The organism is Candidatus Halocynthiibacter alkanivorans, assembly GCF_003333265.1.
Lineage (GTDB): Bacteria > Pseudomonadota > Alphaproteobacteria > Rhodobacterales > Rhodobacteraceae > Halocyntiibacter_A > Halocyntiibacter_A alkanivorans.
In genome coordinates, this window is sequence record NZ_QOLB01000127.1 from 1 (window position 1) to 57,671 (window position 57,671).

At 59.1% G+C, this 57,671-nt stretch carries 51 protein-coding genes and 5 tRNA genes (1 of these 56 running past the window's edge); 21 read left to right on the top strand and 35 right to left on the bottom strand.

From position 1 onward, the window contains the following. A partial coding sequence (gene serS, locus DWA01_RS15545) for a serine--tRNA ligase (RefSeq protein WP_114286730.1) occupies positions 1-1,034 on the top strand: 1,034 nt, incomplete at its 5' end. Positions 1,035-1,134: 100 nt separating this feature from the next. Here serS and uvrA read toward each other — a convergent pair. The 7 genes from uvrA to DWA01_RS15580 all read right to left on the bottom strand — a co-directional run bounded on the left by uvrA (position 1,135) and on the right by DWA01_RS15580 (position 13,002). Next, the gene (gene uvrA / locus DWA01_RS15550; protein ID WP_114286731.1) at positions 1,135-3,990 is read right to left on the bottom strand and encodes an excinuclease ABC subunit UvrA; all 2,856 of its coding nucleotides are present in this window, start codon (positions 3,988-3,990) and stop codon (positions 1,135-1,137) included. 272 nt (positions 3,991-4,262) lie between these two features. Beyond that, positions 4,263-4,823 carry a cytochrome b gene (locus DWA01_RS15555; protein WP_200832594.1) on the bottom strand — a complete coding sequence of 187 codons (561 nt, stop codon included), beginning with the start codon at positions 4,821-4,823 and terminating at the stop codon, positions 4,263-4,265. Positions 4,824-4,980: 157 nt separating this feature from the next. Then, positions 4,981-6,375, bottom strand: a complete 1,395-nt coding sequence (gene lpdA / locus DWA01_RS15560; RefSeq protein WP_114286732.1) for a dihydrolipoyl dehydrogenase — start codon at positions 6,373-6,375, stop codon at positions 4,981-4,983. Positions 6,376-6,554: 179 nt separating this feature from the next. Further along, positions 6,555-7,130: a DUF924 family protein gene (locus DWA01_RS15565; RefSeq protein WP_114286733.1), complete on the bottom strand. Its 576-nt coding sequence runs from the start codon at positions 7,128-7,130 to the stop codon at positions 6,555-6,557. Positions 7,131-7,262: 132 nt separating this feature from the next. Further along, entirely contained in the window at positions 7,263-8,528 is a 1,266-nt protein-coding gene (locus DWA01_RS15570) for an MFS transporter (protein WP_114286734.1), read from the bottom strand. 118 nt (positions 8,529-8,646) lie between these two features. After that, positions 8,647-9,711: a tRNA preQ1(34) S-adenosylmethionine ribosyltransferase-isomerase QueA gene (gene queA, locus DWA01_RS15575; protein ID WP_114286735.1), complete on the bottom strand. Its 1,065-nt coding sequence runs from the start codon at positions 9,709-9,711 to the stop codon at positions 8,647-8,649. 3 nt (positions 9,712-9,714) lie between these two features. After that, a complete protein-coding gene (locus DWA01_RS15580) occupies positions 9,715-13,002 on the bottom strand; it encodes a DUF3971 domain-containing protein (RefSeq protein WP_160116061.1) in 3,288 nt (1,095 codons plus the stop codon). A 103-nt stretch (positions 13,003-13,105) separates the two neighbouring features. Here DWA01_RS15580 and bcp point away from each other — a divergent pair, with 103 nt between their 5' ends. From bcp to DWA01_RS15600, 4 genes are all read left to right on the top strand, one after another. Next, positions 13,106-13,564, top strand: coding sequence for a thioredoxin-dependent thiol peroxidase (bcp, locus tag DWA01_RS15585; RefSeq protein WP_114286737.1), 459 nt, complete (start codon positions 13,106-13,108; stop codon positions 13,562-13,564). Further along, positions 13,561-14,376: a ferritin-like domain-containing protein gene (locus DWA01_RS15590; protein WP_114286738.1), complete on the top strand. Its 816-nt coding sequence runs from the start codon at positions 13,561-13,563 to the stop codon at positions 14,374-14,376. Before bcp ends, DWA01_RS15590 begins: the two co-directional genes overlap by 4 nt. Positions 14,377-14,593: 217 nt before the next feature. Continuing rightward, complete coding sequence (locus DWA01_RS15595; protein WP_114286739.1) at positions 14,594-15,910, top strand: M23 family metallopeptidase; 1,317 nt, start codon at positions 14,594-14,596, stop codon at positions 15,908-15,910. Further along, complete coding sequence (locus tag DWA01_RS15600; protein WP_114286740.1) at positions 15,900-16,391, top strand: bactofilin family protein; 492 nt, start codon at positions 15,900-15,902, stop codon at positions 16,389-16,391. The genes DWA01_RS15595 and DWA01_RS15600 overlap by 11 nt, the downstream gene beginning before the upstream one ends. 80 nt (positions 16,392-16,471) lie before the next feature. Here DWA01_RS15600 and DWA01_RS15605 read toward each other — a convergent pair whose 3' ends face one another. The 3 genes from DWA01_RS15605 to DWA01_RS15615 form a co-directional block, all read right to left on the bottom strand. Next, on the bottom strand, positions 16,472-17,251 hold the full coding sequence (locus DWA01_RS15605; RefSeq protein ID WP_114286741.1) for a DUF2189 domain-containing protein: 780 nt from the start codon (positions 17,249-17,251) through the stop codon (positions 16,472-16,474). A 247-nt stretch (positions 17,252-17,498) separates the two neighbouring features. Next, positions 17,499-18,623: a peptide chain release factor 2 gene (prfB, locus tag DWA01_RS15610; RefSeq protein ID WP_114286742.1), complete on the bottom strand. Its 1,125-nt coding sequence runs from the start codon at positions 18,621-18,623 to the stop codon at positions 17,499-17,501. Between the two features lie 187 nt (positions 18,624-18,810). Continuing rightward, positions 18,811-21,345 (bottom strand): penicillin-binding protein 1A, encoded by a 2,535-nt coding sequence (locus tag DWA01_RS15615; protein WP_114286743.1) that lies wholly within the window; start codon positions 21,343-21,345, stop codon positions 18,811-18,813. Between the two features lie 154 nt (positions 21,346-21,499). On the opposite strand from DWA01_RS15615, the gene DWA01_RS15620 reads away from it, so the two are divergent. Continuing rightward, a complete protein-coding gene (locus tag DWA01_RS15620) occupies positions 21,500-22,144 on the top strand; it encodes a class I SAM-dependent methyltransferase (RefSeq protein WP_114286776.1) in 645 nt (214 codons plus the stop codon). 26 nt (positions 22,145-22,170) lie between these two features. Here DWA01_RS15620 and DWA01_RS15625 read toward each other — a convergent pair whose 3' ends face one another. Next, positions 22,171-23,436: an N-acetylmuramoyl-L-alanine amidase gene (locus DWA01_RS15625; RefSeq protein ID WP_114286744.1), complete on the bottom strand. Its 1,266-nt coding sequence runs from the start codon at positions 23,434-23,436 to the stop codon at positions 22,171-22,173. Positions 23,437-23,541: 105 nt separating this feature from the next. Next, positions 23,542-24,684 carry a pyridoxal phosphate-dependent aminotransferase gene (locus DWA01_RS15630; RefSeq protein ID WP_114286745.1) on the bottom strand — a complete coding sequence of 381 codons (1,143 nt, stop codon included), beginning with the start codon at positions 24,682-24,684 and terminating at the stop codon, positions 23,542-23,544. 465 nt (positions 24,685-25,149) lie between these two features. Between DWA01_RS15630 and DWA01_RS15635 the strand changes: the two genes are divergently transcribed. Then, positions 25,150-25,911 (top strand): DsbA family protein, encoded by a 762-nt coding sequence (locus DWA01_RS15635; RefSeq protein ID WP_114286746.1) that lies wholly within the window; start codon positions 25,150-25,152, stop codon positions 25,909-25,911. Positions 25,912-26,144: 233 nt separating this feature from the next. Here DWA01_RS15635 and ispG read toward each other — a convergent pair whose 3' ends face one another. The 3 genes from ispG to hemA all read right to left on the bottom strand — a co-directional run bounded on the left by ispG (position 26,145) and on the right by hemA (position 29,945). Beyond that, positions 26,145-27,302 carry a flavodoxin-dependent (E)-4-hydroxy-3-methylbut-2-enyl-diphosphate synthase gene (gene ispG, locus DWA01_RS15640; protein WP_114286747.1) on the bottom strand — a complete coding sequence of 386 codons (1,158 nt, stop codon included), beginning with the start codon at positions 27,300-27,302 and terminating at the stop codon, positions 26,145-26,147. A gap of 88 nt (positions 27,303-27,390) precedes the next feature. Continuing rightward, positions 27,391-28,608 (bottom strand): helix-turn-helix domain-containing protein, encoded by a 1,218-nt coding sequence (locus DWA01_RS15645; RefSeq protein ID WP_114286748.1) that lies wholly within the window; start codon positions 28,606-28,608, stop codon positions 27,391-27,393. A 113-nt stretch (positions 28,609-28,721) separates the two neighbouring features. Continuing rightward, positions 28,722-29,945 carry a 5-aminolevulinate synthase gene (gene hemA, locus DWA01_RS15650; protein WP_114286749.1) on the bottom strand — a complete coding sequence of 408 codons (1,224 nt, stop codon included), beginning with the start codon at positions 29,943-29,945 and terminating at the stop codon, positions 28,722-28,724. Positions 29,946-30,159: 214 nt separating this feature from the next. Here hemA and DWA01_RS15655 point away from each other — a divergent pair, with 214 nt between their 5' ends. Next, complete coding sequence (locus DWA01_RS15655) at positions 30,160-31,533, top strand: M20/M25/M40 family metallo-hydrolase (protein WP_114286750.1); 1,374 nt, start codon at positions 30,160-30,162, stop codon at positions 31,531-31,533. A 236-nt stretch (positions 31,534-31,769) separates the two neighbouring features. On the opposite strand, the gene DWA01_RS15660 is transcribed toward DWA01_RS15655, so the two are convergent. The 9 genes from DWA01_RS15660 to DWA01_RS23670 all read right to left on the bottom strand — a co-directional run bounded on the left by DWA01_RS15660 (position 31,770) and on the right by DWA01_RS23670 (position 35,616). Then, positions 31,770-32,600: a hypothetical protein gene (locus DWA01_RS15660; protein WP_114286751.1), complete on the bottom strand. Its 831-nt coding sequence runs from the start codon at positions 32,598-32,600 to the stop codon at positions 31,770-31,772. 159 nt (positions 32,601-32,759) lie between these two features. Further along, positions 32,760-32,836, bottom strand: a tRNA-Asp gene (locus DWA01_RS15665). Between the two features lie 24 nt (positions 32,837-32,860). After that, positions 32,861-32,937 (bottom strand) — tRNA-Asp (locus DWA01_RS15670). A 30-nt stretch (positions 32,938-32,967) separates the two neighbouring features. Continuing rightward, a tRNA-Asp gene (locus DWA01_RS15675) sits at positions 32,968-33,044 on the bottom strand. 113 nt (positions 33,045-33,157) lie between these two features. Next, on the bottom strand, positions 33,158-33,748 hold the full coding sequence (locus tag DWA01_RS15680) for a histidine phosphatase family protein (RefSeq protein WP_114286752.1): 591 nt from the start codon (positions 33,746-33,748) through the stop codon (positions 33,158-33,160). A gap of 82 nt (positions 33,749-33,830) precedes the next feature. Further along, a tRNA-Val gene (locus tag DWA01_RS15685) sits at positions 33,831-33,906 on the bottom strand. A 43-nt stretch (positions 33,907-33,949) separates the two neighbouring features. After that, positions 33,950-34,582, bottom strand: a complete 633-nt coding sequence (locus DWA01_RS15690; RefSeq protein ID WP_114286753.1) for a histidine phosphatase family protein — start codon at positions 34,580-34,582, stop codon at positions 33,950-33,952. Between the two features lie 421 nt (positions 34,583-35,003). Then, a tRNA-Val gene (locus tag DWA01_RS15695) sits at positions 35,004-35,079 on the bottom strand. Positions 35,080-35,100: 21 nt separating this feature from the next. After that, positions 35,101-35,616 carry an HU family DNA-binding protein gene (locus tag DWA01_RS23670; protein WP_235008575.1) on the bottom strand — a complete coding sequence of 172 codons (516 nt, stop codon included), beginning with the start codon at positions 35,614-35,616 and terminating at the stop codon, positions 35,101-35,103. Between the two features lie 46 nt (positions 35,617-35,662). On the opposite strand from DWA01_RS23670, the gene DWA01_RS23165 reads away from it, so the two are divergent. After that, positions 35,663-35,809, top strand: a complete 147-nt coding sequence (locus DWA01_RS23165) for a hypothetical protein (RefSeq protein ID WP_160116062.1) — start codon at positions 35,663-35,665, stop codon at positions 35,807-35,809. 121 nt (positions 35,810-35,930) lie between these two features. On the opposite strand, the gene lon is transcribed toward DWA01_RS23165, so the two are convergent. Both lon and tgt read right to left on the bottom strand, forming a co-directional pair. Further along, entirely contained in the window at positions 35,931-38,339 is a 2,409-nt protein-coding gene (lon, locus tag DWA01_RS15705) for an endopeptidase La (protein ID WP_114286754.1), read from the bottom strand. 344 nt (positions 38,340-38,683) lie between these two features. Continuing rightward, complete coding sequence (gene tgt, locus DWA01_RS15710) at positions 38,684-39,814, bottom strand: tRNA guanosine(34) transglycosylase Tgt (RefSeq protein ID WP_114286755.1); 1,131 nt, start codon at positions 39,812-39,814, stop codon at positions 38,684-38,686. A 200-nt stretch (positions 39,815-40,014) separates the two neighbouring features. Between tgt and DWA01_RS15715 the strand changes: the two genes are divergently transcribed. Both DWA01_RS15715 and DWA01_RS15720 read left to right on the top strand, forming a co-directional pair. Further along, positions 40,015-40,377, top strand: coding sequence for an SUF system Fe-S cluster assembly protein (locus tag DWA01_RS15715; protein ID WP_114286756.1), 363 nt, complete (start codon positions 40,015-40,017; stop codon positions 40,375-40,377). A gap of 79 nt (positions 40,378-40,456) precedes the next feature. Further along, positions 40,457-40,807 carry a HesB/IscA family protein gene (locus DWA01_RS15720; protein ID WP_114286757.1) on the top strand — a complete coding sequence of 117 codons (351 nt, stop codon included), beginning with the start codon at positions 40,457-40,459 and terminating at the stop codon, positions 40,805-40,807. 106 nt (positions 40,808-40,913) lie between these two features. Here DWA01_RS15720 and DWA01_RS15725 read toward each other — a convergent pair whose 3' ends face one another. Then, a complete protein-coding gene (locus DWA01_RS15725; protein ID WP_114286758.1) occupies positions 40,914-41,576 on the bottom strand; it encodes an HD domain-containing protein in 663 nt (220 codons plus the stop codon). A 142-nt stretch (positions 41,577-41,718) separates the two neighbouring features. On the opposite strand from DWA01_RS15725, the gene tpiA reads away from it, so the two are divergent. Continuing rightward, entirely contained in the window at positions 41,719-42,474 is a 756-nt protein-coding gene (gene tpiA / locus DWA01_RS15730) for a triose-phosphate isomerase (RefSeq protein ID WP_114286759.1), read from the top strand. A 79-nt stretch (positions 42,475-42,553) separates the two neighbouring features. Here the strand turns inward: tpiA and DWA01_RS15735 are convergent, their stop codons facing one another. Continuing rightward, positions 42,554-43,723: an FAD-dependent monooxygenase gene (locus DWA01_RS15735; protein ID WP_235008576.1), complete on the bottom strand. Its 1,170-nt coding sequence runs from the start codon at positions 43,721-43,723 to the stop codon at positions 42,554-42,556. Between the two features lie 108 nt (positions 43,724-43,831). After that, positions 43,832-44,254, bottom strand: a complete 423-nt coding sequence (dksA, locus tag DWA01_RS15740) for an RNA polymerase-binding protein DksA (RefSeq protein WP_114286760.1) — start codon at positions 44,252-44,254, stop codon at positions 43,832-43,834. Positions 44,255-44,449: 195 nt separating this feature from the next. Between dksA and DWA01_RS15745 the strand changes: the two genes are divergently transcribed. The 7 genes from DWA01_RS15745 to DWA01_RS15775 are packed head-to-tail and all read left to right on the top strand — an operon-like array spanning position 44,450 to position 49,787. Then, positions 44,450-45,289, top strand: a complete 840-nt coding sequence (locus DWA01_RS15745) for an AAA family ATPase (RefSeq protein ID WP_114286761.1) — start codon at positions 44,450-44,452, stop codon at positions 45,287-45,289. Between the two features lie 47 nt (positions 45,290-45,336). Then, positions 45,337-46,719 carry a DUF2927 domain-containing protein gene (locus DWA01_RS15750; protein ID WP_114286762.1) on the top strand — a complete coding sequence of 461 codons (1,383 nt, stop codon included), beginning with the start codon at positions 45,337-45,339 and terminating at the stop codon, positions 46,717-46,719. Between the two features lie 2 nt (positions 46,720-46,721). After that, the gene (locus tag DWA01_RS15755) at positions 46,722-46,886 is read left to right on the top strand and encodes an apolipoprotein acyltransferase (protein WP_114286763.1); all 165 of its coding nucleotides are present in this window, start codon (positions 46,722-46,724) and stop codon (positions 46,884-46,886) included. 4 nt (positions 46,887-46,890) lie between these two features. Continuing rightward, a complete protein-coding gene (locus DWA01_RS15760) occupies positions 46,891-48,075 on the top strand; it encodes a vWA domain-containing protein (protein WP_114286764.1) in 1,185 nt (394 codons plus the stop codon). Continuing rightward, a complete protein-coding gene (locus tag DWA01_RS15765; RefSeq protein ID WP_114286765.1) occupies positions 48,072-48,482 on the top strand; it encodes a hypothetical protein in 411 nt (136 codons plus the stop codon). Before DWA01_RS15760 ends, DWA01_RS15765 begins: the two co-directional genes overlap by 4 nt. Continuing rightward, positions 48,479-49,066 carry a DedA family protein gene (locus DWA01_RS15770; RefSeq protein WP_114286766.1) on the top strand — a complete coding sequence of 196 codons (588 nt, stop codon included), beginning with the start codon at positions 48,479-48,481 and terminating at the stop codon, positions 49,064-49,066. The genes DWA01_RS15765 and DWA01_RS15770 overlap by 4 nt, the downstream gene beginning before the upstream one ends. Before the next feature lie 37 nt (positions 49,067-49,103). Continuing rightward, on the top strand, positions 49,104-49,787 hold the full coding sequence (locus DWA01_RS15775; protein WP_114286767.1) for a M48 family metallopeptidase: 684 nt from the start codon (positions 49,104-49,106) through the stop codon (positions 49,785-49,787). A gap of 83 nt (positions 49,788-49,870) precedes the next feature. On the opposite strand, the gene DWA01_RS15780 is transcribed toward DWA01_RS15775, so the two are convergent. The 4 genes from DWA01_RS15780 to DWA01_RS23170 all read right to left on the bottom strand — a co-directional run bounded on the left by DWA01_RS15780 (position 49,871) and on the right by DWA01_RS23170 (position 52,584). Continuing rightward, complete coding sequence (locus DWA01_RS15780; protein ID WP_114286768.1) at positions 49,871-50,431, bottom strand: RSP_2648 family PIN domain-containing protein; 561 nt, start codon at positions 50,429-50,431, stop codon at positions 49,871-49,873. Next, positions 50,428-51,627 carry an RSP_2647 family RNA methyltransferase gene (locus DWA01_RS15785; RefSeq protein WP_114286769.1) on the bottom strand — a complete coding sequence of 400 codons (1,200 nt, stop codon included), beginning with the start codon at positions 51,625-51,627 and terminating at the stop codon, positions 50,428-50,430. Before DWA01_RS15785 ends, DWA01_RS15780 begins: the two co-directional genes overlap by 4 nt. A gap of 41 nt (positions 51,628-51,668) precedes the next feature. Continuing rightward, the gene (locus DWA01_RS15790; protein ID WP_235008577.1) at positions 51,669-52,265 is read right to left on the bottom strand and encodes a DUF6778 family protein; all 597 of its coding nucleotides are present in this window, start codon (positions 52,263-52,265) and stop codon (positions 51,669-51,671) included. Between the two features lie 157 nt (positions 52,266-52,422). Further along, on the bottom strand, positions 52,423-52,584 hold the full coding sequence (locus tag DWA01_RS23170; RefSeq protein ID WP_160116063.1) for an RSP_7527 family protein: 162 nt from the start codon (positions 52,582-52,584) through the stop codon (positions 52,423-52,425). A 219-nt stretch (positions 52,585-52,803) separates the two neighbouring features. On the opposite strand from DWA01_RS23170, the gene edd reads away from it, so the two are divergent. Next, on the top strand, positions 52,804-54,630 hold the full coding sequence (gene edd / locus DWA01_RS15795; protein WP_114286770.1) for a phosphogluconate dehydratase: 1,827 nt from the start codon (positions 52,804-52,806) through the stop codon (positions 54,628-54,630). A gap of 10 nt (positions 54,631-54,640) precedes the next feature. Beyond that, entirely contained in the window at positions 54,641-55,282 is a 642-nt protein-coding gene (gene eda, locus DWA01_RS15800) for a bifunctional 4-hydroxy-2-oxoglutarate aldolase/2-dehydro-3-deoxy-phosphogluconate aldolase (RefSeq protein ID WP_200832595.1), read from the top strand. Positions 55,283-55,423: 141 nt separating this feature from the next. On the opposite strand, the gene DWA01_RS15805 is transcribed toward eda, so the two are convergent. Both DWA01_RS15805 and DWA01_RS15810 read right to left on the bottom strand, forming a co-directional pair. Further along, a complete protein-coding gene (locus DWA01_RS15805; protein ID WP_114286771.1) occupies positions 55,424-55,678 on the bottom strand; it encodes a hypothetical protein in 255 nt (84 codons plus the stop codon). A 28-nt stretch (positions 55,679-55,706) separates the two neighbouring features. Next, on the bottom strand, positions 55,707-57,671 hold the 3' portion of the coding sequence (locus DWA01_RS15810) for a [protein-PII] uridylyltransferase family protein (protein ID WP_114286781.1). Its footprint extends 822 nt past the window's final position; the window shows 1,965 of its 2,787 coding nt (coding positions 823-2,787); its start codon lies beyond the right edge, outside the window; its stop codon occupies positions 55,707-55,709.

Consider the following 57,671-nt stretch of genomic DNA (forward strand, 5'->3'; position numbering starts at 1 on the left):
TGAAAGATGAGGCAAATCAACAGGATGTGACGCTGCGCGACATGCTGATGCGTCTGCCCAATGTGATGTATGACGATGTGCCCGACGGGGCCGACGAATCCGACAATGTTGAAGTCCGCAAATGGGGCACCCCGGTTGCGCTGGATTTTGAAGCCAAAGAACATTTCGAAATTACCGGCGCCGCCTCAGGCATGGATTTCGAAACCGCCGCCAAATTGTCCGGCTCGCGGTTTGTCATTCTCAAAGGCGCTGTCGCCCGTATTCACCGCGCTCTGGCCCAGTTCATGCTCAACACCCATGTGGACGAGCACGATCTGACCGAATGCAACACTCCGATCATGGTGTTGGAAGAGATGATGTATGGCACCGGTCAGCTGCCAAAGTTCGGTGAGGACAGCTATAAAACCACCGAAGGCATGTGGCTGATCCCCACATCTGAAGTCACCCTGACCAATATGGTGAACGGGGAAACCGTGGAAGAACAATCCCTTCCAATGCGTTTCACCGCCCACACCCTGTGTTTCCGTTCAGAAGCCGGGTCCGCCGGTCGCGACACTTCCGGCATGCTGCGGCAGCACCAGTTTGAAAAAGTCGAAATGGTCTCGGTGGTTCATCCCGACGAATCCGAGGCCGAACATGCCCGCATGACCGGTTGTGCCGAAGCGATTCTCGAAAAGCTCAACCTGCCCTATCGCACCGTTAAGCTTTGCGCCGGCGACCAGGGCTTTGGCATGAAGCGCACCCATGACATGGAAGTCTGGCTGCCCGGTCAGAACCAGTATCGCGAAATCTCCTCGGTTTCCACTGCCGGGGATTACCAGGCGCGACGGATGAACGCCAGGTTCAAACCCACTGCGGGTGGCAAACCTGAGTTTGTTCATACACTTAACGGCTCCGGCCTGGCCATCGGTCGCTGCCTGATCGCGGTGCTGGAAAACGGCCAGAACGCCGATGGGTCGGTCACCTTGCCCAAAGTTCTGGCCCCTTATCTGGGTGGAAAACTGACTTTGAGCACTAACGGCAAGCTCGCCTGAAATTAACTATTTCTGGCGGGGTTAACCATATCCCGCCAGTTTTAACGACAAAGGGCACCCCAACCGGAGCGCCCTTTTTTAGCGCGATATCAAAACCTTATCACTCAGCAGCCAGTTTAATCTCCAGCATCGGCGCCAGATAATGCCCGGTATAGCTGCGTGGCTCCGCCGCCACCTGCTCCGGTGTCCCTTTTGCAACAATTTCACCACCGCCATCACCGCCCTCAGGCCCGATATCAATGATGTAATCAGCGGTTTTTATCACGTCGAGATTGTGTTCAATCACGATGACTGAATTGCCCTGGTCGACCAGTTCATGCAGCACTTCCAACAGCTTACGCACATCTTCAAAATGCAACCCGGTGGTGGGCTCGTCCAGAATATACAGCGTGCGCCCGGTAGAACGCTTCGCCAGCTCCTTGGACAATTTAACCCTTTGTGCCTCGCCGCCCGACAGCGTCGTCGCCTGCTGTCCGACCTTGATATAACCAAGCCCGACCCGCACCAGCGCGTCCATCTTATCGCGGATTGAGGGCACCGCCTGAAAGAAGGTCTGCGCATCTTCTACAGTCATATCAAGCACATCGGCGATGCTTTTGCCCTTGAAATGGATCTCCAGCGTCTCGCGGTTATAGCGTTTGCCCGTGCAGGTCTCGCAGGTGACATAGACATCGGGCAGGAAATGCATCTCAATCTTAATCAACCCGTCGCCACGACAAGCCTCACATCTGCCACCCTTAACATTGAAGGAAAACCGCCCCGCCTTATACCCCCGCGCCTTAGACTCCGGCAGCCCCGCAAACCAGTCGCGGATCGGCGTGAACGCACCGGTATAAGTCGCGGGATTGGAGCGCGGTGTGCGGCCGATGGCACGCTGGTCAATGTCGATGACTTTATCCAGATACTCCAACCCCTTAATGCTTTCACACGGGGCCGGTGTCTGCCGCGCCCCGTTCAGCCGCATTGAGGCCGTTTTGAACAGCGTCTCGATGGTCAGCGTCGATTTTCCACCGCCGGACACACCCGAGACACAGACAAATTTTCCCAGCGGGAATTCGACCGTCATCTCTTTCAGATTGTTGCCGGTGGCCTTGACCACCTTGATCTTTTTCTTGTTGCCCTTACGACGTATCGCCGGAACTGGAATTTCCCGTGCGCCAATCAGATATTGCCCGGTGATTGACCCCTCATTGGCCATGATCTCAGCTGGCGTGCCCTTTGCCACCACCTGACCGCCATGGATCCCGGCGCCCGGGCCGATGTCGAAGACATAGTCCGCCTCGCGGATCGCCTCTTCGTCATGTTCCACGACAATGACGGTATTGCCTTGATCCCGCAGGTTTTTCAGCGTGGTCAACAGACGGTCGTTGTCGCGCTGATGCAGCCCGATAGAGGGCTCATCCAGCACATAAAGCACCCCGGTCAGTCCTGAACCGATCTGGCTGGCCAAACGGATCCGCTGGCTTTCCCCGCCCGACAGCGTGCCGGAATTGCGGCTCAGTGTCAGATAATCAAGCCCGACATTGTTCAGGAAACCCAGTCGCTCGCGGACTTCTTTCAGGATCGCCCGGGCAATTTCATTTTTCTGCGCCGTCAGGTGTTCGGGCACCGAGGCGCACCAGTCATAGGCCTCTTTGATCGACATTTTGACGACCTGGCCCACGTGCAGCCCGGCAATTTTAACCGCCAGCGCCTCTTCGCGCAGACGGAAGCCATCACAATCGCCGCAATGGCGGTTATTTTGATAGTTTTCAAACTCTTCGCGCACCCAGTTGCTGTCGGTCTCGCGATAGCGTCGCTCCATATTGGGGATCACCCCCTCAAAAGTCCGGCTGACCCGGTACACCCGTCCCGCTTCATCATAGCGGAATTCGATTTCCTCATCGCCCGATCCGCGCAGGAACACCTGCTGAATTTTCGGATCTAGATCCTTCCACGGAGTCGAGGCTTTAAACCCGTAATGTTTTGCAATTGATTGGATCGTTTGCAGAAAATAGGGCGACTTCCCTTTTCGCCAAGGGGCGAGCGCGCCATCGGAAATCTTCAGCGACTGATCGGGCACCACCAGGCGTTCATCAAAAAACAGCTCAACCCCAAGACCGTCACAGGACGGGCAGGCCCCGAAAGGCGCGTTGAACGAAAACAGCCGCGGTTCGATTTCGGCGATGGTGAAACCAGACACCGGGCAGGCAAAATTTTCGCTGAATGTATGCCGTTCACTGTCGCCCTCTTTTGGCGCCGTCTCGAGCACCGCGATTCCTTCTGCCAGATCAAGTGCCGTGCGGAACGAATCTGCCAGCCGGGTTTCCATGCCTTCCCGCACCACAATCCGGTCCACAACAACGTCGATATCGTGGCGGAATTTTTTGTCCAGAACCGGCGGCGTGTCCAACTCGTAGAATTCTCCATCGACTTTAACCCGCTGAAAACCTTGTTTTCTCAGCTCCAGAAACTCTTTTTTATACTCACCCTTGCGGTCCCGCACGATCGGCGCCAGCAGATAAGCGCGCAGCCCCTCTTCCATCGTCATCACCCGGTCGACCATATCCTGGACCTGCTGCGCTTCAATCGGCAGCCCTGTGGTCGGGCTGTAAGGCGTGCCGGCACGGGCAAACAGAAGCCGCAGATAGTCGTAAATCTCGGTCACGGTGCCGACGGTTGAACGTGGATTTTTCGATGTTGTTTTCTGCTCAATCGAGATCGCCGGAGACAGGCCGGATATGTGATCCACATCCGGTTTCTCCATCATATCAAGGAATTGCCGGGCATAGGCCGACAGGCTTTCGACATAACGCCGCTGCCCTTCCGCATATATCGTATCAAACGCCAGCGAAGACTTGCCCGAGCCGGACAGGCCGGTGATCACCACCAGTTGATCCCGTGGAATATCCACGTCGATATTTTTCAGATTGTGCTCGCGCGCACCGCGCACTTCGATTTTCTTCAGATCAGCCATTCCACCGCCTCATATCCACGCCCTACAAATAGGGGCAGATGACACAGACTCCAACCGAAAAATGTGAACATAGCAAGAACGTTACGTTCGCAGCTGCCTGGGCAATGCGTGACCACGGTGAACTTGTGCCCTGAACCCTTTGGAACAAAACGAAACTCGCGATACAGACTTCGAAAAAGAAAGGCGCCCCGGGTGGGACGCCTTTACGAAAAGCAATTTCCTGGACGGATCAGATGTGATTGCCAAAGCCATCCCAAAGCCAGTAACTCCTGTTATGATTTCCCAAGCATACGTTTCAATGTGGCATCGCGATCTATGAAATGGTGCTTTAATGCCCCGGCCACATGCAGGATCAGTACAAACGAGATCGAATAGGCCGCAATCACATGCGCCCCATAGGCAATTTCCGCCAGACTCTCAGTTTTTTCGCCAACCGGCAGGCTGAAGAGACCAAAGACGCTGGTAACACGACCACTGAAATACGCACCGGTGATTCCAGAAAGCGGCATAATTATCACCCCGGCCAACAACAAAACATGCGCCGCTCGCGCAACCCTGTGCTGCCAAAGCGGCGATGTTCCGGTATCCCGTTTAAACCCCTGGGCCAGCCGCCAGCCAACCCGCCAGATTCCCAGAACAAGTATGACAAACCCGATTGATTTATGTAGTCCAATCAGCGCCCCTTTTCCCGGGCCTCTTGGTACGAATTCAAAAACATAGAACCCAAACACCAGCATGCCAACGATCAGCAGAGCAAGAGCCCAGTGATTGACTCGAGATACGAGGTCATAAAGGTTCTTTTTTTCGTCTGAAGATTTCATAATCTGTCCCATTTTCTGATTTGCCCCGGAGCTGTTTGATATTAAACGCAGCGGTTTGTGTTATCCGTCGATTTATTTTGGCGCGGAACAAAAAAGACCCGGAGCACTGAACGCTCCGGGTCTGAGATATGCCGACGAACAGATCGCCGCTGCCCTGAATGACGCAAGGTTAAATGTGAAGCGCGCGCCCATAGGCTGCCAACACGCTTTCGTGCATCATTTCCGACAGGGTCGGGTGCGGGAACACCGTGTTCATCAACTCTTCTTCGGTGGTTTCAAGCGTACGCCCGATCACATAGCCCTGGATCAGTTCGGTCACTTCCGTCCCCACCATATGGGCGCCAAGCAACTCTCCGGTTTTTGCGTCGAACACGGTTTTCACCAGGCCTTCAGGTTCGCCGAGCGCAATCGCTTTGCCGTTGCCCACAAAGGGGAATTTGCCAACTTTGACCTTGTAACCAAGCTCTTTTGCTTTGGCCTCAGTGTAACCGACCGACGCCACCTGGGGATTGCAGTAGGTACAGCCGGCAATCGCTTCAGGACGTACCGGATGCGGATGGCCGCCGGCAATCAACTCGGCAACCATAACACCTTCGTGGCTGGCCTTATGCGCCAACCAGGGCGCGCCGGCGATATCCCCGACCGCAAACACACCTTCCACACCTGTGCGACAATATTCATCCACTACCACATGGGTGCGGTCGATTTTGACACCCAGTTCTTCCAGCCCGAGGTTTTCAACATTGCCGACAATGCCAACCGCTGAAATTACCGTATCAAATTCATGGGTCTCCACTTTGCCACCGGTCTCGATATGCGCCGTGACTTTGCCTTTGCTGCGGTCCAGCTTTTTGACCATGGCATTTTCCATGATCTTCATGCCCTGTTTTACAAACTGCTTTTTGGCAAAAGCGGAAATGTCTTTGTCTTCCACCGGCAACACCCGGTCCAGCACTTCGACCACCGTGGTGTCTGAACCCAGGGTGTTGTAAAAACTGGCAAATTCGATGCCAATTGCGCCCGATCCGATCACCAGCAGTTTTTTCGGCATGCGCGCGGGATTCAGCGCGTGTTTATAGGTCCAGACCAGATCGCCGTCGGCTTCAAGTCCGGGCAGTTCACGGGCACGGGCACCAGTGGCCAGGATGATGTTTTTGGCGGCAAGCTCTTCGCTGCCCTTTTCGGTTTTGACCGAAACATTGCCCCGGCCGGTAAGCTTGGCCTCGCCCATAACAACGGTGATTTTATTTTTCTTCATCAGACCGCCGATACCGGCGTTCATCTGTTTGGACACGCCACGAGACCGCTGAACGATCGCATCAAGGTCAAAACTTATTTTCTCAGCCGTAAGACCATAGTCACTGGCGCGGCTCATCTGGTGATACACTTCCGCTGAACGCAGCAGGGCCTTGGTCGGAATACAGCCCCAGTTCAGGCAGATACCACCCAAATGTTCGCGTTCAACAATAGCCACTTTCAGGCCAAGCTGCGCGCCACGGATTGCGGCCACATAGCCACCTGGGCCAGCACCGATTACAACGAGGTCAAAATTCTTGGCAGCCATGGGGGCTCCTTCGCGGTTTTGAATTTAGTTTGACGTTAAACTATCTTCAAAACCCGATCAACGCCCGTTGATAAAAACATGTTCCGGGAAGTTGAATCCCGCATGTTTATTTACGGCAGCTGGCTGCAACTACCTGCTGCAACAAAGCGCGCCGGGGCGCGCCTCATTTACTTTAAAGATTAAACTACTTCTTTCACCTGCAGTTCATGCAGGGTCGAAACGTAGCCGCCGTCTTCCAGATAGAGCTTTTCGGCGCCGGATGTAGTGCGCGCAAGGGCTTCATTGCGATACGGAAACCGACCAAACTTGCGGATCACATTCCGGTGCGCACGGGCGTGCAGCAGATTTTCCCCTGGCATACGCCCGCGGAACAGTCGTACGCAGCGATCCTGGTCACAGAGATTTTCGGAATGCATCAGCGGCATGTAGAAGAACTGCCGCGCCGGGGCGTCGATACGCATGTCCCAGCCTTTGCCAATCGCAGCCTTAGCGGCGGCAAGCGCCGCTTTGTCGGTGGCAAATGCCATGCCACTGCTGCGATAAAGATTGCGCGGAAACTGATCCGTCAGAATCAGATAAGCCAGCGCCCCACTTGGATAGGTCAGCCACAGAGCATACGCCCCCTCCTGCGCCTCCTTCCAAGCTGTCAAAAACCTGTCCCGGATTTGCTCATCCAGGGTCTCATCGGACTTGTACCAGCCAGCAGGTCCGATCTCATCCAGCCAAAAGGACAGGACGTCTTCAGGTTTAGTCATGGTGTCTCCCTCACTTCACCTCTGAAGTATACCATAGAATCGTTACAATAAATTCCCGCTGGTTCAAGAAACTGAAGCCCGTATTGATCAAAGGACATCCGGGCGCGGCATTTCTGCCGCACCCGGACCCGTTCAAGTTGATTCTTCTGCCAGTGCGTCCTCTTCGGCCTGCTCAATAGCCCACTCCTGTGCCACCTCGACGGCAACCGCAGTCGCCGAAGGCATCACCGCCACATAGGCTGCTGTTTCCGATACCGCCAGCGCCGGGCGCCGCGTCATACGATAGGCCGCGTACACGGCCATAAGCAGAAGCGGAATCATAACCGCCAGCCAGAACCCGCCAGGACCAAAGATCTGCATAAAGAACCCGGAAACAATCGGCCCTAAAATCGCGCCGACCCCGTTCACAAACAACATGCCGGATGCCGCCGCCGCCATATCATCGGGCTCCAGAAAGTCATTGGTATAGGCCAGCAGCAGCGAATACAGCGGATTGGCCAGACCACCGATCAGGAACGCCACGGTCAGCGCCACGGAATAATCCCCGTCAAACAGAAAACCAGCGAGCGACACAACGCCGGCCGCGGCAGACATCACCAGCACCAGCAAGCGCCGATCCATCCGGTCTGACAACCAGCCAACAGGATATTGCAGTACCACGGTTCCCATATAGATTGCCGAGATAAACAAGGAGATCTGTTTCAGGCTCATGCCGGCCTGGGTGCCGTAGATCGCCCCCATGCCAAGTTGGGAAGCAAACACAAACCCCATCATAAAGATGCCAACGAACCCGAGCGGTGAAACCTCGTAAAGCTTACGCAGGCTCATCGCTTTGCTGCGCTCAAACGCCGGGGTCGGGCTGACTGAAAGCAGGATCGGAGCAAATGAAATCGAAACCAGTACCGACGGGATCACAAACATCACAAAACTACTTGGGTCGCCCAGCGCAAAAATGGCCTGGGCGATGATTATGCCGACCATCTGGACGATCATATAGACCGACAACGTCTGCCCCCGCGTTTCATTGGTTGCGGCGTTGTTAAGCCAGCTTTCAGCCGTCACGTAGACGCCTGAAAAGCAAAACCCGATCAGTATACGCAGGATCGTCCAGGACCAGGGCGATGCCAGGGTAGGATACAAGATCAGCACGGCGGACACAAAAGACGCCAGCGCGGCAAACACCCGCACATGACCGACACGGCGGATCAACTCCGGGGTCACGCGGCTGCCAAACAGAAAGCCGACAAAATAGGCCGACATCACCAGGGACATCGCCACGGTAGAAAACCCTTCGATTTCGCCGCGCACCCCGAGCAACGTGCCTTGCAGCCCGTTGCCCACCATCAAAAGCATCACCCCGAGCAACAACGCCCAAGAATTCCCAACAACCTGAAACATAAGCACATCTCCTCTGGTGCCATGACACATCACTACACTATTTTTCTAATGCCGATTCGGAGAGTGTTTCTTTGTCTGTTGCGTCATGGTTCAGGTCTGTTCGCGACCTCTGCCCGTTTCAAACGCCGGAAGGCAGCAGAAGGGACGCATCCCCGTAGGAAAAAAACCGGTATTCTGCATCAATCGCATGGGCATAGACTTCGCGCATACGGTCCTGCCCCATCAGGGCCGAGACCAGCATCATCAAAGTGGATTTTGGCAGGTGAAAATTGGTCATCAGCGCGTCCGCAACCCTGAACTGGTAGCCCGGCCAGATGAATATTTCTGTGGTTCCGATCCAGGGGGCAATATTTCCAACCTCAGGCGCGGCGCTTTCAATCAGGCGAAGTGCGGTGGTGCCCACCGGAATGATCCGCCCGCCTTCCGCCCGGGTGCGGTTAATATCCGCCGCCGCCTGTTCTGTGACCTCGCCCCATTCCGCGTGCATTTTGTGGTCGCGCACATTGTCCACTTTTACCGGCAAAAAGGTGCCCGCGCCCACATGCAGCGTGACAAAGGTTAGCTCCACGCCCATAGCCGTGAGCCGGTCCAGCAGCGGTGCATCAAAATGCAGCGATGCTGTCGGCGCCGCAACCGCGCCCATATGACGGGCCCAGACGGTTTGGTAATCCTCTTTGTCCTGCGCATCTGCTGTGCGTTTGGCCGCAATATAGGGTGGCAGTGGCATCGCACCTGCCTCCGCAAGCGCCGCATCAAAATCGGTGCCGGTCAGGTTGAAGCTGATCAGCACCAGACCCGCGTCTTCTTTTTGTTCCAGCGTGGCGCTCAGACGGTCCGAAAAGATTATCTGCTCGCCCTCTTTAATCTTTTTCAACGGCTTCAACAGCGCCCGCCACTGCCCGGCTTTGGCCTGCGGATCCAGCAGTGTGACTTCAATTTTCGCTTTGACCGGCCCCTGCGCGCTGTCGCGATGACGCAAGCCGCTGAGCCGCGCGGGCAGCACTTTGGTGTCATTCAGCACCAGACGGTCGCCCGGGCGCAGATACTCCACCAGATCGGTCACCTGGCGGTCCTGCAAACTGTCGGGGCTTGCCACCAGAAGCCGGGCAGAGCTGCGTGGTTTGGCGGGCCGTGTCGCGATCAGCTTCTCGGGCAGGTGAAAATCAAAATCAGAAAGTTTCATAGTCTATTGTCCATCTGCGGGCAGTTCGGGCGGCGGGCGTCGAAAAATCTCTCTAAACATTGCCGGCGTAAGAATCGAGAGCGGATTCACCCGCACAGAAGGCGAGGCCGACGGGCCGCGCAGATTGAAGTTGAAACCAAATAGCCCTTCGCCCCGCCGGGTGAACAGAGCCCCGATCCCGTTGAGGAAGTACACCGGCGACACCACCCCCTGCATATCGATCTGTTTTGTGGCGAGGTCAAATATGCCATCCAGCGAAATGCCCAGTGAAGGTCCGATTGCAGAACTTTTCAAAAGCGTAAGACGCCGGGGATCCAGCCGGAAACTGGCTTCAACCGTGGTGAACACAATACCCGGCCCGCCCAGCTGCTCCAGCAAGCCGACAATGGAGATCGCCGACAACAATTCTGCAAGCGCCGGCGCGCCGACAACACGGGTGTTCCTGACGGTCAGACGGCCGTCATAGACTCCCTTGCCTTTGCGTGGTGTCAGGATCAGCTCAAGGTCACCGCCGCGCCCCTGTTCCAGCAGGCCTGCATCCCGCAGCGCTCCACCTGCGTCAGAACCACGAACGCGGATCACTGGTCCCAGGGCGGAGGGCGCAAGAGCACCGACAATCGGGGTGTCACCGTTAACACGGGCGGTAAAGTCGCCCTGAAACCCGCCCTGGGTTTTGAACGTTCCCCGAAAAGGTTCCAGGCGGATACCTTCGGACACGGTCAGCTGGTTTAAGTTGAGCGATATCGGACCGGAGCCCGCGCTGGCGCCACCGCCGGGCCCGGACGTGTCAGGCATATTTCGCAGGTCGAGACGCCCACCCGTCACTTCAATCGCCGGCGCTGCGTTTTTGCCACGCCCCACCAGGCGCAGCGGAGCATCCAGCCAGCCCCCGAGGCGCACCCTGGCAAAGCTCAGCACATCCAGCCTGCCCTCTTCTGTTAATTTGACCACGCCCCCCTGCGCGGAAAGCCCGGGGGCCTCCAGCGACAACTCAGATATGCGCGGCGGCGTACTGGCTTCGCCCTTGACCCATAGTTTGCCGGTTTGATTGCGCGACTTTGACCAGCCGACCTGGGGCAAGGACAGCGACAGCCGGTTGAGGTCACTGCTCAGGGTGAACCGCGGCGGCACACCGCCCCCGAGTGCAACCATCAGCGCGCCGGTGCCGGTGCCACGGACACTGCCTTTTGGCAAAGCGATATTGAACTCATCCAGAGCGGCCTGGGACAGGGTCACCTGCGCTTCGATGCTGCTGCTGCCGTCGCTGTCGCCGCCCCGCGGCAAGACCCACCTGCCCGTCAGCGGGACTGCCCCGACAGTGGCCGGTCCCGAAATTGAAATTTCACCCGGGTTGACGTGTAACTCCAACTGGTCGGAACGCAATACGCGCCCCGGCATTATCTGATCGGTTTCCACTTGCTCAAGCAGCGCAGAAACCTCGTATTTGATCTGATCCTTTGGTGGTTTTTTCCTCAGCGGTACAGAAATCGTCCCCGTCGCCGTCGCCTGACCCTGCGCAAGATCAACCGAAAACGGGGTGCGTCTGAGCACACGGAATGGTGGTTCATTCATCAAAGACAGCGCCGCAGTGACCGGGCTGCTTGCGTTCAGGGTGATATCAAGAGTCGCCGGCCTGACCGTGATATCCGGGATCGACAGCGCGGTTCCGCCAACTTCGATAACTCCACCCTCCGCCGGCCTCACCTGGCCACTTTCGATCATCTGGAAATATCGTTTCCCCTCGAGCGACGCATAGCCGCTTGCGTTGGTAACCGGCGGCAGGCTCTTCATGAAACGCACGTTTCCCTGCTCATAACGCCAGCCAAGAGAGGCAACAGTGTCCTGCCCGGGCCGGACCCTGATCGCGCCCTTAAAGTCGCTCACCTGCCCACCGAGAACATTTTCCAGCAGCCATTTCCGCGTTTTACCTGCTGCGGTTAGCGGCCAGAGTTCGATAATCCGATCGGTCCTGATTGTATCCATCGACAGATCCGCCGCCACGGACCAGCCAGTGTCCTCTGCGCGCACCTGCCCGTTTACCAGAAGCCGCTCCTCGCCCTCTTTCAGCATCAACTGGCCGAGATCGAGCGTGAACGGATCAAGCCGCAGGCGGAAATCCATCGCCCCTTCGGATATATGCACCGGCGCCTCAAACACCCCGTCGGGATTCACGTCCAGGCTGGAAATCGAGAATTGCCCCAACATGGCTGCAGGCCAGCCAGCATTAAAATCCTGCAAATAGGCCTGACCAGATCCGGTCACGTTTAACACCGAAGACTGCACCGATAATTCTGAAAAACTTAGTTTTTGCTGCACAGCGTCAAAACTGAAAGCAGAGGCCGCGGCGGTGAACGGAACTGGCTTGGTCTGCTCGGTTGGCTGCAAAGCGCCGGCGCCCGCATCTAAGCGCCCCCGCAACCCCGACAGAACCCCATCGGCGCCGATCTGCGCTTGCAGCTCACCCGATATCGGCGCGTTCAGAACCTGCAGGAACGTCAGCACGGGCGACTGCAACGCAATATCCGCTGCGGCCGCATTGTCAAACCGCGCCGAAATCCGCGCTTCCGGACTGCCTTTTCTGGAGCGAAAACGCACCGACATGTTTGCCAGTTCTTCGGTGCCATTGAACACGTCAAACTGAACGTTCACGTCAATCTCATCATCAACGTGGCTCAGGGTCAGCCTGCCACCGGTCACCTGCCAGATCCGGCCAGACCGTGCGTCTTCCAGCGATATGGTCAGATCGCTGGCTTCTATCCGGCTGACGTCGGACAGCGGCGCCACAGAAAAGGCGCGGTCCACAGCGCCTAACATTCCCGCCAGCGTGCCGCTGGTGCCCGCGTCCGCGCCAAAAGACAGGTCGAACTGACCGTCCGCACGGCGTCGGAAGATCATCTGTGCTCCGGACAGGCGCAGATTTTCTGGCAACACCCGGCCGCGCAGCAATTCATGCGGCGCAAACACCGCAGAAATATCGTTCAGGACTGCAACTTCTGCGCCACGGTCGTCAAACAGCGCCACGTCGCGAAAACTGACCCGCGGCACAAAATCGCGGCCGATTTCAACGATCATCCGGTTCAGAGAAACCCTGCCCGTTGGCAGGTCCTGGTTGAGCCGCGCTTCGACCTGACGCAGCGCCCAGCCAGGCACTTGTAGCGACCGGCCGCCAAGCGACAGAAACGCCCCCCCCAACAGCAGCACCAGCAACGCCGCAGCAAGCGCCAGCCACAGCCCGGTCCGCCGCCGTGGCTCCGGGCTTTTTTGCTGGTTGGTTTCCGGTGTCTGTGTCATTGCAGGCCTTGTGCTGTGACGGCCATGTGCCGTCTGGCGGATGTTTCGCTGGTTCTGGCATAAAACCGAACCCGCCACAGATGCAACAAGAAGGAGCCCGTTCATGGTTGAAACCGGCCAGATCGCCCCGTTTTTCACCCTGCCTGCCGATGATGGTACGCAGGTCCGCCTGGAAGCGCTGGGCGGCAAAAAAGTTGTTCTGTATTTTTATCCGAAAGATAACACGCCCGGCTGCACCACCGAAGCGCTGGACTTTACCGCTTTGCTGCCAGATTTCACCGCCGCAAATACCGTGGTCCTGGGCATCTCGAAAGACAGCCTGAAAAAACACGGAAATTTCCGCACCAAATACGATCTGGCAGTCACATTGCTGTCAGACGCAGACAGTGACATGTGCGAAAGATACGGGGTCTGGGCGGAAAAGAAAATGTATGGCAAAACCTTCATGGGGATTGTCAGAACCACGGTTCTGATCGATGAAAATGGCGTTATCGCCAGGGTCTGGACCAAAGTGAAAGTCGCGGGCCATGCCGCTGAAGTTCTGAGCGAAGCGCAGTCATGACGACATTAACGCAAATGGCTGTTGAGGTGCTGAACACGGCCGACGGTCGCGCTAAAACCGCCCTGTCCCACAAACACGCCGCCGCCTGGTTTGCGGCGCGTGCGGCCGGTGAACCCATTGCAGTTGGCACCGCCACGCCGCCAGACATGCCCGCCCGACCTGACCGGCCGGCGCTGTTAAGCCCGCGGGATGTACCGGTCAGAAAACCAGGCACACCCGAGGGCCGCGAAGCGATGTTGCACGCAGTGGCCCATATCGAACTGAACGCAGTTGATCTGCACTGGGACATTATCGCGCGTTTCGGCCACGTGGCGATGCCGACCGGGTTTTATGATGACTGGGTCAAATGCGCCGATGAAGAATCCAAACACTTCAACCTGGTCAGTGATTGCCTTGAAGCGATTGGCTCGCATTATGGTGCGCTGAACGCCCATGCCGGAATGTGGCGTGCCGCCGAAGACACCGCTGCGGATCTGTTGGGCAGGCTGGCGGTGGTGCCTATGGTGCTGGAAGCCCGCGGACTCGACGTAACCCCCAGAATGATCGGCCTGTTCAAACAGGCGAAACAAAAGGACGCGGTCGCCGCGCTCGAAGTGATCTATGCCGAGGAAGTCGCCCATGTTGCCTATGGCTCCAAATGGTTTAACTTTCTCTGCGGCCGCGACGATCTCGACCCGAAAGAGACCTTTCACGCCCTGGTGCGCCAGTATTTCCACAGCACTCTGCGCCCGCCCTTCAATGAGGAAAAACGCGCCGAGGCGGGCATCCCCCCCGATTTCTACTGGCCGCTGACCGAGCAGATCAAAGACTGAACCCGAGGACAGGGCAAAACCAACAGTTTGCTAAGTGGATGAATTTGGCCGAAATTTGACCCGAAATGGGCAAAAAACCGCTCAGAACACGGCAAACGGGCCACGCCGGAGCAAAAAAGTTGCAGCCTGACGCTGCTCCGGTTAACACCATCGCAACCGGTTGAAACTCAAACAAGAACGCCGGGCATGGGATGACGAAACGGGAACGCTCTGGCAAATGACTTCTTTGACACAAAAAGCCAGTGGTTTGCTGAACCGCGTATTTCCTGAACAACGTCTGTATTTGCGCTCTGACGCCGGCACGCGTTATATCCGGCTGTCGCCGCTCGCACAGCTTGTGGCTGTCACCGGCTCAACCCTGACAGTGACCTGGGCAATCTTCGCCTCTGCAGTCATTCTGATGGACAGTATCGGCGCCGGCAGTCTGCGCGATCAGGCACGGCGGGATCAGGCGATGTATGAAACCCGTCTCAACACCCTGGCCGGGGACCGCGACGCCCGCGCCAGCGATGCCGCGGCCGCGCAACAGCGCTTCAACACCGCATTGGGTCAGGTTTCGGTCATGCAGTCAGAGCTTCTGGCCTCGGAAGACCGGCGCCGTGAGCTTGAAATTGGCATCGAAGTTATCCAGTCCACCCTGCGCCGCACCATGGGCGAGCGCGATATTGCGATCGGGGACTCAACACGGCTTGCCGCCGCGCTTGAAAGTGCCGATCCGGACACGCTTGCCCTGATCCACAGCGACCTGGAGGCCACGATCGATGCGCTGAGCGACGCGCTGAGCGGCACCGCAGAGCAACGGGACGACATGGCGCTGTTTGCCGAAGATGCCAGCGAAAAACTGGCGCAAATGGACCGCGAGCGCCGCCTTCTCGATGAAAAGAATGACCGGATCTTTGGCCAGCTCGAAGATGCAGTCACTGTATCGCTGACCCCGCTGGACAAAATGTTCCGTGCCGCGGGCATGCCCACTGAGAAAATCCTCGACACGGTACGCCGGGGCTATTCCGGTCAGGGCGGCCCGCTTGTGCCGATCTCTTTTTCCACCAAAGGCGAAGCCCTGGACACCGAAAGCCTGCGCGCCAACGGCATTCTGGACCAGATGGACAATCTGAACCTGTACCGGATCGCAGCGCAAAAAGCGCCGTTTGCCTCGCCGATCAAAACCTCCGCCTATCGCATGACCTCTGGTTTTGGTCCGCGCTGGGGCCGCATCCACAAGGGCACAGATTTCGCCGCCGCCTATGGCACGCCGATCTACGCCACGGCGGATGGGGTGGTCACTTTTGCCGGCTGGTCCTCAGGATATGGCTGGCTGGTCAAGATAAAACACGAATTCGGGTTCGAAACCCGATTTGCCCATAACGCTAAGCTGCGCGTAAAAGTTGGCCAAAGGGTCTCGCGCGGGCAGCAGATCAGTGATATGGGAAACTCTGGTCGTTCTACCGGCACGCATGTTCACTATGAGGTGCGTCTGAACGGAACGGCTGTAAACCCGATGACCTATATCAAGGCAGCGAAAAATGTTTTCTAAAAGCAGAATCAATGAGCCCGGTCCCAAAACGGGCAAAGACACCAAGCCCGGCGCAGAGGAAGCAGCAGCAACCAAGGCCAAAGTGCCTGATTTCGCCGCTGCGGCCCCCAAGGCCAAGCCTCCGGCATCGGTTTTGTCCTCAGACCTGACAATTGTCGGCAATCTGAAAACCTCCGGTGACATTCAGATTGAGGGCACCGTCGAAGGCAACATCCGCGCTCATCTGTTGACCGTTGGCGAAACCGCCACTGTCAAAGGCGAAGTGATGGCGGACGATGTTGTGATCAATGGTCGCATCGTTGGCCGCGTCCGCGGCCTGAAAGTCCGCCTGACATCGACCGCCCGCGTCGAAGGTGACATCATCCATAAAACCATCGCGATTGAATCCGGCGCCCATTTTGAGGGCACCGTTCAGCGCCAGGAAGATCCGCTGGCACAGGACAAGTCAACCGCCCCGGCGACGCCAAAATCTGCGGGCTGAACATCGCGGCTGACGGAACACAAAACGGCAGGGATTTCCCTGCCGTTTTCATCTCTGCGCTGTAGCCAACCGGATCGCGGTCAGGCTTCGTGGTTCAGCAGCCGGCGGTACAGGTGCCAGGTCGCGTGGCCCAGTACCGGCAATACCACCAGCAGCCCCAGAAAATACGGCACCATCGCAAGCAGCAACAGCGTGGCGATCACCGCCGCCCAGACCAGCATCAGAGCCAGGTTCTGACGCACCGCATCCAGGCTGACCAGCATGGCGGTGACAAAGTCGAGCTCCTTTTCCAGCAGCAGCGGCAGGCTGACCACGGTCAGCGCAAACAGCACAAACGCAAAGACCGCGCCGACGCAGAGCTCCACCGCAATCATCGTCAGCCCGTCCGGGGTCAGAAACACCTCATAGGAAGTGCTCACGTTGGTCATCGCGGACAGGCCCATAAACAGGGCAAATATCATATGGGCGAGAAACGACCAGAACAGGAAATAAAACACGATGATGGCGCCGATCCAGGGGATCTGACGGTCTTTTTCTCTGACCACAACACCCAGAACCCGGGACCAGTCCATCGTTTTGCCGCGCTCCAGCCGGCGCGACACTTCATAGAGCCCCACAGCGGCAAACGGGGCGACCAGCGGAAAGCCCAGCGACATCACGAATGTCCAGGCCAGAGTACCGGCCCCCAGCGAAACCAGACCGATACCCACCAGCACATAGACCGCACTGAAAAACAGCCCGAACAGCGGCGCTTTCAGAAAATCGTGCCAGCCGGCAGAAAGCGACGCTGTCAGGTCAGAGACCGTGATCTGCCGCACATCAGGAACGGGTGAAGGGGTGAGCGCTCCGGTATCGGCCATCAGATGTTTCTTTCATGTGTGTTTCGTCACATCGTCAGCTTCGACCACCACAGCGGGCGAATGCAACCCCTGCCCCGCAATTCCGACATTTTTGATATCGGTACTGCCGGCCTGCAGGTACGCACCCGGCTTCTGCTCCGCACAGAAAAAGAGCGCCTGCCTGGTGGCTGACGCTCTTGTTTATTTCTACAGTCAGGTGGCTTGCTGTCGGTCACCTGGTCAGGCAGCTTTGCGGTCCGTCGTCCGGTCAGTCGCCCTGGGCTTCGGCGCGGCTTTTTCCGGCGACGTTCTGTGCCAGCGTTGCTGCCATAAACCCGTCGAGCGAGCCATCCAGCACGCCTTTTGTGTCGGATGTCTCATGGCCGGTGCGCAGGTCTTTGACCATCTGATAAGGCTGCAGAACATAGGAGCGGATCTGATTGCCCCAACCCGCGTCGCCTTTGTTCTCATGCGCCTCGTTGATCGCCGCATTGCGCCGGTCCAATTCCTGCTGGTACAGGCGCGATTTCAGCGCTTTCATCGCAATGTCGCGGTTCTGGTGCTGGGATTTCTCCGAGCTGGTGACCACGATACCGGTGGGATGGTGGGTGATGCGCACCGCAGAATCGGTGGTGTTCACGTGCTGACCACCGGCGCCTGAGGAGCGGTAGGTATCGATGCGGATATCGGCCGGATTGACTTCGATGTCGATATTGTCATCCACCACCGGATAGACCCAGACCGAACTGAACGACGTATGCCGTTTGGCCGCCGAGTCAAACGGGGATATGCGCACCAGACGGTGCACGCCGCTTTCAGATTTCAGCCAGCCATAGGCATTGTGGCCGGTGATTTTATAGGCCGCCGATTTGATGCCGGCTTCTTCGCCGGAGGTTTCCGACTGCAGCTCCACCTTATAGCCGCGCTTTTCCGCCCAACGCACATACATGCGCGCCAGCATCGATGCCCAGTCACAGCTCTCGGTACCACCGGCGCCGGAATTGATTTCCAGAAAGGTATCATTGCCGTCGGCTTCGCCATCCAGCAGCGCTTCGATTTCTTTCTTGGCGGCAAGGGTGGCGAGATCCCTGAGCGCGTTTTCCGCGTCTTCAACGACCTCAGTGTCTTCTTCCATTTCGCCGAGCTCGATCATCTCGATATTGTCGAGCATGTCCTGCTCAAGCCCTTTGGCCGTGTCCAGCGCATCCATCAGCGTCTGACGATCGCGCATCAGCTTCTGGGCCCGGGCCTGATCGTTCCACAGGTCGGGGTCTTCAATCATCGCGTTGAATTCTTCCAGCCGGTGCGGCGCGGTTTCCCAATCCAGGCGTTGTTTCAAAAGAGCGACCGACTTTTTGATCGCTTCAACCATATTTGTTGTTTCTGCCCGCATCGGATTGTTCCTGCACCTGCTGTCCACTGAACCCGCGTGATAGCAACGCCAGCGCGTCGCATCAAGCGGCGCACGGGGACGTGACCACTATTTTCCCAAAATCATACGCCGGGCGCAATGAAACCACGGCCGACCCGCCCTTTTGCACTGCGACCGCGCGCTTGCCCGACATCGGGCGCCGCGTGGCTTAATACAAGCCACCGGAAGACACCGAACCAAAACTTGCGTTGCCAGGGACCTTCACCACAGCGCCGTCGCTGTCGCGCGGGCTTTCGCCCAGAAGATCGCCGTCGGTGAACAGCGGCAGGTTGGCCCCCATTGCAAAACCGCCGTCAAACATCATGCCAAACATCGGTTCTTCGCCATTGCGGAAATATTCAGCAACAACGGATTCACCAGAGGCGTCGTCCGGAAGGCGCGCACCGGTAAACCGGTCAATGTTGATGAAACGCCCGCCAGGAGGGACCTGGAATTGCCCCCCGCCAAATTTCGCCGTTGCCACCTGCATAAACTGGTTGAACACCGGACCACAGAAGCCGCCGCCAGAGGCGCCGCGCATCGGCTGCGGCTGATCAAAACCGATGTAGCAGCCGGCGACGATGTTGGACGTAAAGCCAATAAACCAGGCGTCTTTGCCCGAGTTGGTGGTGCCGGTTTTACCCGCAACGGGTACGTCAAGATTGACCCGGCCCGCTGCGGTGCCGCGCTGGACCACGCCCTGCATCATCGAAGTCAGCTGATAGGCGGTAATCGCGTCCATCATGCGTTCGCGGTTGGACAGGACCCGGGGGGCGAAACCTTCGTCCAGCGAGGCGTATTCGCAATCCACACACTGGCGCTGATCGTGGCGGTAGACTGTGCTGCCCCAGCGGTCCTGCACCCGGTCCACCAGGGTCGGCTCCACCCGTTCGCCGCCATTGGCAAACATCGCATAGGCCGCGACCATTTTGAAAAGCGTGGTTTCCTCGGCGCCAAGCGCATTGGCGAGATAGCGGCCCATATCCTCATAGACACCAAATTTCTCGGCATATCGTGCAACCGTGTCCATGCCGATTTCCTGCGCCAGACGGATGGTCATCAGATTTCGCGACCGTTCAATGCCGGTGCGCAATGGTGTGGGTCCGTAAAACTTGCTTGAGGCGTTCTTGGGCCGCCAGACGCCCTGGGGCGTGTCCACTTCAATTGGTGCATCGACAATGATGGTCGCCGGGGAAAAGCCGCTGTCCAGCGCCGAGGCATAGACAAAGGGTTTGAAACTGGAGCCGGGCTGACGGGTGGCCTGAGTGACACGGTTGAACACCGAATACTGATAGGAAAAGCCGCCCTGCATGGCGAGGATCCGGCCGGTCTGCACATCCATCGCCAAAAAGCCGCCCTGGACCTTTGGCACCTGACGCAAAGACCAGCGCACAAAAGAGCCGTCGCTGTCGCTGGTGATGGCGCGCACATGCACGATATCGCCCACTTCAACCAGATCGCCGGCTTTTTTCGCCTTGGCCGCCAGGCTGCCGTCGTCGCGTTCTTTGCGCGCCCATGTCACGTCCTTGGCAGCGATCCAGTTGCCGTCGCCGTCCTCATCGACACCTTCGATGCCAACACGCGCGCTCGTTTTGCCAATGCTCAGCACCACGGCGGCGCGCCAGCCCGGAATATCCCGCGCGATGTCACTGTCGGCCAGAGCGTCACGCCAGGACTGTTCTTCTGTCAGCAGCTCCGGCGCGATGGTCTTGCCAGAGCCACGCCAGATGCCCCAGTTGCGGTCGATATCTTCCAGCCGCGTGCGCAGCGCCAGCGCCGCTTCCTGCTGCAATTCCGGATCCATCGTGGCCCGGATCGCCAGCCCGCCGGTGAAAAACTCATCTGCGCCAAAGTTGCGCGACAGTTGGCGGCGGATTTCATCGGTGAAATAATCACGTGGAGGCAGCGAGGCTCTGAAACTCGGAAAATCGCCATTTTGCACCGACAACAGCGGTGCGTCGCGGGCGATCACATATTCTGCCTCGGTCAGATAGGCGTTCTGACGCATCTCACGCAGCACAAAATTGCGCCGCTCCAGCGCCTCATCATAATTCTTCACCGGGTTGTATGAATAGGGCGCCTTGGGGTGAATCGCCAGAAACGCCGCTTCTTCCGGGGCCAGTTCTGCCAGCGTCTTGTTGAAATAGGTCTGCGCCGCGGCGGTCACCCCGAAGCTGCGCAATCCAAGATCAATCTCGTTCAGATACAGCGCCAGAATCTGGTCTTTGCTCAGGGTTTTTTCAATCCGAGTGGCCAGGATCAGCTCTTTGATCTTGCGCTCGACCTTGCGCGATCCGTCCAGAAGGAAGTTCTTCATCACCTGCTGGGTGATTGTAGAGGCGCCACGCAGACGTCCGCCGCGCGCAGCCTGCAGCGCGGCCGCCGCCATGCCCCGCAGATCATAGCCCCTGTGAATATAGAAGTTTTTGTCTTCGGCTGAAATAAAAGCGAATTTCACCAGATCAGGGATTTCAGAGGGCGGCGTGTACAGGCGCCGTTCCCGCGCGAATTCATCCATGATGCGCCCTTCGCCGGAATAGACCCGGCTGATGGTTTTTGGCGTATAATTCGCCAGCGCCTCATAACTCGGAAGATCGCGGCCATACATCCAGAAAATCGCGCCGACACCGATCGCCACCATGATGGCTCCTGCGGTGAAAAAACTGAAAACTGTACCTAAAAATGAAAGAATAAACCGGATCACGGGCAGAACGCTCCTTGGATGAGAACCTTCTCTTTATACGCCCCGCCCGCTGTGGTCAAAAGTATCCCGCGACTTATTCGGCTAAATTGCGCCGGATTAAGCAACAAAGACGATGTGGGTTGCGGTGGGGAGCCGCGCGCCCTATCGCGGAGGCATGACAGCTGATGATATTCTGCCAACTTATGAACGTGTTGCTGCGGGCTTTGACCGCCACCGGGGCAAGTCCCTGTTTGAGCGCGCCTGGCTGGACCGGGCGCTGGCGCATGCGCCGGGGCGGCGGGTGCTTGATCTGGGCTGCGGCAGCGGCCGGCCCATCGCACAATACCTGTCTGAGCGCCGCTGTCAGGTGACTGGTATCGACGGCGCCGCCGCCATGGTGGAGCTGTTTCAGAGCCACCTGCCCCACGCGGAAGTCCTCCATGCCGATATGCGCGGGTTAGACCTGCAGCGCGAATTTGACGTCGTGCTGGCCTGGAACAGCTTTTTTCACCTGAAGGCCGCGGACCAGCGGGCAATGTTTGCGGTATTTGCCGCCCATTGCGCCCCGGGAGGCGTGCTGATGTTCACCTCCGGCACCTCAGACGGCGAAGTGACCGGTCATGTCGAAGGCGAACCGGTGTTTCACGCCTCGCTGGCACCCGCTGAATACGAGACATTGCTGCAAGACGCCGGTTTTATGATCCTGGACCGCCGGTTTGAAGACCCCGACTGTCAGGGCCACTCAATCTGGCTGCTGCGGCGCAAAGTCTATGCGTTTGAAAAAGCCACACCGGGACCCGGCTCATCGGCACAGCTCTGAGCGGAACACGCCAGAGCGCTGGCACCTTATTGCCGCAACAATTGCGCCTCAGCCGCATCGGCCGCCGCCCAGAGCGCCAGCGCTTCAAATACGGCGGCTCCCGCCCGGGCGCGCCACTCTACGTCCTGCAGCCGCGCCATATCAGCCGGCGAGGACATAAACCCAAGCTCCAGCAAAACCGACGGGATGTCAGGCGCCTTCAGCACCGAAAACCCGGCTTCCATTTGCGGGCGTTTGTGCACCACCACCGTGGCTGACAACCTCTCTACCAGCATTTTTGCCAACCGGACCGCACGTGGCGCGGTTTCAATGCGCGCCATGTCCATCAGAATCCCTGCGATCACATCATCCTGGGCCGACAGGTCCACCCCGGCCACAAGATCCGCCCGGTCATGGCGTTCCGCCAGTTTGGCGCTGGCCGCGTCGCTGGCCTGATCAGACAGGGTATAGACCCGGGCGCCCTCGGCGAGCCCCTCAGACAGCGCATCTGCATGCAGCGACAGAAACAGGTCGGCACCGGCATCGCGCGCAATGGACATGCGGGCCTCCAGCGGCACAAACGCGTCCTCCTGCCGGGTCAGCACCACGTTAAAGCCGCCACGCCGCACCAGAATTTCTTTCAGCTCAAGGGCAAAGCGCAGCATCAGATCTGCCTCTTTCGCGCCTGCGCGTTCAGCACCGGGATCAATACCGCCATGTCCAGGATCAAGCACAACGACTACGGACCTGTCACCCATCTGACGCTGGCGCGGCTGTGACGCCTGATCCTCCGCCAGACCCGTATCCACATCCAGGTCATATCTGGCACCCTCAGGCGCACCGGCACTGGCGGCAAAGCTCTCCGCCGTGGCCGGGCTCAGGCGTATTTCCACCTCGGCAGTATCGTTCGCAAGCCGCCGCATGCCAGCAGATTCAACCCGCATCGGCTGCGCCAGATCAAGCACCATGCGCGTCCAGCCAGGGCGCAACAACCCCATACGCAGCCCGCTGATATTGTCGGACTGATCCAGCGCCCGGGCGGTGGCACTGCCCCAGTCCACCTCAGAAAAATCGATCACCAGCCGGCGCGGATCATCCAGGGTAAAGACACGGTAAGGCACGGGTTGTGAGATGCGCAGGCGCATGACGGTCCCGTCGCCCCGGTCCGTCAGGGTGGAGGCCGCGCCGTTAAAGCGGGCCAGCGCGGTCAATTCCTGCGCTGCAAGCGGCCCAGCCAGAAGACTCAACGCCAACAGCGCAGGCAGCGCCGCGCCACCCGATGCCCGGATCCGGTGAAAAACCTGTCTGATCATGTTGTGCCTTCTGCCAAATTGAGCCGAGCATAACCCGCCCTGCGCCGGAACCCAACGCCGCGTTTCAACGGCCTGCATTATTGCGCCTGGTTCAACCTGCAGGGGTCAGCGGGCTTGCATGAAGGCCGTCAGGCGCTTCAACCCTTCGGCGACGTCCTCTGTGGACCGCGCATAAGAAAACCGCAGCGTCTGAGCACCGCGTTCGGGATCGAAATCCAGCCCGGGTGTCACCGCGACCCCGGCTTTTTCCAGCACCTCTGCGGCAAAGCTGCGGCTGTCGTCGGTCAGGTCTGAAATATCGGCATAGACGTAAAACGCCCCGTCTGGTGGCGCGATGCGGGTGAATCCCGCTTTTGGCAGGCCTTCCAGCATCAGGCGGCGGTTTTCGGCGTAAACTTTGAGATTGGCTTCGGCCTGGTCTTCTTCGGCCAGCGCCGCAAGAGCGGCGATCTGGCTGGCATGTGGCGGGCAGATGAACATGTTCTGCGCCAGCCGTTCAATGCTGCGCACGTGATCCTGCGGCACCACCATCCAGCCCACGCGCCAACCGGTCATCGAGAAATATTTGGAGAACGAGTTGATGACATAGACATCATCGGAAATCTCCAGCGCCGACACCGCGCGGCCTTCATACTGAATGCCGTGATAGATTTCGTCGGACACAAAAGCGGTACCCTTGTCCTGCGCCGCCATGATCAGCGCCGCCAGTGCATCCCGGTCCAGCATGGTGCCCGACGGATTGCCAGGGGAGGCCACGATCAGCCCCGCCAGCCCTTCCGGGATCTGATCGGGCACCAGTTGCAGACGGTTTTCCATCGTGGTGGCAATGCCCACCGGCTCCAGTGACAGTGCTTTGAGGATCTGACGGTAAGACGGATAACCAGGTTCGCCTAACCCGACCCGTTCCCCGGCGTCAAACAGCGCGGTAAAGGCCAGCAGAAACGCCGAGGACGAACCGGTCGTGATGATGACACGTTCCGGGTTCAGATCGACATCATACCAACGTTTATACAGTGCCGCGATGCCCGCACGCAGGTCCGGCAGTCCAAGCCCGACAGTATACCCCAGCGGATCGCCATTGCTCAGCCGTTCAATCAACGCGTTGCGCGCGCCCTCAGAAGCGCCGGTGGCGGGCTGGCCCACCTCCATATGGATGATATGACGCCCTTTGGCCTCGGCTTTGCGGGCGGCTTCCATCACATCCATCACAATGAAGGAATCGACAACACTTCGGCTTGAGGTACGCATTATATTCTCCTGAACATCAGACCGGTCTTGAGATGCCACCCGCCGCCTGCAAGGTCAATGGCAGCGGCGCGCGGCACTTGCCAATCCTGCAGCAGAGGTTCCCCTGGCAGCCAGAGGTGGCCGCCACGCCACCGGCTGCGGCCACGGGCGCAAGCTGCAGTGACGAGCGCAAGCCACAGGCACCGGCGCAAGCCACAGGCAGGGGTGCCAACTGCAGTCACGGGTGCCAGTTGTGGTCAGGCGTGCTGGCCGCAGTCTGGGGCACCGGCCACCCGTACGGGCGCAAACTACAAGCACGGGCGCTGGTTCCCGCCCCAAGCATTGAAATAATCCAGACTTTGGTTGCGGCCCGACGGTCATGCGAAGGCCGGATCGCCCCCTTCCCCTCACTGGAACAAGCAGATTTACCCGGGCGCCAGACGTGATACACATAATAAAAGACAATCACCTGACGGAGACCGCTGTATGACCTTTCGCTCCGCCCTTACCGGCGCACTTACTTTGCTGTGCACCAGCTTTCTGAGCCTGCCCGCCACCGCATTGAACCTTGAACTGATGAGCCCGGCGGAGCGTGAAATATTCCGCGCCGAAGTGCGGGACTATCTGATGGAAAACCCCGAGGTGATCCTTGAGGCCGTTGATGCCCTGCGCCAGCGCCAGGCCCAAGCCGAAGCCATGTCGGAGCAGTCTCTGGTGCAGGTGAATTCCGACGCCATATTCAACGACGGGTTTTCCTGGGTCGGCGGCAATCCGGACGGCGATATCACCATCGTGGAGTTCATGGACTATCGCTGTGGCTATTGTAAAAAAGCCTTTCCCGAAGTCACCGGCATGATTGAAGACGACGGCAACATCCGCATCATCGTCAAAGAATTTCCGATCCTGGGCGACGCCTCGGTGCTGGCCAGCCGCTTTGCCATCGCGACCAAGATCATCGCCGGGAACCAGGCCTATAAGGACGTACATACCGCGCTGATGACCATGCGCGGTGATGTCTCTGAAACTTCCCTGCGCCGGATCGCGTCCAGCCTGTCGCTGGACACTTCGGCCATTTTTGCCGGGATGGCATCCGATGAGGTCAATCGCATCCTGCAGGCCAACCGCGAGCTGGGGCAGCGTCTGCGCGTCTCCGGCACGCCGACATTCGTGATGCAGGACCAGCTGGTGCGTGGCTATGTGCCTGCCGAGGCAATGGCCGAAATTGTCGCTGAGCTGCGCCGCAACTGAGCCGGCACCGTACTGCTAAGATGCAAAAGGCGTCGGGACACAGGGCAGCGCCTGACCTTTGGGGAGGCGAGAAGCGCTTTCCCAAAGGTCAGGCGCTGCCCGGCGATGCCGGGTAAAAGAATTCCATCTCGCGATCAGTCTGTAATACAGACCAATACGGGCTGAAGACACCACAAAAACGAAGGGTGCAGCCAGACGGCCGCACCCTTTTTTACATCCGGTGGCGCGTCAGATTATTCTGCGGCGCTTGCGGCCCCGGCGGCTTCAGCAGCTTCAAGAGCGGCGGCCTCAGCATCCAGGATCGCGGCCCGTTCTTCGACCTGTTCGACAATATGATCAACCATCTGTTCGTTGGACAGTTTGTGGCGCTGTTTGCCCGCCAGATAGACCATGCCGGCCCCAGCCCCGCCGCCCGTAAACCCAACATCCGTCATCAGCGCTTCGCCGGGCCCGTTCACCACACAGCCAATAATCGACAGGCTGATCGGGGTTTTGATATGCTCCAGCCGTTTTTCCAGCGTCTCCACAGTTTTGATCACATCAAAACCCTGGCGGGCGCAGGACGGGCAGGAAATAATGTTCACACCCCGGTGGCGCAGCCCCAGAGATTTCAGAATGTCAAAGGCGACTTTGACCTCTTCCACCGGATCGGCGGACAGGCTGACGCGAATGGTGTCACCGATGCCGGCCCACAGCAGATTGCCCATGCCGATCGCGGATTTGACAGTGCCGCTCATCAGCCCACCGGCCTCAGTGATGCCCAGGTGGATTGGCGCATCGGTGGCTTCCGCCAGCGCCTGATAGGCGGCGGCGGACAGGAACACGTCGGACGCTTTGACTGAGATTTTGAACTCGTGGAAATCATTGTCCTGCAGAATTTTGATATGCTCAAGACCGCTTTCCACCATCGCCTCAGGACAGGGTTCGCGATATTTTTCCAACAGGTGTTTTTCCAGCGAACCGGCGTTGACGCCAATGCGGATAGCACAGCCGTGGTCCTTGGCGGCGCGGATCACTTCTTTGACCCGTTTCTCATCACCAATATTGCCCGGGTTGATGCGCAGACAGGCTGCGCCCGCCTCAGCGGCTTCAATCGCCCGTTTGTAATGGAAATGAATGTCGGCCACGATCGGCACCGGGCTCTCGCGGCAGATTTCCTTTAGCGCAGTCGTCGCCGCCACATCCGGCGCAGAAATACGTACGATATCGGCACCGGCCTCGGCCGCAGCGATCACCTGGCCCAGTGTGGCTTTGACGTCGCCGCTGTCGGTGTTGGTCATGGTCTGCACCGAGATCGGCGCGTCCCCCCCCACCGGCACATTGCCCACCATGATCTGACGGGACTTGCGACGGTAAATATTACGCCAGGGGCGGATGGGGTTCAGCGACATGGGACAGGCCTTTTGCCAGACGGGAAAGCGGAATTGGTTGTCCACTAAATAGACCCGCATCGGCCCGCTGGCAACGGAGCCAGCCGGATTATTCGCTATTGGTGAGCAATGCCGCCGCCTGCGCTACCGAAATGGTCCGCGCCAAAGTGCTGTCCGGGGTGATTTCGGCCACGTTATAGGCCAATTTCAGTGCATCAGCGTCGAGCTCAACATTCTTGACAACACCACCTGCTTTGCCCGCAGGCCCGTAGGTCTCGCCATTGACAGAAAACCAGACCGAGCCGGCATTACCGGCGCGCAGCAGAGGCGCTTCCTCAGTGGCGGGCAGCACATAGCTCTCGCCTGAGTCGAGAATTTTTTCAAACAGCACGGTGCCATCGGCCGATTTCACCCGCACCCAGCTTGGGCTGGAGGCGATCAGCACGACCTGAGGCGGTGCAGCAGCAACCACCTGCACCGGCACGTCCTCAATCACCGGCGGCATCGGGGACAACATGGTTTCGGCGCTGGCCAGTTCAAAATTATCGTCACCCATACGGCCAGAGGTGCGGGCGAATGCGCCCAGATCTGCGGGCAGAATGGCCGAAATCGGCCCGTCACGGGCGATAAGAACCGGCACATCCAGCGCCTGCGGCCGGTACAGCCGGTCCAGCGCATCCGCATTGGGCCGGGAAATTACATCAGGCGCGGAAGCAAGTGTGACCAGGTTTCCGGAAATGCCCGCCACGTCCGCAATCAGACCAGGCGCTTGCTCGACCGGTGCAAGCTCAACTTTCTGGATTTCCTGAAGCACCGACCAGCCGCCGTAGCCGATGGCGCCAATCAAAGCCAGCAGGACCAGCGACGAGCCAAGCGCGCCGGGTTCAATGCGGGACCACAGCCCCTGCCCCTGCGGCACAAACAATGCGTTCGGGTCACCAAGCGCTTCGAGGCCTTTTGACGGCACCACTGCGCTGCGCTGTTGCCGGGCCACTGACGCAGCAGGCGACATGCCATGGGCAACAACAAACCCGCTTTCTTCGCAAAACGTATCAAAGACCCATTCGGCATCCATATTCAGATAGCGCGCATAGGAGCGCACATAGCCGGCAATGAAGCCTGGTGTTTCAAACGCACCGGGGTCACTGTTTTCGATAGCAGCAATATAGGTGGCTTTGATTTTCAGGTCGCGCTGCACGTCGAGCAGTGATTTTCCGATGGTGGCGCGTTCGCCGCGCATCACATCGCCCAGCCGCATTTCGAACGCATCAAACCCTTTGGGTTCTTCTGCTTCCGGCGCGGATTCCTTATTCCAACGCCCTATCATGCGTGCTGCCCCATGCTCGTCAATGTCCCCAATGTGCTGGCGATTCGTTTATAATGCCAACGATTAAGACAAGGTTATCATAGCACCGGTCAACACGCATCTATCTTAGAGCATTATGCTGATAACTCGGCACGATTCAGCGCACAGTGGCTCCAGAGCGCGTCCAGCCCCCTGATCAGACGATCCATTTCCTGAGGACCATGGACCGGGGACGGGGTGAAACGAAGACGCTCAGTGCCACGCGGAACCGTGGGGAAATTGATCGGCTGAACATAGATGCCGTAATCTTCCAGCAGATGATCTGACAGCACTTTGGTATGCACCGGATTGCCGACAATCACCGAGACGATATGGCTGCCGTGATCGATAAAGGGCAGTCCAATCGCCTTCAGGCGGGTTTTCAGAATTTTGGCCTGAGTCTGGTGCTGATCGCGTAGCTCCTGGTTGTCTTTCAGATGGCGCACAGAGGCCGCAGCGCCGGCGGCAATCGTCGGTGCCAGCGATGTGGTGAAGATAAACCCGGGCGCATAGGAACGGATCGCATCGACCATCTTGGCTGAGGCCGCGATATAGCCGCCCATCACACCATAAGCCTTGGCCAGGGTACCGTTGATGATATCGACGCGGCCCATCAGACCATCGCGTTCACAGATGCCGCCACCGCGCGGGCCATACATGCCCACCGCGTGCACCTCATCGATATAGGTCAGCGCGCCAAATTCGTCAGCCACATCAAGAATCTCTTCGATCGGGCCAAAATCCCCGTCCATCGAATACAGCGATTCAAATGCGATCAGTTTTGGCGCGTCCGGATCATCAGCGGCGATCAGCTCGCGCAGGTGTGCCACATCATTGTGGCGGAAAATACGCTTGGCACCACCGTTGCGGCGCACCCCTTCGATCATCGAGGCATGGTTCAGCTGATCGGAATAGATAATCAGACCCGGAAACAGTTTCGGCAGGGTCGAAAGTGTTGCATCATTGGCGATATAGGCCGAGGTGAACAGCAATGCCGCCTCTTTGCCATGCAGGTCCGCAAGCTCAGTTTCCAGCCGGTTGTGATAGACCGTGGTGCCTGAAATATTGCGGGTGCCACCGGAGCCGGCGCCGGTCTTGTCCAGCGCCTCATGCATCGCCTCCAGCACCGCCGGGTGCTGTCCCATGCCAAGGTAATCATTGCCACACCAGACCGTCACAGCCTGTTCACTGCCATCCGGCTTGCGCCAGGTCGCATGGGGAAATTGCCCCATTTTCCGTTCGATATCGATAAAAGTCCGATACCGGCCTTCGTCATGAAGGTTTTGCAATGCAGCGTCCAGCTTTCCCGAATAGTCCACCAGTATTCCTCCGCGTTTCCAGATTCTTGCATTCATATCTGCCTGATTTGCAGAAATCCACTCACATTCACGTAGTGTTACAATTTGCCACTCCTGATGTGGTACTCGGACGCTAACACATTCTTTAATTCAAAGATAACAATTTAACCTCCGACTGGACACCTGGCCGCCAGATGATAGATTCGCGACAATTCCCCTTTTACCGGAGCCCGTCATGAGCTTAGACGCCGTCCTCGCCCGCATTGATACCGACCTGCCTCAGGCAACCGAACGCCTGCTGGATCTGCTGCGAATCCCCTCCATATCAACAGACCCGGCCTATAAGGCTGACTGTGACAAAGCCGCAGACTGGCTGGTGCGCGATCTGCAGTCGCTTGGCGTTGAGGCCAGCAAACGGCCGACCCCGGGCCACCCGATGGTGGTGGGCCACAGTGGTGGCGAAGGCCGGCACATGATCTTTTATGGCCATTATGACGTGCAGCCGGTCGATCCGCTGGATCTGTGGGACAGCGGCCCGTTTGAACCCGCCATTGAAGAGACTGCCAAAGGCACTGTGATTCGGGGCCGCGGCTCCTCGGACGACAAGGGCCAGCTGATGACGTTCGTTGAGGCCTGTCGCGCCTGGAAAGCAGTGCATGGCGCCCTGCCCGGCAATATTTCCTTCTTTTTTGAAGGCGAAGAAGAAAGCGGCTCCCCGTCGCTGGTGCCCTTCATGAAAGAAAATGCGGATGAGCTGCGCGCCGATGTGGCGCTGATCTGTGATACCGGCCTGTTTGACAGCCGGGTGCCGGCGATCGTGACCTCTCTTCGCGGGCTGCTTGGCGAAGAGCTGACCATTGAAGGCCCGGACAAAGACCTGCATTCAGGTTTCTTTGGCGGCGTTGCGATGAACCCGGCGCGCGTGTTGTCCCGCATTATCGCCAGCCTGCATGACGCAGACGGCAATGTCACCGTGCCCGGCTTTTATGACGGTGTCGCTGAGATTTCTGATGAGCAGCGTGCCCAGTGGCAGGCGCTCGAGTTCGACCACGACGCCTTTCTTGGCGAAGTCGGCCTGTCCGAGCTTGCTGGTGAACAGGGGCGCACAGCGCTGGAATTGATGTGGTCACGCCCGACCTGTGAAGTGAACGGCATGATTTCGGGCTACACCGGCGACGGGTTTAAAACTGTGTTGCCCTCCAAAGCTTCGGCCAAAATCTCCTTCCGGCTCGTGCCGGGTCAGGACCCGTTCAAAATCCGCGAGTCCTTCCGCGCCATGGTGCATGAACTGCTGCCGGTGGACTGCACTGTGGTGTTTGATAATCACGGCGCCTCCCCGGGCATTGCCATGTCAACGGACAATGAAGCCTTTGATCTCGCCCGCGCCGCGCTGTCGGACGAATGGAGCGACCCTGCCGCCTATGTTGGCTGCGGCGGCTCGATCCCGATTGCAGGTCATTTCAAATCGATCCTCGACACCGACGCCATGCTGATTGGCTTTGGCAAGGACGATGACCAGATCCATTCACCCAACGAAAAATATGACCTGGAAAGCTTCCACAAAGGCATGCGCAGCTGGGCCCGCATCCTGGACCGGCTCGCCGGCTGACTTGCGCGGCTGACACACAACGAGGGGCGTCCTGCGGGGCGCCCTTTTTTGTGTGACCGGCGCGCGCCCTGTCACTCCCTCCGCCACAGAATCGCGCCTGAGCCTGGGCGGCGAAAAGCGCCTTCGCGGAGGCAGGTCAGGCGCCGCAGGGCGAAGGAGACGGATAGTGTCACTTTTTTCGGGATGACTGCTCAGACAGAATTGACCTGATCAAAGATTTGTCACTGATTGCGGCGTCACTGGCGAACTTCCCTTTCCACATTCAGATCGACGCCGAGCACAAAGACTTCATAAATGCTGGTCAATATAGTAATCGAAAATATGAAGGCCACCCAGCTGAAGAACAGTCCGACGGCGAGCTCAATCAGCCATTGGCCAAGCCCGAGCCCGCCGATGAACGCCCAAACAAGCGTGACAACTCCATATCCCAGGGCGAGCTGGAATATGATCTTTCGTCCGGGACACGTCAACTTCCGTGAAGCTTTGCACGTCTCAGACTTTCCAATGGCTGACGTGACCAGGACGGGTGAGTATCTCAGAAAAATATAAGCAAATGAGACCGTAAAAACAAAATTCATGGAAATTGCTCCGGCTCCGCGCACGGCAACACCACTATAATCACCCACTGAAAAATTTATTCCCTCGCCCCCCGTTACAGCAAAGGCGATGAATACGGGCACCAATAAAATCAACAAAATAACAAAGCCAACAACGATGCTTCCCCAAATATAAGAGAAGATTGACCCGACAGGATTTTGTGGAAAGATTCCCTGAACCGCCATCCCCTCCAGCAGAAACCGATGCCAGGCGACTGCGATCCAATAATAACTATAAACAACAACAATGATTGCGATAAATGCGCGAAGCCCAAAAGCAGGTCCGGGGGCGACAACCCCATTTGTGACCTCCCCTTCCAATACCCGACTGATTTCAGAGAAGCCGAGGAGAGAAACGAGTAAAATCGCCAATACAATAATTGGCAGCGAAATCCGCAATGACATTTTCAGGTTGTCGAAGACTCTATTCGCTGTGTAATCAGCGATTTGATATGCAGTTACGTTTTCCAATTCAGCTCTTCCCAGAAAATTGTGTCAAAAATATTTAGGCTCTGGGAAGCATTGCGACTGCTCACCCAAAAAATCAAGCGCAGCGAAACGACGTGAAAATTACAACGCCAAAGCTGGAGGCTCTTTGCAACACATGGCGCTGGAGGACTAAAGGAAAAATGGCGCGGTTGACGGGACTCGAACCCGCGACCCCCGGCGTGACAGGCCGGTACTCTAACCAACTGAGCTACAACCGCGCATTTTGTACGCTTATATGATGATGGCGCGGTTGACGGGACTCGAACCCGCGACCCCCGGCGTGACAGGCCGGTACTCTAACCAACTGAGCTACAACCGCGCATCAGCAAAAGAGGATATCAGGCAGTGATGGCGCGGTTGACGGGACTCGAACCCGCGACCCCCGGCGTGACAGGCCGGTACTCTAACCAACTGAGCTACAACCGCTCACTGCCGCTTATCCTCTAAGCGTGAGGTGGCTTTTAGGCCCACTGTCAGGTGGCGTCAAGCGCTTCCCACACAGAAAATCCGAAAAAGAACACCGGCGCATTGCCCAGGCGTTATTCCTTCAATGAATGGGTGATTTCGCCGTTTTTTTGCAGCTGAAAAACACAGCCCTGCCCCCCGGGCAAAGCGTGCATGCCGTGAATATCCAGTCCCAGCCAGAGCGCACGGATCATGCGGCCGGTAATGCCATGGGTGACCACAATGGCCGGCCCGTTCAGACTGTCGAGAAACTGCTGACACCGGTGGCGCAGCGCGTCAAAACTTTCGCTGCCGGGCACACGGAAATACCAGCCAAACGGGTGATCAACGTCGGGGGCGAATCCCGGCCATCTGGCGGCAATATCGGACTGCAGCATGCCTGCCGCCTGCCCCACAGAGACCTCGCCCAGGCGCGCATCCGGCTCCGCAGTACCGCCAAGGAACGAAAGCGCGATCTCAGCGGTCCTGCGCGCGCGCAGCTGCGGTGAACACCAAGCCGAGGGCGCGCCCTCCGGCAAAAGTCGCGCCAGCAGATGCCCCTGCGCAGCGGCCTGCTCAAGCCCGCGCGGCGTCAGCGGCGAATCCAGCACGCCTTGCCAGCGGCGTTGATGATTCCATTCGGTTTCACCGTGACGCAGCACATAAAGATCCGGATAAGACGCCATTGGATTCCCAAAAATCAGAACGTGGTTTCACCCTGCCCTGAGAACGGAAGCTTATCAATGCACAGATCGGACTGGTGGGAAATGGTGGGTGATGAGAGACTCGAACTCCCGACATCTTCGGTGTAAACGAAGCGCTCTACCAACTGAGCTAATCACCCGTGTGGCGCGTGATATCCCGGGACAGCGGGGGGCGCAAGAGGCTCAGAGCAACTCTTTTTCCAATTCCGTCATTTTTTGCTCCACCCCTCCGGAAATCGCAAAAACACAGCCCTGGGTCGGCGACAGGCGGGTCATTTCATCCCAGCTCAGGCTGCAGGCCAGGCCGCGCAGAAAGGCTGCGGTGACCCCGTGGCTCACGATCGCCGTCGGCCCGGTCAGGCTCAGCAGAAACTCACGGCAACGCGCTTCCAGATCCGCGGGGCTTTCCCCGTCCGGAGCGCTCAGAAACAGCTCAAACATCGCACCTTCATCTGCCGTGTGTCCGCTGTCGGCAGGCAATTCAGCAATGACCTCAGTGCGAAGCCGCCCCTCCCAGCTGCCGGCCGAGGTCTCCATGATCCGGTTGTCCACAGTGATGTGCTGCCCGGCGAGCGCAATCGCGGCGGTATCGAACGCCCGCGTGAGCGGGCTGGTGACACAGTACATCTCCGGCGTCGCCCGCAACACAGGCGCCATGATGCGCGCCTGTTGCGCGGCCTGATCCCGGCCTTTTGCCGTCAGGTCGGAGTTTTTCTGCCCCTGCATCCGGCCTTGCAGGTTCCACTCGGTCTGGCCGTGGCGCAGAATGAACAGGGGTGGCAAAGCTGCCGTATCGATCAATGTTAACTGGTGCATAACGTGCCTCTGTTGCTGTCGCAGCACCTTATGAAGTCACTATCGCATGGTAAAGAGTGGATATTTTCCCGGGTCAATCCTGACCCGGATTACGCCACTTGCGGCGCAACAACCGCTGCCCACAATGGCTGTTACGCCGGCAGGAATGTCGCCCGCACCGGGCGCAGACGGAGCAAATCAAGGACCACATTACGCAGAAAGGGACGCAAAACTGACCGTCGGAGAGGGTTCCCAGAGAGAATGCACGACGGCGGCACCTGGCGCGGCTGGCGGCGCACACGCAGCACCGTTACGTGCATGTCTTCCACGCAACTCCGATGTAATTATTCGCACCTCAACCCGCCAGAACTGATGGCAAAGGCAAAACACACCATGCCACGGCAGCCAAAAAACTGCCTGAATTCAACATCTAAGCGGGAAATGGTGGGTGATGAGAGACTCGAACTCCCGACATCTTCGGTGTAAACGAAGCGCTCTACCAACTGAGCTAATCACCCGCCTTGCCGCGGTTCATAGCCTCACTGATCTGGCACCGCAAGGGGGGAAACTGCATTTTCTTTTGCCGCGACGTTTTCCATGGTGCCACTCACGGCTGACGGCTTGGCACGGCGCAGCTTGCAGATCACCACGTCGGCTTTTTCCTGGGCAATACTGCGGTTCACCGTCAGTTTTCCCAGCGGCGGCAAGTTGAGGGTCTCCCCTTTGATCAAAGCGTCGCCAAGTTCGGCCAGCACCGCCTCCATCACCGGCTTGATCTGATTCTTGCGCAACCCTGTGCGTTCAGTCAGCCGCAGCAGCATATCTTTTTTTCGCAGCATCACGACTGTGGCGTCTGCGCTGGTCTCTGTTGTGGTCTCAGTGCTGAATTTGGTGCTGAATTCGGTGCGGGCCTCTGTGGTGAACTCCGCCGTCGGCTCCGCCGTATTGTCATCAGGTACCGCGACGGGTTTCGGGGGCGCGACTTCTGCCACCAGCGCCGCCAGCGCCCTGTCAACTTTATCTCCGGTCGGGGCGGTCGGTTTTGCGGCTGTCACGCCTAACGTCTTACGTACCCTCGCCGGTTTCAGAGCCGGGTCCGCAATGACCGCATTCGTTCCTCCGGACCCACTGCGGGAGGAGGATTTCAACTTTCGTCTGGTGGTCGGTTTCGTGGGTGATTTCGCGCCTGGTTTCCTGATCGCCATGTTGCTGCCTGCCCTGTTTTTGTTTTCTGTGAACAACTGTTAACATTTATTAACGCGTTACAGCCGAAAACTCCAGCTTTGCAGTCAAGCGCTTGCCCCGCTGCGCAAAGAAAAAGGCGCCCCGGTGACAGGGCGCCTTTTCAGTCTCAGTCGGTGTGGCGCGGTTAATGCGCGCGCGCAGCCGATGTTTTTTCTGCTTCCAGAGCGCGGGCGGCACGGGCGGCCTCTTCGGCCTCTTCGTCCCACTCCACCGGCACAGGTTTTGACACCAGCGCGTGTTTCAGCACTTCAGACACGTGCTTAACCGGGATGATTTCCAGCCCGTCTTTCACATTGTCGGGGATCTCGGTCAGATCCTTTTCGTTTTCGTCCGGGATCAGCACAACCTTGATGCCGCCGCGCAGCGCCGCCAGCAGTTTTTCCTTCAGCCCACCGATCGGCAACACATTGCCACGCAGGGTGACCTCACCGGTCATAGCGATGTCTTTGCGCACCGGAATGCGGGTAAGAACCGATACGATCGAGGTGACCATGCCGACCCCTGCCGAAGGCCCGTCCTTGGGGGTTGCTCCCTCGGGCACGTGCACGTGGATATCAAAGGTTTCAAACCGCGGCGGCTTCACCCCGATTTCGGGCGCGATGGAGCGCACATAGGAGCTTGCCGCGTCGATCGATTCCTTCATCACATCGCCGAGCTTGCCGGTGGTTTTCATCCGGCCTTTGCCCGGCAGGCGCAGCGCTTCGATCTGCAGCAGATCACCGCCGGCACTGGTCCAGGCCAGCCCGGTGACAACACCGACCTGATCATCCTGTTCCGCCAGACCGTAACGGAAGCGTTTCACCCCGAGGAAGTCTTCCAGGTTCTCCGTTGTCACTTCGACCTGTTCGGCGTCTTTGCGCACAATTTTGGTCACCGCTTTACGGGCCAGTTTCGCCAGTTCGCGTTCGAGATTCCGCACCCCGGCTTCACGGGTGTAGCGGCGTACGATCTCTTGCAGCGCGCCGTCACTGATCGAAAACTCACCTTTGCGCAACCCGTGGTTTTTCACTTGTTTATCAAGCAGGTGCTGCTTGGCGATCTCAAGTTTTTCGTCTTCAGTATAGCCTGCAAGCGTAATGATCTCCATCCGGTCCAGCAGCGGGCCCGGCATGTTGTAAGAGTTGGCCGTGGTCAGGAACATCACGTTTGAAAGGTCATATTCGACCTCAAGATAGTGATCGACAAAGGTGTTGTTCTGTTCCGGATCCAGCACTTCCAGCATCGCCGAGGCGGGATCGCCACGGAAATCCTGACCCATCTTGTCGATCTCATCGAGCAGGATCAGCGGATTGGTGGTTTTCGCCTTTTTCAGCGCCTGGATGATTTTACCGGGCATGGAGCCGATATAGGTGCGGCGGTGACCGCGGATTTCGCTCTCATCGCGCACGCCGCCCAGGGAGATGCGGATGAACTCGCGCCCGGTGGCGTTGGCCACCGATTTGCCCAGCGACGTTTTGCCGACACCGGGAGGGCCCACAAGGCACATGATCGGGCCTTTGAGTTTTTTGGAGCGCTGCTGCACCGCCAGATATTCCACAATGCGCTCTTTGACCTTCTCCAGGCCATAGTGGTCATTGTCCAGCACCGCCTGGGCGCGGGTCAGATCCTTTTTCACCCGGGATTTTTCGCCCCACGGGATCGCCAAAATCCAGTCAAGATAGTTGCGCACCACCGTGGCTTCCGCAGACATCGGCGACATGGATTTCAGCTTTTTCAGCTCGGCATCCACTTTTTCTTTGGCTTCTTTGCTCAGCTTGACGCCGGCAATCTTTTCTTCCAGTTCCGCGATCTCGCCGGCACCGTCGTCACCGTCGCCGAGTTCTTTCTGAATCGCCTTCATCTGCTCATTCAGATAGTACTCGCGCTGGGTGCGCTCCATCTGCGACTTGACGCGGGTTTTGATCTTTTTCTCGACCTGCAGCACCGACATTTCGCCCTGCATCAGACCGTAGATTTTCTCCAGCCGTTCTTCCACGGCGAGGGTTTCCAGAAGCTCCTGCTTCTGCTGCACCTCAACCCCCATATGGCCGGCAACCAGATCAGCCAGCTTTTCGGGATCACGGGTCTCAGACACCGCGGCAAGCGCCTCTTCCGGCACATTCCGTTTGATCTTGGCGTAGCGCTCAAATTCAGCACCAACCGAACGGATCAGCGCCTCAACTGCGGTTTCATCACCGGGAATTTCGGTCAGAGCGACGGCCTCAGCCTCAAAAAACGCATCATTGTCGAGAAACTCGGTGATCCGCACCCGGCCTTTGCCTTCGACCAGCACTTTGACGGTGCCGTCGGGCAGTTTCAGCAGTTGCAGCACGCTGGCCAGCACACCGACTTTGTAAATACCATCTGCATCCGGCTCATCTACGCTGGGGTCAATCTGGCTCGACAACAGAATCTGCTTGTCGTCCTGCATTACCTCTTCCAGCGCTTTTACGGATTTTTCCCGGCCGACAAACAGCGGCACGATCATATGTGGGAAGACCACAATATCGCGCAGCGGCAGGACAGGATAAGTTTGGCTGAGTTGCTCGTGCATGCTCTTTCCTTAATTAGCAAAAAGGCACTGGCCCCAATTCTGGCGACCCCGGCCCTTTCCGTGACTGGTCTATATCTGGGACTTCGCGCCCTGGATTCAACCAAGTCCTGTTCGATGTTGGCGACAGTCTGCCTGCCCCCGACAAAAGGAGCAAGCCGGGAAACGCCGCCAATTCATGCGAAATTCGGCGTTATTCGCGGGTTCCGAAGCGCCTTTTACAATTTCCAGGCGAAAACCGGGTTTTCAGCCGGCAGATAAATTCAAATTAAAAATATTGAGCCTGCGGGATTCGCAGCCTGCCACGCCCGCCCAGTGCGGACGCGGCAGGTCTTGCGCGCGTAACTCTACAGGGGCTCGATGTCGCCCTGGGAGCGCTGCTCATGAAAGTCTTTCTGAAACGCTTCAAACGTGCCGGCGGCAATCGCGTCGCGCATACCCTGCATCAGCTCCTGGAAATAATGCAGATTGTGCCAGGTCAGCAACATGCCCGACAGCATTTCCTGTGCCCGGAACACGTGATGCAGATAGGCGCGGGAATAGTTGGAACAGGCCGGACAGGTGCAAGCCTCATCCAGCGGGCGCGGATCATCTGCGTGGCGGGCGTTTTTGATGTTCACCACCCCGTGGCGGGTGAACAACTGACCGGTGCGCCCCGAACGCGAGGGCAGCACACAGTCCATCATATCGATGCCGCGCGCCACAGCACCGACGATATCGTCAGGTTTGCCCACCCCCATCAGATAACGTGGCTTGTCCTCAGGCAGCATGTCGGGCGCATAATTCAGCACGTCAAACATCATTTCCTGACCTTCGCCGACCGCAAGGCCGCCGACCGCATAGCCGTCAAAACCGGTTTCGCGCAGTTTCTCGGCGCTTTCAGCGCGCTGATCGCTGTAGACCGAGCCCTGCTGAATGCCAAAAAGCGCGTGCCCTGGCCGGTCGCCAAAGGCGTCGCGTGAACGCTGCGCCCAACGCATCGACATCTCCATCGACTTGCGCGCGGTGGCCTCATCGGCCGGAAACGGGGTGCATTCGTCAAAACACATCACGATGTCAGATCCGAGCAGCTTCTGGATCTCCATCGAACGTTCCGGCGTCAGATGATGCTCGGAGCCGTCAATATGGGAGCGGAACGTCACCCCTTCTTCGGACATTTTGCGCAGCCCGGTCAGGCTCATCACCTGAAAACCACCACTGTCAGTCAAAATGGGACGGTCCCAGTTCATGAACTTGTGCAAACCGCCAAGCCGCTCGATGCGCTCCGCCGTCGGGCGCAGCATCAGATGATAGGTATTGCCCAGCAGAATATCGGCACCGGTGGCGCGCACGCTTTCCGGCATCATTGCTTTGACTGTAGCGGCGGTGCCCACCGGCATGAAAGCCGGGGTGCGGATCTCGCCGCGCGGGGTTGAAATCACCCCGGTGCGGGCCTTGCCGTCGGTTGCCTTCAGATCAAAGCTGAATTTCTGCGCCATTTTGCTGTCCTTTTCGCGTTCGCAGGCTTTTGCGCTATTTTTATGGCTTTGCCAAGCCTCAGCGCCCTGCCCCCGGCGTGGTCAAAGCACAGCAGGTCCGCCCCCTGGACAATATCGCGCAGGCAGTTTGGCACCGGTGGCTCTGGACCTTCGCCGCCCTATTCCCTATATCTTTGCTCAGATATCACCACGAGGTCCGTATGACAGCCGAAACACACCCGGTCGAGGGCACGCCCCTGATCAAGCCATCCAGCACCGAACACGCGCTTTATGACGCTGTGGTCGAAGCCTGTCGTTCGGTCTATGACCCGGAAATTCCGGTGAACATCTATGACCTGGGCCTGATCTATACCATCGAGATCTCTGAGGAAAATGAGGTCAGCGTCATCATGTCCCTGACCGCACCTGGTTGTCCCGTTGCCGGTGAAATGCCCGGTTGGGTGGCTGACGCGGTTGAGCCGCTTGATGGCGTGAAACAGGTCGATGTATCGCTCGTCTGGGAGCCGCCCTGGGGCATGGAAATGATGTCGGACGAGGCCCGCCTCGAACTGGGATTCATGTAAACAAAACTTTCTTGCGGCACCCTGCCCTTGTGATATTTTTACCTGCCCCTACATTTGGGGCAGGAAACCGGAGACCCTCATGTTCAGCATCCCAGGCAAACAAGCCGTCACCATGACAGAAGCCGCTGCCCGCCAGATCTCGCGTCTGATGGACAAAGACGGCTCCAAAGGCCTGCGCATCGGCATCAAAAAAGGCGGCTGTGCCGGCATGGAATACACCATGGATTATGTCTCGGACATTGAACCCCATGATGAGGTGGTGGAGCAGGAAGGCGCCCGGGTGATGATTGCCCCGATGGCGCAGATGTTCCTGTTTGGCACTGAAATTGACTATGAGGTGTCGCTGCTGGAATCCGGCTTTAAGTTCCGCAACCCGAATGTTGTTGAGGCCTGCGGCTGTGGCGAATCGATCAAGTTTTCCGGCGTCTGATCCGGCGTTTACTGCGCCGCTGATGCCACCGCCTGATACCACCGTCTGATACCGCTTTTATTGTACCGCCTTTGCCACCACGTATCCCAGCGCCTGTACTGGCGTGTTATTCAGCTGCCTGATCCCGCACTTCATCTCCAGCGTTTTCTGCCAGCAACTGCGCCACAAACTGGCGCATGAAGGCCACCCGCTGCTGCGCCATCCTGCGCCCGGGCGCGGTCTGCATGGTTTCAGAAATCCGGTAGAGTTTGATCTCAAAGTGATCCAGCGCCCAGGCCTGGTCATCCGGATCGCGTCGTTGCGCCAGCGGATCCTCCGCGTCAAACAAACCACGCCCCAATTGACCAGAGACATTAAAACAGCGCGCAATGCCAATCGCCCCAAGCGCCTCCAGCCGGTCCGCGTCCTGCAAAATCCGCGCCTCAAGGCTTACTGGCGCCACCCCGGCTGAAAAACTATGGGCGCAGATGGCGTGATGCACGGCATCCAGCCGCTCCGGCGCCATGCCCTTTGCTGCCAGATATGCCACCGCGTGATCCGCCGACAGCACTGCGGCCCGGTGCCGCTCCGGATCATCCTTGGCCAGGTTGATCACATCATGAAACATCGCCGCCGCCAACAGAACCTGCTGGTCCACCGGCGTATCCAGCTCTGTGCTGATTTGCCGACAACTGGCCCGGACGCGCCGCAGATGGCCGAGGTCGTGGGATCCGTCCCGGCTGCCGGCCCAGACCCGCAACACTTCCGCCTCATAATCCTGCTGTTCCATCGTTGTCTCTTTCCCCGCCCCTATGCAGGACAGACGCTATGTCAGCGCCCGCTTGTGCCGCAAGGTGATTATGGGCTTTTGAAGCGACAGGTTCCGGTCTAGTTTAGCGCAAACACTCTGATCCTACCAAAGGAGATCCCCTATGGCACCGCGTCGCAAACTTGCTGCTGGCAACTGGAAAATGAACGGGCTGAGCGCCAACCTGAGCGAAGTGGAGGCGCTGATGGCGGCCCACCCGGCGCCGGGATGTGACGTTCTGCTGTGCCCGCCAGCGACCCTGCTGCACCGGTTGGCGCAAACATGCGCCGGTCATGCGCTGGCGGCCGGGGGGCAGGATTGCCACGCGGCGGGCAACGGTGCCCACACCGGCGACACGTCGGCAGAAATGCTGCTTGAGGCCGGCGCTGCCTATGTAATTCTGGGCCATTCGGAACGCCGCGCTGACCATGGCGAAAGCAACGCCGAAGTGCGCGCCAAATCTGTTGCTGCGATTGAGGCCGGGCTTGCGGCGGTGATTTGTGTTGGCGAAACGCTGGCGGAACGCGAAAGCACCCGCACGTTGGAGGTGATCCGGGAGCAACTCGCCGGGTCCCTGCCCGGTCAGATCTCTGGCGACACTGTGGTGGTGGCCTATGAACCGGTCTGGGCCATCGGCTCCGGCCTGACCCCGACGCTGGAACAGATTGCGGAAGTGCATGATTTTATCCGCGCAGAGTTGAGCCGGGGCTTTGGCGAGGATGCCGGCGACGCCGTACGCCTGCTCTATGGCGGCTCGGTGAAACCGTCTAACGCCAGCGAAATTTTTGCGGTGTCGAATGTGGATGGCGCTCTGGTCGGCGGCGCTTCGCTGAAGGCTGCAGATTTTTCCGCCATCATCACCGCGCTCGAGGCGGCCTGACACAAGCCCGGACTGGCCCGCAGAACAGGGGCGCGCGGCGCGGTAAACCGCGCCGCGCGCCCCTGTTGCGCTTTTGGGCTCAGCCGCGCGTTACATCATGACGGTAAATCCAGTCGAACCGGGACAGCACGTGGCGCGGCGCCAGCGCGCCACCCAGCCGCAGCGCCGCATGGGCCGCCAGCTTTTTCGGCCCCGACAGGTGATAGTTCTGCGCATTTGAATTGGCCGCCTCAATCACCCGCACCACCCGGGTCCGGCGCATCTGCTGATAGCGCGGCAGCGCCTCCTCGCGCTCATAGCGCTCCAGGCAATCCGCCAGCACCCAGGCATCTTCCAGCGCCATATTTGCCCCCTGGGCCAGGAATGGCAGGGTCGGATGTGCGGCGTCGCCAACAAGTGCTGCATTGTTGCCATACCAACTGGCCGCCACAGGATGGCGGAACAACCCCCAGTAGCTAACCTCCTCCACCTGGGCCAACAGCGCCTGCGCCGGACCGCGAAAGGCGTCAAAACACTGGCGCAGCGCCAGCGGGTCACCCGCGAGATTCCAGCCCTCAGCGCTCCACTGCTGCCGTTCAGCCACCGCCACGATGTTGATCAGCTTGCCGCCCCGCAGCGGATAGCTCACCATATGACGGCGCTTGCCCATATGGACCACCGCTTCTGCCGGCTCGTTGCCCTGCGCCGGCACCAGCGCCCGCCAGGCGGTCTGGCCGGTGAAAAACGGCGTTTCCGCCCCGTTCAGCACCGGGCGCAGCCGCGAATGCAGCCCGTCCGCGCCAATCAGAAGCCCGACATTGTCGCTGTGCCCCCCGGCGCTGCTCAGCCGGTAGCCGGCAGAGGTCTCAGTCACCTGGTCGATCCGGCGCCCGAGTTCGAACATCACCCCGGCCGCCCGCGCCGCTTTTTCCAGCAAAGACACCAGATCGGCGCGGTGAAAATACAGATAGGTCTGATCCGGCGCCCAGCGCGCCAGATCCAGCCGCATCACCTGACGCCCGCTGGTGCCGTCGCGCAGACACACCGCGCGCCCGTGGACCGCCAGGGCGCGCGCCTCATCGCCCAGCCCCAGCGCGTCCAGAACCGCCACACCATTGGGCGAAACCTGCAGGCCAGCGCCAATCTCACTGAGGACCGGGGCCTGTTCCAGCACCCGCACAGACGCGCCACGCAGCGCCAGCGCCACAGCGACCGCCAGGCCGCCAATGCCACCGCCCAATACAGAAATGTCTTCGCCTTTGATCATAATCGCCTCAGAGACCAGCCGGGCCGCCCGGCTGTTTTGTGGTTCCAATTGCAAACACCGGAGCATTTCTGCCCCGGTGCTGCGATTTCATTCCATGACACAGATCAAAAATCAGTCGTCGCGATGTACCTTTTCACGGCGTTCATGGCGTTCCTGGGCTTCCAGGCTCATTGTTGCAATCGGACGGGCGTCCAGTCGCTTCAGGGAAATCTGGTCACCTGTCGCTTCGCAGTACCCGTATTCCCCTTCTCCGATCCGGCGCAGCGCGGCATCAATTTTAAGCACCAGTTTGCGTTGGCGATCCCGGGTACGCAGTTCCAGGGCACGGTCAGTTTCCTCAGATGCGCGGTCCGAAATATCCGGAATATTTCTGGTGCCGTCCTGCAAGGACTCAATAGTATTCTTGCTGTCATCAACAAGATCGGTCTTCCAGGCTAATAACTTTCGTCGAAAATACTCAACCTGACGTTCATTCATGAACGTTTCGCTCTCTGCCGGACGATAATCGTCTGCCAGGAAAACTTCGGTTTGCATAGCTCTTCCCTTTGTCTTACCGGCTGGCTGGCTCAAAAAAGATCTGATCTTAAATCAACCATCCGGTACACCCTCCATTAGGACTTCATTTAACTTAAGAAAACGCGGTTGTCACTATCAGATCGCGGCTTCTTGATGCCGCGGTCACCTCTGTTATGGTGCCTTGGAACCCTGGCAAAAGAGCACTAATTATTTATGAAATTCAACGGCACCACCCGCTATGTGTCCACAGAAGACCTCACGGTTGCTGTGAATGCTGCAATCACGCTTGAACGTCCTCTGCTGGTAAAGGGCGAACCTGGCACCGGAAAAACGGAACTGGCGCTGCAAATTGCAGAATCTCTCGGGCTTGAGATGATCGAGTGGAATATCAAATCCACCACCAGGGCAGCACAGGGGCTTTATGAATATGATGCCGTCAGCCGGTTGCGCGACAGCCAACTGGGCGAAGAACGTGTTCACGATGTGAAAAACTACATCAAAAAGGGCAAACTCTGGCAGGCGTTTGAAGCCGGCAAAAAAGTTGTACTGCTGATTGACGAGATCGACAAGGCCGATATCGAGTTCCCCAACGACCTGCTGCAGGAACTCGATAAGATGGAGTTCCACGTCTATGAAACCGGTGAGAACATCCGCGCCCGTCACCGCCCGGTGATTATCATCACCTCCAACAACGAAAAAGAACTGCCCGACGCCTTTCTGCGCCGCTGTTTTTTCCATTACATCCGCTTCCCGGACGCGGAAACCATGACAAAAATCGTCGCGGTGCATTATCCGGAGATAAAAAATACCCTTCTGACCACAGCGCTGACACAATTTTATAACATCCGGGATATGTCTGGGTTGAAAAAGAAACCGTCAACCTCTGAAGTACTGGATTGGTTAAAGCTTATTTTGGCAGAGGATCTGAGCGCGGAAGATTTGAAACGTGATGGTGCCAATGCGCTGCCGAGGCTGCATGGGGCATTGTTGAAAAATGAACAGGATGTGCATTTGTTTGAAAGGCTCGCCTTTCTGGCCAGGAGCAACCGCTGAGCGCAACAGGCCAGCGGCAGTCAGATGCATGATCAACGGGGTTATTTATGAAGCTTTGGGTTAAATCGGTTTTGGGGTTTCTGGCGCTGTCGGCCTGCGCAGCAACGCCCTACAGCACCCCCGAGCAGCGTATCGAACGCGCGGCGCCGCTGTCTTACGCGCTGCCGCCGATGAAAGTCTTTTCCGGGGTCCACCGCCTCCCTGCCCGGCGCAGCAATGTGTCTGTGGCACGGGATTTCCTTGATCTGAGCTTTCAGCTGGAATCCGGCCGGCCACTGCCCCGCTTTACCCGTTTTGAAGGTCCGGTGACCGTGCGGGTGACCGGCGATGCGCCACCGAGCCTTGGACCGGATCTTGCGCGCCTGTTGCAGCGGCTGCGCAACGAGGCTGGCATTCCCATCCGGCGGGCCCCCACCAGCCAAAACGCCTCCATCACCATCGACGTGATACCGCGCAAGCAATTGCAGGGTCTGGTGCCAGATGCGGCCTGTTTTGTGGCTCCGGGCGTTTCCGACTGGGCCGGCTATAAACGAAACCGTAATGCGCCCCTGCTCGACTGGACCCGGCTGGAAACACGCGACCAGCTGGCGATTTTTATTCCCGGCGACGTGGCGCCGCAGGAGATACGTGACTGCCTGCACGAAGAGCTGGCCCAGGCGCTGGGACCGCTGAACGATCTCTACCGCCTGTCTGACAGCATCTTTAACGATGACAATTTTCAAACCGTGCTGACCAGCTTTGATATGTTGATCCTGCGCACCTATTATTCGCCCGATTTGTACAACGGCATGAGCCAGGCCCAGGTCGCGGCCCGGCTGCCGGCCATTCTGGCGCGGCTGAACCCGGAGGGCGGTGCGACCGGCATCCCGCGCGGCTCACAACGCTCAAAGACCTGGGATCAGGCGGTGCGCAACGCGCTGAACCCGGGCTCCGAGTCCCGCCGCCGCCTGACCGCTGCCCGGAACGCGGTCAGAATTGCCACGGATAACAACTGGCAAGACGGGCGGCTGGCGTTTTCGCTGTATTTGCAGGGCCGGTTTTCCATTGGTCGTGAACCGGGTCAGGCGCTGAGTTCTTTCCTGCGCGCCGACCAAATTTTCCGCGCCCGCCCCGGCTCTGAGCTGCAATCCGCTCATGTGGCGATGCAACTGGCTGCTTTCGCCCTGCGCGCCGGCCAGGCCCGCACCGCGCTGGACATGGTCAATGCCAACCTGGAACCGGTGAAACGTGCTGAAAACGCAGCTTTGCTGGCCACATTGCTGATGATCAAAGCCGAGGCGCTGGAACTGCTGGGACAGGCGGACGAGGCCCAAAGCGTGCGGCTCGACAGTCTGGGCTGGGCACGCTATGGGTTTGGTTCTGATGCAGAAGTACGGGAGCGCGCCGGAGATATCGCAGCTCTGGCCCCCGGCAAAACAAGGGTCCAATAAAAATGATCGTAATTATTCTGGCGCTGATCGGCGGCTATATCGGGCAGCGCAACGCGGCCAAACGCGGCGGCAACCGGCTCGACCGGGCGCAATATGGCGTGGTCTATGGCATCGTCTTCGGCCTTATCGGTCTGTTTGTGACCGTGCTGGTCGAACGCGTGCTGTAAACCGATGTTTTTGCCTTTCTTTGAGAATTTGCGCAGCACCGGCATCCCGGTCAGCCTGCGCGAATACCTCTCATTTCTGGAGGGCATGCACCGCGGTCTGGTCACTTATGACATCGACGGGTTTTATTACTTTTCCCGCGCGGTAATGGTCAAAGACGAACGTCACCTTGATAAGTTTGACCGGGCCTTTGCCACCTCCTTCAAAGGCGTGGAAAGCCTCAGCACTGAGGATGTGCTGAACGCGGTTGATCTGCCGGCTGAGTGGCTGCAGAAAATGGCCGAAAAACACCTCAGCTCTGAGGAGCGTGCAGAAATCAAAGCGCTCGGCGGTTTTGACAAGCTGATGGAGGTGCTGAAACAGCGCCTCAAGGACCAAGAAAAACGCCATCAGGGTGGCAATAAATGGATCGGCACCGCCGGCACCTCGCCGTTTGGCGCCTTTGGTTATAATCCCGAAGGCATCCGCACCGGCCAGGACAAGAGCCGCCACCAGCGCGCGGTGAAAGTCTGGGACAAGCGTGACTTCGCCAATCTGGACGACACGGTGGAACTGGGCACCCGCAATATCAAAGTGGCGCTGAAACGGCTGCGCAGCTGGGCCCGGGACGGCGCCCGGGACGAGCTCGACATTGACGGCACCATCCGCGCCACCGCCGAACATGGTTATCTGGATGTGCAGACGCGGCCCGAACGGCGCAACGCGGTGAAAGTACTGCTGTTCCTCGATGTCGGCGGCTCGATGGATCCCTATATCCGGCTGGTGGAAGAGTTGTTTTCCGCCGCCCGCACCGAGTTCAAACATCTGGAATATTATTACTTCCACAATTGCCTCTATGAGGGTGTCTGGCGCGACAATGCGCGGCGCTGGGATGCGCAGATCCCCACATTGGAAGTGCTGCGCACCTACGGCTCTGACTATAAATGCATTTTTGTCGGCGATGCCTCGATGAGCCCCTATGAGATCGCCGTTCCCGGTGGCGCCAACGAGCACTGGAACCAGGAGGCCGGCCAGACCTGGTTGCAGCGCGCACGGGAACAATGGCCCGACCATATCTGGCTGAACCCGACGCCGGAAAACCACTGGCAATACACCCAGTCGGTCCAGATGGTGCGCGATATATTTGAAAACCGGATGATGCCGATGACGCTGGACGGCATCACCCGCGCGATGAAAGAGCTGGGCAGATGAGCCCGCTTTTGCACCAGCTGCGCCAGATCCTGCGCCGGTATCCGCGCCTGGTTGTGCTGCTGCTGATCAGTATATTGGCAACCGGGTTCTTTAGCCTGCGCGCGCTGGACGAGATGCGCAGCCTGGCGCCGCATGACAGCCACCCGCTCGCGCCCTGGATGACGCCGCGCTACATCGTCAAAAACCACGACGTGCCGCCGGAGGTGCTGCGCGACGTGCTCGGCGACCAGCCGATGGATCTCAAACACATTCCGCTGCACAGGATCGCCCGCCGTCTTGACGTGCCGCTGCCCGATCTGGTGGTGGAGCTGGAGGCGGCGATTGAAGACTGGCGACGCGCCAATACCGGTGACGGGGCCGCAACCGGCAAGGCAACCGGCAACGGCACCGGGCAGGTCCGGCCATGACCGACACCCTGCTTTACCTGTTCTCGACCTGGGGCAACTTCCTCGTGCTGGCGGTGACCTTCTTCAGCTGTCTTGCGGCGCCACTGCCCGCCTCGCTGGTGATGCTGGCCGGCGGCGCCTTTGCCGGTGCCGGCGACGTTTCGCTGCTGGCCACCGGCGGTGTCGCTTTAAGCGGCGCGGTGCTGGGGGATCAGACCGGCTTCGCCATCGGCAAACGGGTGCAGGGCCGCTTGCAACGCTGGTCAGAACGCTCGAAAAGAACGGCCCGTTCCCTGCAAAAAGCCGAGTTTTTTATGCAGAACCACGGCGCACGTGGCCTGTTTCTGAGCCGATGGTTGTTCAGCCCGCTGGGCCCCTATGTCAATGTGCTGGCCGGCGCCACCCAGGTCAGATGGCAGGTGTTCACCCTGTGGACCCTGATCGGCGAAACGGTCTGGGTCAGCCTCTATGTCGGGCTGGGCTACGGGCTCAGCGATCAGATCGAAACGCTGGCATCTCTCAGCGCTGACCTCACCGGAGCGCTCACCGCGGCAGTGCTGGCGGTGGCGATTGCGACCTGGCTGGTGCGGCGGCGGACATCATGACCTTGCCACTGCCCGCCGTTGGCCCCATATCTTTGATATGTTGAAGTTTGCCCCCATCCTGCTGGCGCTGCTCTACGGGCTGCTGATGTACCGGTTTTCGGCCTGGCGCATGGCGCGCACGCTGGATGCGCAATCCTGCGAACTGGTTGACCCGGCGCTGAACCGGCTGACCAAACGCATGGCCGATGCACTCGGGCTGAAACGCATCCGCACCCATATCTATGAAATCGAAGCCATCAACGGGCTCGCCGCCCCGGACGGGCGCATTTTCATCACCCGGGGCTTTTTCAACCGCTACCGCCAGGGCGATGTCAGCGCCGAAGAACTGGCCAGCGTCATTGCCCATGAGCTTGGCCATGTGGCGCTGGGGCACTCGCGCAAACGCATGATCGATTTTTCCGGCCAGAACGCCATGCGTACGGCGCTGGCGATGGTGCTGTCGCGTTTCCTGCCCGGTATAGGCGGGTATCTTGCCCACGGGCTGATGACGCTGCTGACGGCGCGGCTCAGTCGCAATGACGAGTTTGAAGCGGATTCTTATGCCACCGCGCTGCTGATCAAATCCGGCATCGGCACCGGGGCGCAGATCTCGATGTTCCACAAGCTTGATAAATTCAGCGGTGCCCGGGGCGCCGCACAGCCGGCCTGGCTGCTCAGCCACCCGAAAACGGCGCAGCGCATCGCCGCGATTGAGAAAAATCAAAAATCCTGGAAAGTCTGATCTAAAGCGTTATGCGTTCAAATTGAACGTGAAACGCCGTTCCCGGTATTAGCAAAGGCTGCATATCGCAGCAGAATTGTTATTCAAATCCGGTCCGGAATGCTCTTACTCAGCGCTTTGCCCAGACGTGGCAGCCGCGCTTTTTTCATCAGGGCCCGGGTGCTCCAGATCTCGCCTGAGATCCGGTTGGCATCCTGGCGCACCTGTTCCACCGCTTCTGCAACCGCATCAGGGTCACGCGCGAGGCACGCCATCAGGAACTGATCCGGGTCCTGCCGTTGCAGGCCTTCTTCGGCCAGATACTGGCGCGGGAAATCTTTGGCATTGTTGGTCACAATCAGATCCGCGCTGCTGCTGATCGCGGTGGCCAGCACATGGATGTCGTTTGCGTCCGGCAGATAGAGCCGCGCCTCAAGCCCGCCGTGGGGCGCGACCTCGGCTTTGGGCCAGGCCGCGCGCAGCAGCGCCACCTCGGCCCTCGCCTGCAGTTCGCCGTCGGGTGCGATTTTGCGGGCAGCGCGGGCCCATTCTTCCAGGATCCGCGCCGACCAGAGGGGCGTGTACAGCCCTTTAGCCGCCACATGTGTCAGCACCTCCCGCATCACGGTCGGGAACAACACACAGGCGTCTAACACCACTTTCATGGCTGCAGACGGAAGAACAACGCCTTCAGATAACCGCTTTCTGCCAGTTGCGGCATCAGTGGATGATCGGCGCCTGCAAAGCCGGTGTGGATCAGTTGCGCCTGACGCCCTGCCCGGCCAATACCGCGAGCAGAGGACGTGCGGAACTTACCAAGATCGGCAGCATGGGAACAGGAGCACAGCCCCAGATAACCGCCCTCAGCAACCAGAGGTGCGGCGAGACGGGCCAGACGTTCATAGGCGCGCAAACCGCGTTCCAGCGCCTGTTTAGACGGCGCGAAAGCCGGCGGATCACAGATCACAACGTCATAGGTCACGCCTTCACTGGCGAGCGCCTCCAATACGGTGAACGCGTCGCCCTTGCGGCTGGAAAAGCGGTCCTCCGCCCCCATCGCCGCAGCGCCCTGGCGGGCCAGTTCAAGCGCCGGTGCCGAGCTGTCCACCGCCACGGTCTCAGAAGCGCCGGCAGCAAGAGCTGCCAGACCAAAACCACCAACATGGGAAAACACGTCCAGCACCCGTTTGCCGCCCACAAGGCGCTGCATAAATGCCTGGTTGGGACGCTGGTCAAAAAACAGGCCGGTCTTCTGGCCGCCGAGAAGATCCGCCATATAGGTGGCGCCGTTCATCGACACCGGGATCGGCCCGGACACGTCGCCCGCCAGCACTTTGGTTTCTTCTTCCAGCCCTTCCAGGCCACGCACCCGGCCGGTGCCGTTCATCACGATATTGCTGATGCCGGTGACTTCGGCCAGGGCCGCCGCCAGCATCTCAATGCGTTGATCGGCCCATGCCGCGTTGGGCTGCACCACGGCGGTGTCGCCAAAGCGGTCAATCACCACGCCAGGCAGACCATCAGATTCGGCATGCACCAGCCGGTAAAACGGCGCGTCATACATTTGCTCACGATGGGCAAGTGCTGCGGTCAGGCGTTTGGCGAACCAGGCCTGGTCGATCACCGCTTCCAGATCCTGGTCCAGCACGCGGCAGAAGATTTTTGAACCAGGGTTGACGGTTACCAGTCCCAGAGGTTCGCGTTCCGCGTCCTCCAGCACCGCAATCGCACCGGGCGTCAGGCCCTTGGTGCGGCGGTCAATAACCATTTCATTTTCATAGGCCCAGGGAAAACCATGCCGGATGGCACGGGCATTTGCTTTGGGCTTAAGGCGAACAACGGGATAAGAGGGGTGCGTCATGCCCCCCTCCTAATAAATTTCAACGCCTTGGGGAAGCCTGTTCAGGCGCCGGGCTGATAAGGCCGTGCCAATTCGCCCCGAATTATCCGCGCCAGATGGTCAGATACGCGCACTTTCTGGGTCTGGCCAATACGTACGGCTTCCAGCGCCTTGTCGCCGCCAAAGCCTTCAAGTTCCGTCTTGATGATACGGGGTGGCTGCAGGATCGCACCGGTCGCCGCATCCCGCACCTGAAGCGAGAAAATGATCGAATGGCTGCCGCCGATGGAGTAACGGGTCTTTTCGGTCAGCGAATGAAACCGCATCACCTCGACATCAACGATCACCTGCTGGCCGCCCTGCATCTGCGCCGCCCCGCGCCCCATGCCACTGAGGAAGATTTCCCGCACCTGCTGATAGCGGTTGCCATAGGCATCGCCGCGCCAGACGATATCTGCAATCGGGTAATAACGGTTGGCCTCGGACACTTTCAGCGTCTCAGGCACAGTGACGTTCAGCGCGACCACGGAATAATCCGGAACCACAGCGCCGGCCGCAACAGGGGTGCCAGGCGTATAGGCACGTGATGCCGTTTCAATGCCGCCACATGCGCCCAGTCCAAGCAAAGCCGCAGCTACAATCAACCATTTTTTCCGCATCACAGTGCCTCCTTTTAAAGGTCATTCCTGTTGTTAACCTGTCATTAGGTTTTCGGCAGAAAAAGAGGCAGAAATAAGAAAACCCCGGAGCATTTCCGGGGTTTCTTAAAATTTTCAGAAAATGCAAATTCCCTGAAACCGTTGTTTTTCAGGTGGTTCAGCTGGTCTGAGTCTGGGCAGCAGCGCCGATATGCAGGCGCGCTTTGACCCATTTGGTCACGGCGACAGCACTGTCGCGCAGAAACTCAGCACGCAGTTTGCCAGCTTCAAGTCTGATTTCATAATAGTCGAGGTTGTCTTCTGGTTTGAACGAATTCATCTGAATTCTCCTTGTGGTCTGCATTGCTGTTGAAACCAACATAGGTGCCCGGCCCACGCTCAACCACGCACAATTGAGAAGCCCCGCTATGCAATACTGACAGGTCTCGTCCGCGCAGCACTGGAGCAGAAACTTCTTGATTGTTAGCGCTAACAAGCTATGTTGCCCGGCATAAACCGGGAGTTTTGCAACCCGGGCCTCGTTTCTCCAGGAGCAGCCATGCCACTGAACGCCACACTTTCCGATGTCACCGCACGCATAATTGAGCGCAGCAGGGACTCCCGCACGGCTTATCTTGAGCGCACGCAGCGCGCCGCCGAAGCCGGGCCCGCGCGTGCACATCTTTCCTGCAGCAACCAGGCCCATGCCTACGCGGCGATGGCGGATGACAAAGACACTCTTGCCGCCGGGCGGGCGCCAAATATTGGCATTATCACCGCCTATAATGACATGCTGTCGGCGCACAAACCCTATGAGAGCTACCCGGCGCAGATCAAACAGGTCGCCCAGCAGGCTGGCGCCACCGCCCAGGTCGCCGGCGGCGTGCCTGCCATGTGTGACGGCGTCACCCAGGGCCAGCCCGGCATGGAGCTGTCGCTGTTTTCGCGCGATGTGATCGCGCTGGCTGCCGGTGTCGGCCTGTCACACAATTGTTTTGACGCGGTGCTTTACCTTGGCATCTGCGATAAAATCGTGCCCGGTCTGGTGATGGCCGCTGCCACCTTTGGCCATGTGCCGGCGGTGTTCCTGCCCGCAGGCCCGATGACTTCTGGTCTGCCCAATGACGAAAAAGCCCTGGTGCGCCAGAAATTTGCCCTCGGCGAGGTCGGCCGCGAGGCGCTGATGGCAGCGGAAATGGCCGCCTATCATGGCTCCGGCACCTGCACGTTCTACGGCACCGCCAATACCAACCAGATGCTGATGGAATTCATGGGGCTGCACCTGCCGGGCGCGAGTTTTGTCAATCCGGAGACCGACCTGCGCCAGCATCTGACCACGGCGGCGACAAAACAGGCGCTGGCGATCACTGCTCTGGGCAATGACTACCGCCCCGCCAGCCAGGTGCTGGACGAAAAAACCTTTGTGAATGGTATTGTCGGGCTGATGGCCACCGGTGGTTCGTCCAATCTGGTGCTGCACCTGCCCGCGATGGCACGTGCCGCCGGCATTATCCTGGACACAGAGGACCTGGCGGATCTGTCAGAGGTCACGCCGCTGATGGCCAAAGTCTATCCCAACGGCCTGGCTGACGTGAACCATTTCCACGCCGCCGGCGGGCTGGGTTATATGATCGGTGAACTGCTCGCTGACGGGCTTTTGCACCCGGACACTTCCACCATCATCGGCACCGGTCTGGAGGCGTACACCCGCGAGCCCAAACTGCGCGACGGCCGCCTGAGCTGGGAACCCGGCCCGCGCGACAGTCTGAACCACAAAATCCTGCGCCCGGTCAGCGATCCGTTCCAGCCCAGCGGCGGATTGAAAAACCTGCGTGGCAATCTGGGCAGCTGCGTGATGAAAGTCTCTGCGGTGACCCCGGAACGTCAGGTGATCGAGGCCAAAGCCCGCGTATTTGACGATCAGCACGCGGTCAAAACCGCCTTCCGCAACGGCGAATTTATTGAAGACACCGTGGTTGTGGTGCGCTTTCAGGGCCCCCATGCCAACGGCATGCCCGAGTTGCACGCGCTGACACCGACACTTTCTGTGCTGCAGGATCGCGGCTTGAAAGTCGCTCTGGTCACCGATGGCCGTATGTCCGGTGCCTCGGGCAAAGTGCCTGCCGCCATCCATGTGGCGCCCGAAGCCTCTGAGGGCGGACCGCTGGCCCGGGTGCGCGATGGCGATTTGATCCGTGTGGACGCAACCGCCGGCACCATCGACGTGCTGGAACTTGATTTTGGCAGCCGCGAGGCCGTCACGCCCGATCTGTCGGCCAATGCCCATGGTCTCGGACGCGAGCTGTTCGATGTCTTCCGCAAAAACGCCGGACTTGCTACTGATGGCGCCTCGGCTGTCTGCCACCCCAACAACCCCGCCCTTTAAAGGAATAGCTATGACCCCGTTTGAGGCCAGCCAGCGCAGCGAAGAGATTTGCCGTATGGCCCCCGTTATCCCCGTTCTGGTCATCCATGACCTGGCCCATGCCCGCCCGCTGGCCGAAGCGCTGGTGGCCGGAGGGCTGCCGGTACTGGAGGTCACCCTGCGCACGCCGGTGGCGCTGCAGGCGATCGCTGAAATGGCCAAAGTGCCCGGCGGCATCGTTGGAGCCGGCACCCTGCTGACCCCGGCGGATGTCAGCGCGGCTGTGCAAGCCGGAGCGACATTTGGCGTTTCCCCCGGCGCCACCGACACCCTGCTCGACGCTTGCGAAGCGGCGGACCTGCCGCTGCTGCCCGGCATCGCCACCGCCTCTGAAGCCATGGCGCTGCTGGAGCGCGGCTATTCGGTGCAGAAATTCTTCCCGGCCGAGGCCAATGGCGGTGCCAAAGCGCTAAAAGCCATCGGCGCCCCGCTGCCGCAGATCCGTTTTTGCCCCACCGGCGGCGTCAGCCTCGCCAACGCAGACAGCTATCTCAGCCTGTCCAACACGCTCTGTGTCGGCGGCTCCTGGGTCGCCCCGTTGGATCTGCTGGAACGCGGCGACTGGGCCGGGGTGGAAGCGCTGGCGCGTGAAGCCGCCGCGTTGCCACGCTGATCGTCCCCGCAGAATCACAAAGGACCCGCCGGAAACGCGGGTCCTTTTTTGTTTTTAACAGTCTGAGCGGCCGTAAAGGTCAACAGCCTCCGCATCGCGACAATTCCGACCCGCGCATTCCGACTTGCTGAGTGCGGCCGTTCAGCCCCGGCGTGCCTTGGCGCCGCCGCGCCGCCCGGAGCCTTCTGCCCCGTTCAGACCTTCTTTCAGAATCGCCGTCATCGGGTGGCCTTCAAGGCCATAGGCTTTGAGCAGCAGTCCGATCGCAGCCTTCTGGTCCTGCTCCTCCGGCAGTTTGATCGCCCAGTCCATAAAGATCGAGCGGCACTCTTCAACACTGATTCCTTCGATGCGATAGGATTCGCGGATCAACCCGCCCCGGTCCAAAATGTTCATCTGCTGCCTCGTTGCTGCTGTTGTGCCCTCAGGACACAATTACTTTCCGTGTAAGCGCGGAATCTGTGACCACCTGCGCCGCTTGTGCCAGAGTATCCATCCGCGCCGCCAGCATGTCCACGCTGTTAGCGCCGGTTTCACGCAGTAAAAACGACACGCCGCGCTGACCAAAAGCGCTGATGTCCATACGTTCGCCGGACAACAGACGGCCGGCAGACTGCACATGCCAGCACAATTTGTATGAGGCCGACAGCACTTTAACCTCCGCTACGGACAACCATCCCATCGCCACACCGGCGTCCAGCTGATCGCGCAGGTCAGCGGAGGCACAGCCCGAAAGCAATGCTGCCACCTGCGCCAGCAATTCAATATCCATCATGCGCCCGCCGCCCTGTTTGGGCTCCCAGCGGTCCCGCGCCGGTTTTGCTTCGGCCAGACGGGCGCGCATGTCATTGGTGTCGACAAGGATCTTGCCCGCGTCGCGCGGTGCCCGCAGCAGATCCTGGCGGAACATTTCAACGTCTCGCCCCAGGCTGTCAGAGCCGGCCACCACCCGCGCCCGGGTCAGCGCCAGGTGTTCCCAGGTCCAGGCCTCGTCCTGCTGATAGCGTTTGAACGCCACAAAAGACGTCGCCACCGGCCCGGATTTGCCCGAAGGCCGCAGCCGCATATCCACCTCATAGATACGCCCCTGTGCCATCTGCGCGGTCAGAGCGGTGATAAAGGCCTGGGTCAGACGCGCGTAATAGACCCGCGAGGCAAGCGGGCGACGCCCCTCGGACGCGTCAACACCATCGGCGTCATAAATCATGATCAGATCCAGGTCTGACGCCGCATTCATCCGCCCGGCACCCAGCGACCCCATACCAAGAACCACCGCACCGCGCCCGGGAGGCGGGCCATATTTGCGCGAAAACTCCTCCACCACCGGTTGCCACATCGCCGCCACCACCGCGGCGGCCAGATCGGCATACTGGGCACCGGATTCGTCGGCCGGGATCAGGCCACGCAGTTGATGTACCCCGATGCGGAAGTGCCATTCGCGCCCCCAGCGGCGGGCGAAATCAAGCCGGGCCTCATAATCGCTGATCGCCGCCAGATGCGCGGCCAGCTCGGCCTGCAACGCCTGCTGCCCCGGCCATTCGTCGAAAAAGCCTCCGCCGATGACCGCATCAAACACCGCTGAATGACGCGACAGATACTGCGCCAGCGCCGGCGCGGTGGAACAGATGTCAATCACCAGATCCACCAGTTGCGGGTTGGCCTCAAACAGCGAGAACAACTGCACCCCCGCCGGCAGCCCGGCGAGGAACCCGTCCAGCGCCAGCAACGCCTCTTCCGGACGGTCACCCTTTTGCACCCGCGCCAGCAGGTCCGGCTTTAACCGGTCAAATATCTCCACGGCCCGCGCCGAACGCAGCGCCGGATAGGTGCGCCAGCGCTTGACCACCTTGCGCGCCGTTTCCGACTGCTTTGGCGCCGGAGCGACCTCCCCCGGGGCAAAAAAGTCCTCGGTCAGGCTGTGCACCCGCTCCAGCCGCTGTTTGATATCGACGCGCAGACTGGCCTCATCCTGCCCCATGAAGGCCGCCAGTCGGGCAAACCCTTCGTCTGTTTTGGGCAGGCTGTGGGTCTGGGCATCATTGATCATCTGCAACCGGTGCTCGACCTCGCGATGGGCTTCGTAATCGGCAACCAGCACCGCAGCGGTTTCACCGTCGACCCAGCCCTTGACCGCCAGTTCGCCCAAGCCCTCTACGGTGCCGCGCAGGCGCAGATCCGCATCGCGCCCGCCGGCGATCAACTGCCGCGTCTGGGTGAAAAACTCGATTTCCCGGATGCCGCCACGCCCCAGCTTCATATTGTGATCCGGCAGGTTGACCGGCCCGTGAAATCCTTTGTGCTCGCGGATGCGCAGCCGCATATCATGAGCGTCCTGAATGGAGGCAAAATCCAGGTGCTTGCGCCAGACAAACGGGCGCATCGTCTCAAG

Coding starts and splice junctions, on each gene's coding strand:
- tgt (WP_114286755.1), bottom strand. CDS start 39,814: ATGGCGCAGAAATTCAGCTTTGATCTGAAGGCAACCGACGGCAAGGCC.
- DWA01_RS15805 (WP_114286771.1), bottom strand. CDS start 55,678: ATGAACATTTTGGACCGGGGCGGGTTGATCCGCGAATCCTATCGCATC.
- DWA01_RS15635 (WP_114286746.1), top strand. CDS start 25,150: ATGACCTTTCGCTCCGCCCTTACCGGCGCACTTACTTTGCTGTGCACC.
- DWA01_RS23170 (WP_160116063.1), bottom strand. CDS start 52,584: ATGAATTCGTTCAAACCAGAAGACAACCTCGACTATTATGAAATCAGA.
- DWA01_RS15595 (WP_114286739.1), top strand. CDS start 14,594: ATGACTTCTTTGACACAAAAAGCCAGTGGTTTGCTGAACCGCGTATTT.
- DWA01_RS15565 (WP_114286733.1), bottom strand. CDS start 7,130: ATGACTAAACCTGAAGACGTCCTGTCCTTTTGGCTGGATGAGATCGGA.
- DWA01_RS15605 (WP_114286741.1), bottom strand. CDS start 17,251: ATGGCCGATACCGGAGCGCTCACCCCTTCACCCGTTCCTGATGTGCGG.
- DWA01_RS15765 (WP_114286765.1), top strand. CDS start 48,072: ATGAGCCCGCTTTTGCACCAGCTGCGCCAGATCCTGCGCCGGTATCCG.
- eda (WP_200832595.1), top strand. CDS start 54,641: ATGACCCCGTTTGAGGCCAGCCAGCGCAGCGAAGAGATTTGCCGTATG.
- lpdA (WP_114286732.1), bottom strand. CDS start 6,375: ATGGCTGCCAAGAATTTTGACCTCGTTGTAATCGGTGCTGGCCCAGGT.
- DWA01_RS15600 (WP_114286740.1), top strand. CDS start 15,900: ATGTTTTCTAAAAGCAGAATCAATGAGCCCGGTCCCAAAACGGGCAAA.
- DWA01_RS15725 (WP_114286758.1), bottom strand. CDS start 41,576: ATGGAACAGCAGGATTATGAGGCGGAAGTGTTGCGGGTCTGGGCCGGC.
- DWA01_RS15620 (WP_114286776.1), top strand. CDS start 21,500: ATGACAGCTGATGATATTCTGCCAACTTATGAACGTGTTGCTGCGGGC.
- DWA01_RS15780 (WP_114286768.1), bottom strand. CDS start 50,431: ATGAAAGTGGTGTTAGACGCCTGTGTGTTGTTCCCGACCGTGATGCGG.
- dksA (WP_114286760.1), bottom strand. CDS start 44,254: ATGCAAACCGAAGTTTTCCTGGCAGACGATTATCGTCCGGCAGAGAGC.
- DWA01_RS15745 (WP_114286761.1), top strand. CDS start 44,450: ATGAAATTCAACGGCACCACCCGCTATGTGTCCACAGAAGACCTCACG.
- prfB (WP_114286742.1), bottom strand. CDS start 18,623: ATGCGGGCAGAAACAACAAATATGGTTGAAGCGATCAAAAAGTCGGTC.
- lon (WP_114286754.1), bottom strand. CDS start 38,339: ATGCACGAGCAACTCAGCCAAACTTATCCTGTCCTGCCGCTGCGCGAT.
- DWA01_RS15625 (WP_114286744.1), bottom strand. CDS start 23,436: ATGATCAGACAGGTTTTTCACCGGATCCGGGCATCGGGTGGCGCGGCG.
- uvrA (WP_114286731.1), bottom strand. CDS start 3,990: ATGGCTGATCTGAAGAAAATCGAAGTGCGCGGTGCGCGCGAGCACAAT.
- bcp (WP_114286737.1), top strand. CDS start 13,106: ATGGTTGAAACCGGCCAGATCGCCCCGTTTTTCACCCTGCCTGCCGAT.
- DWA01_RS15630 (WP_114286745.1), bottom strand. CDS start 24,684: ATGCGTACCTCAAGCCGAAGTGTTGTCGATTCCTTCATTGTGATGGAT.
- DWA01_RS15555 (WP_200832594.1), bottom strand. CDS start 4,823: ATGGGACAGATTATGAAATCTTCAGACGAAAAAAAGAACCTTTATGAC.
- DWA01_RS15570 (WP_114286734.1), bottom strand. CDS start 8,528: ATGTTTCAGGTTGTTGGGAATTCTTGGGCGTTGTTGCTCGGGGTGATG.
- DWA01_RS15755 (WP_114286763.1), top strand. CDS start 46,722: ATGATCGTAATTATTCTGGCGCTGATCGGCGGCTATATCGGGCAGCGC.
- ispG (WP_114286747.1), bottom strand. CDS start 27,302: ATGTCGCTGAACCCCATCCGCCCCTGGCGTAATATTTACCGTCGCAAG.
- DWA01_RS15715 (WP_114286756.1), top strand. CDS start 40,015: ATGACAGCCGAAACACACCCGGTCGAGGGCACGCCCCTGATCAAGCCA.
- DWA01_RS15790 (WP_235008577.1), bottom strand. CDS start 52,265: ATGCGGAAAAAATGGTTGATTGTAGCTGCGGCTTTGCTTGGACTGGGC.
- DWA01_RS15690 (WP_114286753.1), bottom strand. CDS start 34,582: ATGCACCAGTTAACATTGATCGATACGGCAGCTTTGCCACCCCTGTTC.
- DWA01_RS15785 (WP_114286769.1), bottom strand. CDS start 51,627: ATGACGCACCCCTCTTATCCCGTTGTTCGCCTTAAGCCCAAAGCAAAT.
- DWA01_RS15760 (WP_114286764.1), top strand. CDS start 46,891: ATGTTTTTGCCTTTCTTTGAGAATTTGCGCAGCACCGGCATCCCGGTC.
- DWA01_RS15580 (WP_160116061.1), bottom strand. CDS start 13,002: ATGACACAGACACCGGAAACCAACCAGCAAAAAAGCCCGGAGCCACGG.
- DWA01_RS15680 (WP_114286752.1), bottom strand. CDS start 33,748: ATGGCGTCTTATCCGGATCTTTATGTGCTGCGTCACGGTGAAACCGAA.
- DWA01_RS15655 (WP_114286750.1), top strand. CDS start 30,160: ATGAGCTTAGACGCCGTCCTCGCCCGCATTGATACCGACCTGCCTCAG.
- DWA01_RS15775 (WP_114286767.1), top strand. CDS start 49,104: ATGTTGAAGTTTGCCCCCATCCTGCTGGCGCTGCTCTACGGGCTGCTG.
- queA (WP_114286735.1), bottom strand. CDS start 9,711: ATGAAACTTTCTGATTTTGATTTTCACCTGCCCGAGAAGCTGATCGCG.
- DWA01_RS15750 (WP_114286762.1), top strand. CDS start 45,337: ATGAAGCTTTGGGTTAAATCGGTTTTGGGGTTTCTGGCGCTGTCGGCC.
- DWA01_RS15590 (WP_114286738.1), top strand. CDS start 13,561: ATGACGACATTAACGCAAATGGCTGTTGAGGTGCTGAACACGGCCGAC.
- DWA01_RS15770 (WP_114286766.1), top strand. CDS start 48,479: ATGACCGACACCCTGCTTTACCTGTTCTCGACCTGGGGCAACTTCCTC.
- DWA01_RS15645 (WP_114286748.1), bottom strand. CDS start 28,608: ATGATAGGGCGTTGGAATAAGGAATCCGCGCCGGAAGCAGAAGAACCC.
- edd (WP_114286770.1), top strand. CDS start 52,804: ATGCCACTGAACGCCACACTTTCCGATGTCACCGCACGCATAATTGAG.
- tpiA (WP_114286759.1), top strand. CDS start 41,719: ATGGCACCGCGTCGCAAACTTGCTGCTGGCAACTGGAAAATGAACGGG.
- DWA01_RS15720 (WP_114286757.1), top strand. CDS start 40,457: ATGTTCAGCATCCCAGGCAAACAAGCCGTCACCATGACAGAAGCCGCT.
- DWA01_RS23165 (WP_160116062.1), top strand. CDS start 35,663: ATGACCGCATTCGTTCCTCCGGACCCACTGCGGGAGGAGGATTTCAAC.